Genomic DNA, 57,671 nt, shown 5'->3' with positions numbered 1-57,671 from the left:
GCGGGTCCGGAGCGGTGGGTCACCCAGTGGACGGCGCCGCGCACCTCCACGGCGCTGCCCCGCGCGGTGTGGTCGGGCGCGGCCCCGCCCAGCCAGCGGGAGGCGGCCACGGGATACGGGCGGCGGTCGGTGCGCTGCCCGCCGAGGCGGATGTCGAGCCGGCGCGGTTCGGCCCCGTCGAGGTCGTCGAGCAGCCACAGCTCGCCCGCGGCCATGTACACGACCCGGGTACCGTCACCGGCGGCGTGCCGGGCGTAGAAGCCTTCGAGCGGTGTGTGCAGCCGCAGGTCCGACCCGTCGGCGAGGGAGGAGTACAGGGCTCCCGTGCCTTCGTGATCCGACAGGAACGCGAGGCGTTCCCCCGCCCACACGGGGTACTCGATGTTGCCGTCCAGCTCCTCGTGCAGCCGGACGAACTCCCCGTCGCCCTCCCGGTCGATCCACAACTTGCCCGCCGTACCGCCCCGGTAGCGCTTCCAGTGGGCGGCCTCGCGTCCCATCGGGGCGGACAGCACCACGGTGTGCGGGCCGTGCGCGACGGTGCCGACCGGCCCGTACGGCAGGGTCGTCGCCGGTCCGCCGTCGACCGGGACGGCGCGGGCCCAGCTGCGGCGCAGGGTCGCCTGGTCGTAGGTGCTGACGGCGAGGACCCGGCCGTCCGGGGTCCAGCCCCGCACCCGGGTCTGCCAGCTCCCCCAGTAGGTCAGCCGGGTCGACGGGCCGCCGTCGACGGGGGCGATGTGCACCTCGGGGGCGCCGTCACGGGTGGAGGTCCAGGCCACGGTGGTGCCGTCGGGCGAGATACGCGGCAGGGTGACCGGCACGTTGTCGGCGCTGACCCGCCAGGCGCGGCCGCCGTCGAGAGGGGCCAGCCACACGTCGTCCTCGGCGGCGAAGGCCACCGACTCGCCGTGCAGATGGGGGTATCGGAGGTATGCGGCAGGCGTCGCGGGCTGTGTCACCGAATCACTGTATGCACCGGCGGGACCGCAGGTCAGGGGTTTCGATCACTTCATTCCACCGCCGCCCCCACCCCCTCCTCCGTCCCCGCTCACGGTCTCGGTGACCGTCACGGTCACGGTCACCGTCGGCCGCCCGCCGGGCCGGTCGGATCCGGACGGCGCGACCGGCGACGGCGTCGCGGACTCGCAGTCCCCGAGACCGCTCACCCGGAACAGCTGCTTCTTCCCGACGACGGCGGTGAGGTCGCCGCGCACACAGGCCCCGTCGACGGCCCGCGCGACCCGTCCCTCCACCGTGATGTCCCGCCCGTCGGCGGTCTTTCCCTGACAGTCCACGGCGGCGACGGTCCCCGCCTTCTCCCGGCCCTCGTACCGAGCCGTGCAGGTCAGCCAGCGCACGTCCACGTCCCGCCGCTGGATCTCGGCCGTCGCGGCCTCGTCGGTGGTGTACGCCACGGACATGCTGCTCAGCCCGCCCGGCTCGCACGCCACGGCGCCCACCGCGGCCACGGCCGCCAACGGGAGAAGCCAAATGCGCCTCAATGCCCCCATGGACGGCAGCGTGCCACTCGGGCGGACGCTGCGGTAGCCCGTATGCGGTCACGTTCCGCGCGGGTCCTACCGTGGGACGCATGAGCGATCAGCGCCGCCGGAGAACCCTCGTCGTGGACGGGACGACCACCTATGTGTGGACCGTCCGCCACCGGCACGGGGACGGACAGCCGTGCCGGGAGGTTCTCACCCTCCACCGAGGCGGCAAGCGCACCCACATCGTCTTCCGGGACGGCGAGGGGCGTTACTCGGGCGGTGGCGGATACGGGCACAGCGGCGGGGTGGGCGACCGTCACCATCACCTCAACCTCCATGAACCCGGTGTGGTGCGCGCCTTCGTCGACGAGGCCGCCAAGCGAGAACTGCTGCCAATGGACGGCGAGTTGGACGGCTGGGAGCTGTTCACCGCGGTCGCGCTCAGCCGCGCAGGAGCAGCCACTGCTGAAGTTCCACCAGATTGCCCTCAGGGTCCTTGAGGTAGGCCACGCGCATCCGGTCGGCCATCGGGGCGGGGCCGTGGATCAGGGCGGCGCCGCGGGCGGTGATCCGCGCGCACATGGCGTCCAGGTCGTCGACGCGCAGGGCCACCAGGGAACGGTGACCGTTCGCCGTGTCGCCCAGCTCGCCCAGCACCTGCGCCATCATCTTCCGGTCCTGGATGGCTATCCCCGTCGAACCGGTGGCGGGCGAGAACTTCTCGTACGGTCCCCGCTCGGCCCCCGACTGCGGCTTGAGGCCGAGGACGTCGGCGTAGAAGCGGTAGCAGGCGGCGAAGTCGGTGACCAGCAGCCTCACCTGGACGAATTCCACGATGTCCTCCCGGAGGACGGGCGGGGTCAGGACCAGCGACCGGTCCTGCCCAGGATCAGGGACGCGGCCGCCGTGCCGGCGGTCGAGGTGCGCAGGACGCTCCGCCCGAGCCGGTACGCCTTCGCGCCCGCCTCCGCGAAGAGCGCCAGCTCGTCCGGCGAGACGCCCCCTTCGGGACCCACGACGAGCACGATCTCACCCGTGGCGGGCAGCGCGGCGGTGGCCAGGGGCTCGCTGCCGTAGTCGCGGTCCTCGTGCAGGACGGCGGCGAAGTCGGCGCGCGCGAGCACCTCCGCCACCTGCCGGGACGTCGACGCTTCGGCGATCTCGGGGAAGCGGACCCGACGGGACTGCTTGCCGGCCTCGCGGGCGGTGGCCCGCCACTTGGCGAGGGCCTTCGCGCCGCGCTCGCCCTTCCACTGGGTGATGCAACGCGCGGCCGCCCACGGCACGATCGCGTCGACGCCGGTCTCGGTCATCGTCTCGACGGCCAGCTCGCCCCGGTCGCCCTTCGGCAGCGCCTGGACGACGGTGATCCGGGGCGCCTCGGCGGGCTCCTCGACCACCTCCCCCAGGTTCACCACCAGCCGGTCCTTGCCCTCGGCGGCGACGACCTCGCCCCGCGCCCAGCGCCCGGCGCCGTCGGTGAGGACGACCTCCTCGCCGGTCCGCAGCCGCTTCACGGAGACGGCGTGCCGGCCCTCGGGACCGTCCAGCACGAACGCGGAGCGGGAGGAGGCGAGTTCGTCGACGACGAAGACGGGCGCCGTCACGAGGCACCGCCCTCGCGGGCCTGGAACTCCGACAACGCTGTCCGCGCCTCGGCGATTTCGGACACCAGGACCTCCACCAGTTGCCCGGCGGGCAGCTCGCGGGCCAGCCGGTGTCCCTGTCCCGCCCACAGCGCCATGCCCTGCGCGTCGCCCGCCTTGGCGGCCGCCTTGCGCAGCGGCGAGGTGAGGTGGTGGACCTCCGGGTAGGCGGCGGGCGCGTACGGGCCGTGCTCGCGCAGGAAGCGGTTGACCAGGCCGCGGGCCGGGCGGCCGGAGAAGGCGCGGGTCAGCTCGGTGCGTACGAAGAGGGGGTTGGTCAGCGCCTGCTTGTGCACGGCGTGCGCGCCGGACTCGGGCGTGACGAGGAACGCGGTCCCCAGCTGGGCCGCGTCGGCACCGGCCGCGAGGGCCGCGGCGATCTGGCTGCCGCGCATGAGCCCGCCCGCGGCGACGATCGGCAGGTTCACGGACTCGCGGACCTGGGCGATCAGCGCGAGCAGCCCGATGCCGGAGCGGTCGTTCTCCGGGTTGTCCTTGTGGGTGCCCTGGTGGCCGCCGGCCTCCACACCCTGCACGATCACCGCGTCCGCGCCGGCCCGCTCCACCGCGCGGGCCTCCGCGGCGGTGGTCGCCGTGACCAGGGTGAACGTTCCCGCGCGCCGCAGCGACTCCAGCACCTCGGTACTCGGGACGCCGAAGTGGAACGAGACCACCGCCACCGGGTTGTCCAGCAGCACCGCGAGCTTGGCGTCGTAGCCGTCGTCGCGGCCGCTCTCCGGGTCGCCCAGCTCGGTCTCGTACCAGGCGGCCTCACCGGCCAGCTGGTGGGCGTAGACCTCGACCGCGCCCGTCTCCGCATACTCGGGCTGCGGCATGAAGAGGTTCACGCCGAAGGGGCGGGCGGTGAGGCTCCGCAACTGCTTGATCTCCTGGTACACGCCGTCGGCCGTCTTGTACCCGGCGGCCAGGAACCCGAGCCCGCCGGCCTCGGACACGGCGGCCGCGAGCCGCGGGAGGGAGACACCGCCCGCCATGGGGGCCTGCACGATCGGATACGGGAAGAGATCGGTCAGTGCGGAGGACATGACGGCATGTTGTCACGTCCTCCGAACAAGTCCGAATCGACCCTTCCCATTGACACGTGCTGTCACGTGCCGGCAGATCCAGCCCGTCCGCCGATCGACGACGAGGCCCGTTCCGGGCCGATACGGGGTCTGGGGCGCAACCCCGGGGGACGGGGAAGGGAAGAGGCGGCGGGGGCGGGAAAGCCCCCCGCACACCCACCGTCACCGCCCGTTGAACGCGTCCTTCAGCCGGGAGAACAGCCCCTGCTGCCCGGGCTGGAACTGCCCGGTGGGCCGCTCCTCGCCACGCAGCTTGGCCAGCTCCCGCAGCACCCGCTCCTGCTCGGGGTCGAGCTTGCTCGGCGTCTGCACCTCGACATGCACGATGAGGTCACCACGCCCCCCGCCCCGCAGATGCGTGACGCCCCGGCCGTGCAGGGGGATCGACTGGCCGGACTGGGTACCGGGCCGGATGTCGACCTCCTCCAGCCCGTCCAGCGTCTCCAGCGGCACCTTGGTGCCGAGCGCCGCCGCCGTCATCGGCAGGGTCACCGTGCAGTGCAGGTCGTCGCCGCGCCGCTGGAACTGGGCGTGCGGCAGCTCGTGGATCTCCACGTACAGGTCGCCGGCGGGGCCGCCGCCGGGGCCGACCTCGCCCTCGCCCGCGAGCTGGATCCGGGTGCCGTTGTCGACACCGGCCGGGATCTTCACCGTCAGCGTGCGGCGCGAGCGCACGCGTCCGTCGCCCGCGCACTCCGGGCACGGGGTCGGCACGACGGTGCCGAAGCCCTGGCACTGCGGACACGGCCGCGAGGTCATGACCTGCCCGAGGAAGGACCGTGTCACCTGCGACACCTCGCCGCGGCCGCGGCACATGTCACACGTCTGGGCGCTGGTGCCGGGGGCCGCGCCCTCGCCACTGCACGTCGTGCAGACGATCGCCGTGTCGACCTGGAGGTCCTTGGTGGTGCCGAAGGCCGCCTCCTCGAGGTCGATCTCCAGCCGGATCATCGCGTCCTGGCCGCGCCGGGTGCGCGAGCGCGGACCGCGCTGCGACGCCGTGCCGAAGAACGCGTCCATGATGTCCGAGAAGTTCCCGAAGCCGCCCGCGCCGAAGCCGCCCGCGCCTTGGCCGCCCGACTGCGACAGCGGGTCGCCGCCGAGGTCGTAGACCTGCTTCTTCTGCGGATCCGACAACACCTCGTAGGCGGCGTTGATCTCCTTGAACCGCTCCTGGGTCTTCGGGTCCGGGTTGACGTCCGGGTGCAGCTCGCGCGCGAGCCGCCGGAAGGCCTTCTTGATCTCTTCCTGCGACGCATCGCGGCGCACGCCGAGAACGGCGTAGTAGTCCGTGGCCACCTACGACTCCGCCAGGATCTGTCCGACGTACCGTGCCACCGCTCGTACCGCTCCCATCGTTCCCGGGTAATCCATGCGGGTCGGTCCGACCACGCCCAGCTTGGCGACTGCCTCGCCGCCCGAACCGTAGCCGACCGACACCACCGAAGTGGAGTTGAGTCCCTCATAGGCGTTCTCGTGACCGATGCGTACGGTCATGCCCGAATCCCCCGCCTCGCCAAGGAGCTTGAGGAGCACGACCTGCTCCTCCAGTGCCTCCAGGACGGGTCGGATGGTGAGGGGAAAGTCATGTCCGAAGCGGGTGAGATTGGCGGTTCCGCCGATCATCAGCCGCTCCTCGTTCTCCTCGACGAGCGTCTCCAGCAGGGTGGAGAGCACCGTCGTGACCGTGCCGCGGTCCTCGGTCTCGAACGCGTCCGGCAGATCCTCCACCAGATGCGGCACGTCCGCGAACCGCCGGCCCGCGACCCGGCTGTTGAGCCGCGCGCGCAGATCCGCCAGCGAGGCCTCCCCGAAAGGTGCCGCGCAGTCCACCATCCGCTGCTCGACCCGCCCGGTGTCCGTGATCAGCACGAGCATCAGGCGTGCGGGCGCGAGCGAGAGAAGCTCCACGTGCCGCACGGTCGAGCGGGTCAGCGACGGGTACTGCACCACGGCGACCTGCCGGGTGAGCTGCGCGAGCAGCCGTACGGTCCGGGCCACCACGTCGTCGAGGTCGACGGCGCCGTCGAGGAAGTTCTGGATGGCCCGCCGCTCGGGACCGGTCATCGGCTTGACGCCGGCCAGCTTGTCGACGAAGAGCCGGTAGCCCTTGTCCGTGGGGATCCGCCCCGCACTGGTGTGCGGCTGGGCGATGTACCCCTCGTCCTCCAGGGCGGCCATGTCGTTGCGGACCGTCGCCGGGGACACGCCGAGGCTGTGCCGCTCGGTGAGCGCCTTCGACCCCACGGGTTCCTCGGTGCCGACGTAGTCCTGGACGATGGCGCGCAGGACCTGGAGCCTGCGTTCACTCAGCATCGCGCGCACACCTCCAGCAGTCGTCCCCAGTCCCCTGGGAGCCCCGTCTGGCACTCTTCACATCCGAGTGCCAGCGTTCCCCGGCCCAGTGTACGGCTGTGGGGTACACCCGGGGCAAGGTCGGTCCCCGGCGCAGCGTCGTAGGGCTAGCGTCGCGGTATGACGGTGACTTGGGAAGAGCTGGGGTGGGAGCGGGTCGCGGCCGGGGTGGGACGGGTACGGCTGCCGGGCTGGGACTGCACGGCGGGGCTGGTCGTCGGGGCGGGCGCGGTACTGATGATCGACGCGGGGTCGAGCCTGGCCGAGGGTGCGCGGCTGCGGACGTGGGCCGAGGAACTCACCGGCTCCCGTGTGACTCATCTCGCCCTCACCCACCCCCACTTCGACCATGTGTTCGGGGCCGCGGCGTTCGCGGGCGCGGAGGTCTTCGGGGCGGTGGGGGTCGACACCGTGCCGGCCGAGGAGCTGCGGGCGGACGCGGTGCGCAACGGTCTCGACGAGACGGCGGCGACCGGGGCCGCGGACACGCTCGTCCGGCCCCGGCACCTCGTCTCCGGCGAGTGGACCCTCGATCTGGGCGGCGGCCGGCAGGTCCTGCTGGCGAACGTCGGCCCCGGTCACACCGCCCATGACCTGGCGGTCCTGGTCCCCGGCAGCCCCGAGACGGTGTTCTGCGGCGACCTGGTCGAGGAGTCCGGCGCGCCCCAGGCCGGCCCCGACGCCGTGCCGTCCCACTGGCCCGCCGCCCTCGACCGCCTCCTCGAACTCGGCGGCGAGGACGCGCTGTACGTGCCCGGTCACGGGGCGGTGGTGGACGCGGCGTTCGTACGGGCGCAGCGCGACGCGCTGGCGGCCCGTTTCGGCGTGTCGCGCTGATCGTGTGTCTCTCGGCCCGGCGCTTCTCCTATCGTCATCCGAATGCGCCAGTACTCCGCCGACCTCACCCCTCCCTGGAAGCGGCCGAAACCGGTCCCCGAGGTCCCGGCGGAGGCCGGGCTGGTGGTGGAGGAGCCCGGCACCGGGTTCTGCGGGGCGGTGATCCGCTGCGAGGCGGGCACCGTGACCCTGGAGGACCGCTTCGGCAAGCACCGGGTGTTCCCGCTGGAGCCGCGCGGCTTCCTGCTGGAGGGCAAGGTCGTGACCCTCGTACGGCCTGCGTCCGGCGGTCCCGTACGTCCCGTCCGTACGGCCTCCGGTTCGGTCGCCGTCCCCGGGGCACGCGCGCGGGTGGCCCGCGCCGGCCGTATCTACGTCGAGGGCCGGCACGACGCCGAGCTGGTCGAGAAGGTGTGGGGCGACGATCTTCGCGTCGAGGGCGTGGTCGTGGAGTACCTGGAGGGCGTGGACGACCTGCCGGCGATCGTCGCCGGGTTCGCGCCGGGACCCGACGCGAAGCTGGGCGTCCTGGTGGACCACCTCGTCCCCGGCACGAAGGAGTGGCGCATCGCGCAGTCGGTCACGAGCGAGCACGCCCTGGTCGTCGGCCACCCGTACATCGACATCTGGGAGGCCGTGAAGCCGTCGGCCGTCGGCATCGAGGCCTGGCCCCGGGTGCCGCACGGCCAGGACTGGAAGACGGGCGTGTGCCGGGCCCTGGGCTGGCCGGAGAACACCGGGGCGGTCTGGCAGGCGATCCTCAAGCGGGTGGACACCTACAAGGACCTCGAACCGGAACTGCTGGGCCGGGTCGAGGAACTGATCGACTTCGTGACCGTGCCCTGAGTCCTGGGCCCTCAGCCCTGGGCCCTGAGCCCTGAGCCCTGGGCCCTGAGCCCTGAGCCCTGAGCCGTGGGTCTCCGGGGCCTGAGCCGTGGGTCTCCGGGGCCTGGGCTCGGGCGTTCGGGGCCTGGGCTCGGGCGTTCGGGGCCTGGGCTCGGCTCTCCGGGCTCGGGCCTCTCAGCTCAGGGCTTCCGGTTCGGGCTTCGGCTCCGGGCTCCCGGCCCCGGGCTCCCGGCTCCCGGCTCCCGGCTCCCGGCTCCCGGCTCCCGGCTCCCGGCTCCCGGCTCCCGGCTCCCGGCTCCCGGCTCCCGGCTCCGGGGTCAGTCGACCAGGTCCCGTACCACCGCGTCGGCCAGCAGTCGCCCGCGCAGGGTGAGCACGGCGCGCCCCTCGTCGTAGGGGCCGCTGTCGAGCAGTCCGTCCGCCAGGGCCCGCCGTGACGCCGCGAGCCCCTCCGGCCGCAGCAGGTCCAGCGGTACGCCCTCGCGCAGCCGCAGCTCCAGCAGGATCCGCTCCACCCGGCGGTCCTCGGCCGGCAGCAGCTCCCGCCCGGCCCCCGGCGACCGTCCGGCCGCCAGCGCCGCCGCGTACGCCCCGGGGTGCTTCACGTTCCACCAGCGGACGCCGCCCACGTGCGAGTGCGCTCCCGGGCCCGCGCCCCACCAGTCGGCGCCGCGCCAGTACAGCTCGTTGTGCAGGCAGCGGGCCGCCTCCGAGGTCGCCCAGTTGGACACCTCGTACCACTCGTAGCCCGCCGCGGCGAGCGTCTCCTCGGCGATCAGGTACCGGTCGGCGTGGACGTCGTCGTCGGTCATCGGGACCTCTCCCCGACGGATCCGGCGGGCGAGCTGGGTGCCCTCCTCGACGATCAGGGCGTACGCCGAGACATGGTCGGGGCCGGCGCCCAGAGCGGCGTCCAGCGAGGCCCGCCAGTCGTCGTCCGACTCGCCCGGGGTGCCGTAGATCAGGTCCAGGTTGACGTGGTCGAAGCCCGCGGCCCGGGCCTCCGCCACGCAGCGCTCGGGCCGGCCGGGGGTGTGCGTGCGGTCGAGCACCTTCAGCACGTGCTGCCTGGCGCTCTGCATCCCGAAGGAGATCCGGTTGAAGCCGCCCTCGCGGAGCGTGTCCAGATAGGCGGGGTCGACGGACTCCGGGTTCGCCTCGGTCGTCACCTCCGCGTCCGCCGCCAGCCCGAACTCGTCACGGATCGCGCCCAGCATCCGCACCAGGTCGGAGGCGGCCAGCAGGGTCGGCGTACCGCCGCCGACGAAGACCGTGCGGACCTCGCGCGGGTCGTCGCCGAGCACCTTGCGGGCCAGCCGGACCTCGTCGGTCAGGGTGTCGGCGTAGTTGTCGCGGGAGGCGAGCACTCCGCCGGTGCCGCGCAGCTCGGTGGCGGTGTACGTGTTGAAGTCGCAGTAGCCGCAGCGGGTCGCGCAGTACGGGACGTGCAGATAGAACCCGAGGGGGCGGTCGGCGGCGCCGGCGAGCGCGTGCGCGGGGAGCGCGCCGTCGTCGGGAACCGGCTCACCGTCGGGAAGTGCGGAAGGCATGCAGCCCATTGTCCCGTACGTCCACCCCACCCCGAATGCCCGGCCTCAGCCCAGCCCCCGGCGGACAGGCGGGAGCGGCGGCGGCTACTCCGCCTGAAGCACCAGCAGCGCCAGGTCGTCCTCCGGTGGCTGGTCGCCGAACTCGTGCACCAGCCGCCGGATCCGCTCCGCGATCAGCTCCGCGTCGAGTCCGGCGCAACCAGCCAGCGCCGAAGCGAGACCGTCCTCGTCGTCGAACTGCCGCAGGCCCGACCTCCGTTCCGTGACGCCGTCGGTGACGCACAGCAGGCTGTCGCCGGGCCGCAGCTCCAGACTGTCGCTGGTGTACGTGACGTCCTCGATGACCCCCAGCAGGGTCTGCGGTCGCCCGCCCGTGGCGACCGAACCGTCCGGGCCGAGCAGCAGCGGCAGCGGGTGCCCGGCGGAGGCGAGGGTGCAGCGGACCCCGCCCTCGAAGGGGGCCAGCTCGCCGTAGAGGAGCGACAGGAAGCGGGTCTGCGGGCCGTCGCCCGGCCCGGCGGGGCCGACGAAGGCGCGGGCGGCGGCGTCGGCGGCCTCGGTCGCGTCGTCGAGGAGGAGCTGGTTGAGCCGGTCCAGGACGTCGGCCACGCCATAGCCCTCGCGGGCCAGCAGCCGCAGCCAGGGCCGGGCCAGGCCGATGACGACGGCCGCCTCGGGCCCCTTGCCCTGCACATCGCCCACCGCGAAGCACCAGCGGCCGTCGCCCGCCGGGAACAGGTCGTAGAAGTCGCCGCTCGGGCCGCCCTGCTCGCGCGGCTCGTAGACGAGGGCGCTGCGCACCCCGGGGATCTCGGCGACCGCGCCGGGCAGCAGCCCCCGTTGCAGGACGGCGCTGATGGTGGCCTGGCGGGCGTACTGACGGGCCGCCCCGATGGCGAGCGCCACCCGGCGGCCGAGATCCTCGACGAGCCCGGTGACCTCGTCGGCGAAGGCCGGCAGCCCGGCCTGCCCGATGACCAGGGTGCCGAGCGGCCGGCCGCCGGCGATCAGCCGGTAGGCGAGGGCCGTGCCGTGCGGGCCGAGCGCCGCGCCTGGCCACGCGAAGGGCTCGGGCCCGGAGCGGGGGCCGCCGTCGGGCGGACACGGCGGATCCTTCTCCAGGGCCCGGCGCAGCTCCTCGACCCGGTTCTCGCAGCCGTGCCAGACCCGGGCCAGCCGTGGCCCGGGGCCGCCGGCCCACTCACCGCGCCCGCTCACCTCGTCCTCGAGCCACACCGCGCACCAGTCGGCGAGCCGCGGCACGAGCAGCTGGCCGGTCAGCGCGGCCACCAGGTCCTCGTCGAGCTGCCCGGCGAGCAGATCGGACGCCTCGGCGAGAAAGGAGAGGGCACCGCGGTTGAGCCACTCCCGGTCCCGCGACCCGACCGGCTGCGGGACCGGGGCCAGGGATTCGAGGAGACCCGGGCCGGCGTCGAGCGGGTGGTCCGGGTGGGCGGTCAGGCCGGCGTGACCGAAGCAACCCAGGTGCCCCGCGTGGCCGGGAACGTCGTGGTCGGGGACGGGATACGGCTGGTCGGCGCGGCCGGGCCGGTCGGCTTCGTGGGCCCCGGCGGCCGTCGGCAGCAGCCGGGCCCAGACCGTCTTCGTCCCCCTGCGGTACGTCACCCCCCAGGCTTCGGCGAGCGCGGCGACCAGGCGCAGGCCGCGGCCGTACTCCGGCATTCCGTACGACGGTTCGGCGGTGCCGTCGCGCGGGGCGCGGGAGGGGTGGTGGTCGGAGACCTCGACGACGACCGCGCGGCAGTCACCGGGATGCCCGGGGCGTTCGGGATCCTCCTCCAGCCGGCACGCCAGCTCGACGTCGGTGCCGGCGTGCACGACGGCGTTCGTGACCAGCTCGCTGACGACGAGTGTGGTGTCCTCGGCCAGGCGCTCTCCGGATCCCCCGGCCTCCCCGGATCCCCCGGATCCCCCGGATCCCCCCGCCTCCCCGGATCCCTCGGCCTCCCCGGCCTGCCCGGTATAACCGTTCCGACTGGTCTGGCCTGGCTGGCCTGGCTGGCCTGGCTGGCCTGGCCGGCCCGCCTCCCTCGCCCCCTTCGTGCCGAGCAGGCCGAGACCGGCCCACTCCGCCAGCGCGGCGCGTACCAGCTCGCGGGCGGCGCCGGGCGCGAGGGGACTGCCGTTCAGGGTCGCGCGGATGTGCGGGAGCGCGACCGAGTGCGTACTCGGGTGCGCGGGCGCGCCCTGGGCGCGGGACACGGTCTCCCGTTGCGTCGGAATGGCCCCCATGCGCAGCTCCCCGGGCGGTCGGATGCCCACAGCGTGACAGACCGGTCCCGGCCATGAGCGCTGGGTTACCGAAGTGGGCCGTCCTGAGCGAGAACCGTGCTGCGCGGCTGTCCGCATGTGCTCGATGAAGCACGCTTGAGGGGCGGAATCCGAGCATTCGGACTCCGCCCCGGCCGCGCGCCGACGCGCCGCGACTCCGCGCCGTCGCGCCCCCGCGCTCGGGTGCTACGCCTCGCGCGATCCGGCGTACATCTCGTCGATGAGGTGCTTGTACTCCCGTTCCACGACGGGCCGCTTCAGCTTCAGGCTGGGCGTGATCTCGCCGTGCTCGACGTCCAGGTCCCGGGGCAGCAGCCGGAACTTCTTGATGGTCTGCCAGCGCTGGAGACCCTCGTTGAGCTGCTTGACGTAGCCGTCGATGAGCTCCACGGTGACGGGCGAGGCGACGACGTCCGCGTACGACTTTCCGGCCAGCCCGTTGTCCTTCGCCCAGTCGAGGAGCGACGGCTCGTCGAGGGCGATGAGCGCCGTGCAGAAGTTCCGGTCGGCGCCGTGCACGAGGATGTTGGAGACGTACGGGCAGACCGCCTTGAACTGTCCCTCGACCTCGGCGGGCGCGATGTACTTGCCGCCGGACGTCTTGATGAGGTCCTTCTTGCGGTCGGTGATGCGCAGGTACCCGTCGGGCGACAGCTCGCCGATGTCGCCGGTGTGGAACCAGCCGTCGGCCTCCAGGACCTCGGCGGTCTTCTCCGGAAGCCCGTGGTAGCCCTCCATGATGCCGGGGCCGCGCAGCAGGATCTCGCCGTCGTCGGCGATCCGCACCTCCGTGCCGGGCAGCGGCTTGCCGACCGTGCCGGTGCGGTAGGCCTCACCGGGGTTGACGAAGGAGGCCGCGGAGGACTCCGTCAGGCCGTAGCCCTCGAGGATGTGGATGCCGGCGCCGGCGAAGAAGTAGCCGATCTCCGGGGCGAGCGCCGCCGACCCGGAGACGCACGCGCGCAGGTTGCCGCCGAAGGCCTCGCGGATCTTGGCGTAGACGAGCGCGTCGGCGACCTTGTGCTTGGCGCCGAGACCGAAGGGGACGGCGACGGTGCCGGTGCGCCGGAAGTTGTCCTGGGCGGCCTTGGCGTACTCGCGGGAGACCCCGGCGGCCCACTGGAAGATCTTGAACTTGGCCCCGCCGCCCGCACGGGCCTTGGCGGCGACCCCGTTGTAGACCTTCTCGAAGATGCGCGGCACGGCGGCCATGTACGTCGGCTGGACGATCGGCAGGTTCTCGATGATCTTGTCCACGCGGCCGTCGACGGCGGTGACGTGCCCGACCTCGATCTGGCCGGAGGTGAGGACCTTGCCGAAGACGTGCGCGAGCGGCAGCCACAGGTACTGCACGTCGTCGGGGCCGACCAGACCGGTCGCGGCGATCGCCTTGGCCATGTACGACCAGTTGTCGTGCGGCAGGCGCACACCCTTGGGCCGGCCGGTGGTGCCGGAGGTGTAGATCAGGGTGGCGAGCTGGTCCTTCGTGATCGCGCCGACCCGCTCCTTGATCAGCTCGGGTTCCTTCTCCAGCCGGGCGGCGCCGCGCTTCTCCAGCTCGTCGAGGGTGAGGATCCAGTCGGCGGTCTCCACACCGGCCGGGTCGATCACGACCACATGGGTGAGGGCGGGGAGCTCGGCGCGCTTCTCGACCGCCTTGGCGAGCTGGGCCGCGTCCTCGGCGATCAGCACCTTGGAGTCGGAGTCCGCGAGGATGAACGCGGACTCGTCGGCGTTGGTCTGCGGGTAGACGGTGGTCGTGGCGGCCCCGGCGCACATGATGCCGAGGTCGGCGAGGATCCACTCGAGCCGGGTCGAGGCGGCCAGCGCGACGCGCTCCTCGGCCCGCACGCCCAGCTCGATCAGGCCGGCCGAGATCGCGTGGACGCGTTCGGCGGTCTGCGCCCAGGTCAGCGACTTCCAGTCGTCGGGGCCCTCGCCGGACGCGGCCGGCACCGGGTACCGGTACGCCTCGGCGTCGGGCGTGGCCGCCACGCGCTCCAGGAAGAGGCCCGCGACGGACGGCGGACGGTTCTCGATCAGTGTCTGTGTGTCGCTCACGACATCCTCCGGGCCCGCGACGATGCGGCTGGCTCATTGCGGCGTCGTTCGACGCGGCGGTTGCTGACAGCGGCGGTTGTTGACGGCGGCTGTTGTTTAACTCACGAGTAACTACCGAGCAGGGATCAGAGTAGAGGGCGACTGGCCAGCACGTAAGGGGCTCCGGGCAGTCACTTTCTCCTGAATACAGCCACAGGGCCCGCCGCGCTGTCGCGCGACGGGCCCTGAAAACCTGCGTGGATCGTGGCTATTTCTTGCCCTTGCCCGATCCCGGGTTGTCGTCACTGCTCAGGACGGCGATGAAGGCCTCCTGCGGAACCTCCACGGAACCCACCATCTTCATCCGCTTCTTGCCTTCCTTCTGCTTCTCCAGCAGCTTCCGCTTACGGGAGATGTCACCGCCGTAGCACTTGGCGAGGACGTCCTTGCGGATGGCGCGGATGGTCTCGCGGGCGATGACCCGGGAGCCGATGGCCGCCTGGATGGGCACCTCGAAGGCCTGCCGCGGGATGAGCTCGCGCAGCTTGGCGACGAGCCGCACGCCGTACGCGTACGCCGCGTCCTTGTGCGTGACGGCCGAGAAGGCGTCCACCTTGTCGCCGTGCAGCAGGATGTCGACCTTGACCAGGCTGGAGGCCTGCTCGCCGGTGGGCTCGTAGTCCAGCGAGGCGTAGCCGCGCGTCTTGGACTTCAGCTGGTCGAAGAAGTCGAAGACGATCTCCGCGAGCGGGAGCGTGTAGCGGATCTCGACCCGGTCCTCGGAGAGGTAGTCCATGCCGAGCAGGGTGCCGCGCCGGGTCTGGCACAACTCCATGATCGAGCCGATGAACTCGGAGGGCGCGAGGATCGTGGCGCGTACGACGGGCTCGTACACGTCGTCGATCTTCCCCTCGGGGAACTCGCTCGGGTTGGTGACGGTGTGCTCGGAACCGTCCTCCATGACGACGCGGTAGACCACGTTGGGCGCGGTGGCGATGAGGTCGAGCCCGAACTCGCGCTCCAGCCGCTCGCGGATCACGTCGAGGTGCAGCAGGCCGAGGAAGCCGACGCGGAAACCGAAGCCGAGGGCGGCGGAGGTCTCCGGCTCGTACACCAGCGCGGCGTCGTTGAGCTGGAGCTTGTCGAGGGCGTCGCGCAGCTCGGGGTAGTCGGAGCCGTCCAGCGGATACAGGCCCGAGAAGACCATCGGCTTCGGGTCCTTGTAACCGCCGAGCGCCTCGGTGGCCCCCTTGTGCAGGGTGGTGATCGTGTCACCGACCTTGGACTGGCGGACGTCCTTCACACCGGTGATCAGATAGCCGACCTCACCGACACCGAGGCCGTCGGCCGACTTCATCTCGGGGGCCGAGACGCCGATCTCCAGCAGCTCGTGCGTCGCGCCGGTGGACATCATGCGGATCCGCTCACGCTTGTTGAGCTGACCGTCGATGACACGCACGTACGTCACGACACCGCGGTAGGAGTCGTACACCGAGTCGAAGATCATGGCGCGCGCGGGGGCGTCCTGGACGCCGACCGGTGCGGGCACATCGGCCACGACGCGGTCCAGCAGCGCCTCGACGCCCAGACCGGTCTTGGCGGAGACCTTGAGCACGTCCGCGGGGTCGCAGCCGATGAGGTTGGCGAGCTCCTCGGAGAACTTCTCGGGCTGGGCGGCCGGAAGGTCGATCTTGTTCAGTACGGGGATGATCTTGAGGTCGTTCTCCATCGCCAGGTAGAGGTTGGCGAGAGTCTGGGCCTCGATGCCCTGGGCGGCGTCGACCAGGAGGACGGTCCCCTCACAGGCGGCCAGCGACCGGGACACCTCGTACGTGAAGTCCACGTGCCCGGGGGTGTCGATCATGTTGAGGATGTGGGTCTTGCCCGGTTCCTCGGTCGGGGCCCAGGGCAGTCGGACCGCCTGGGACTTGATCGTGATGCCGCGCTCGCGCTCGATGTCCATGCGGTCGAGGTACTGAGCACGCATCTGGCGCTGATCGACCACTCCGGTCAGCTGGAGCATGCGGTCGGCGAGCGTGGACTTGCCGTGGTCGATGTGCGCGATGATGCAGAAATTGCGGATCAGAGCCGGGTCGGTACGGCTCGGCTCGGGCACATTGTTAGGGGTCGCGGGCACGCAGGGTCCTGTCTCTTGAGGCGCCTTGTGCCTCGGGTCGGATCGATACGTAGGCTCCATGGTCCCACGGGTGGCGACCGGGGACCGGTTTGGGCCACTCGGGGAGCCACTGGTAGTCTGGGCAGCTGTGTCTCTTGCCCTCTCAGCACGAGGCACGTCTCCTCGGAGAACTTCGCGGACAACACTTCCCGGGGAACTTCGAGGCATCTCGGAAACTCATCGGTACGGGACCCGTACGGGCTCGTGCCTGAACCTGAAAAGGCTCATTCGTGGCGAACATCAAGTCCCAGATCAAGCGGATCAAGACCAACGAGAAGGCTCGGCTGCGCAACAAGGCCGTCAAGTCCTCCCTGAAGACCGCGATCCGCAAGGCCCGCGAGGCTGCTGCCGCGGGTGACGTCGAGAAGGCCACCGAGTACCAGCGCGCTGCCGCGCGCCAGCTCGACAAGGCCGTCTCGAAGGGCGTCATCCACAAGAACCAGGCCGCCAACAAGAAGTCGGCGCTTGCTTCCAAGGTCGAGACCCTCAAGGGCTGATCCCTCAGATCTGATCGCCGGAAGGACCAGGGCGGGCCCTCTCTCATCCGCCCCCGACCGGCACCCTACGGATCGCGCACGGCCTGCGTTCGCCACGCGGGCGCGATCCAACAGCTTGAAGCTTGAACCGAAGGCCCCCGCGGCTCGCCCTTCCCCAGGGCGGGTGCGGGGGCCTTCGGTCTGCCCGGGGCACCCGCCGCATGGCAGGGGCCAGGACCACCAGAGGTGCCAGGCGCGACAGCGGTGACGGGAGTGGCAGGGGCGGCAGGGCGGCAGGGCGGCAGGCAGGACAGGGGTGGCGGGGCGGGACGGGGCGGCAGGCGTGACAGGGGTGGCGGGGCGGCCTGACGCGGGTGGCGGGGTGGCCTGACGGGGGTGGCAGGCGTGACAGAGGTGACGGGGGCGGCAGGCCAGACGGTGGCCGTCAGGACCAGAAGTCGTCGCTCGTGTCGATGTCCTCGACGCATTCGTCGAGATCGCTGATCTTGTCACCGACGATCCGGAAGACGATGCCCCCGTTGTCGTCCATGTGCTTGCCGTTGCGGTCGGCGGTGATCCGGTGCAGCGAGACCGCGTGCCCACGGCCGTCGACGAGTACCGTGCGCAGGTCGACGCGCAACGATCCGCCCGTCTCCGAGAACAGCCTGCCGTACATGTCCATGACCGCGTCCAGGCCCTTGAAGTCCCCGGACAGCATGTGGGAACCGGGCACGTGGTGCGTACAGTCGCCCGTCATCATCGCGCGCAGGGTGTCCATGTCTCCGCGGCTGAAGGCCTCGTACCCCTTGCGGACAAGTGCAGCGTGCGGGTGTTCAGCCATGTCGATCGCCACCTTTCCCATGCGCCGGCGATGTGCGGCTGTACCCGGATTCTCCTCCCCGGCAGGGGAACGGCCACTGGATCACCCCGGTGGCACCCGGGATGGACGGCTACCCGCGCCCCCCGGACCGCGCTGCCCGCACGACCGCCACGACGGCCTTCTCGAGGGCGTACTCGGGGTCGTCGCCGCCGCCCTTCACTCCCGCGTCCGCCTCGGCGACGGCCCGCAGCGCGGTGGCCACTCCGTCGGGCGTCCAGCCCCGCATCTGCTGGCGCACCCGGTCGATCTTCCAGGGCGGCATACCCAGCTCCCGCGCGAGATCGGCCGGCCGGCCACCCCGCGCCGAGGACAACTTGCCGATGGCCCGCACTCCCTGGGCCAGCGCACTGGTGATCAGCACCGGCGCGACCCCGGTGGCCAGCGACCAGCGCAGCGCCTCCAGCGCCTCGGCGGCCCGCCCCTCCACCGCCCGGTCGGCGACGGTGAAGCTCGAGGCCTCGGCCCGCCCCGTGTAGTACCGCCCGACGACGGCCTCGTCGATGGTCCCCTCGACATCGGCGACCAGCTGGGACACGGCCGAGGCCAGCTCCCGAAGATCGCTGCCGATGGCGTCGACGAGCGACTGGCACGCCTCGGGCGTGGCCGACCGACCGGTGGCCCGGAACTCCTGCCGCACGAAGGCCAGCCGGTCCGCCGGCTTCGTCATCTTCGGACAGGCCACCTCCCGCGCCCCCGCCTTGCGCGCGGCGTCCAGCAGCCCCTTGCCCTTGACCCCGCCGGCGTGCAGCAGCACCAGCGTGATCTCCTCGGCGGGCGACCCCAGATACGCCTTGACGTCCTTGACCGTGTCGGCGGACAGGTCATGCGCGTTGCGTACGACCACGACCTTGCGTTCCGCGAAGAGCGAGGGGCTGGTCAGCTCGGCGAGCGTGCCGGGCTGCACCTGGTCCGGGGTCAGGTCGCGCACGTCCGTGTCGGCGTCGGCGGCCCTGGCGGCGGCCACCACCTCCTGCACGGCACGGTCGAGCAGGAGGTCCTCCTGGCCCACGGCAAGCGTCACCGGGGCGAGAGGGTCGTCATTCGCAGTCTTCCTGGCCATCACCGAAAGCATCCCACGAGCCACTGACAACCCGACTCCCACCGACGAGCCGCCGACGGATCACGGTCACGGCTCCTCCCGCCAGCCCTCCCACTCCCCCGCGAACTCGTCGAGCGCCGCCGCGTCGAGGCGTTCCTCCGCGTCCCGCAGCAGGACGAGCCACTGCGCGTCGTCGGCGTCGTCCTCCCCCGCCAACGCGTCCCGGACGACCCTCGGCTCCTCGCGCACCCCGAACCGGTCCCCGAGCGCCTGGGCCACCTCCTCCGCGGCATCGCGATCGGGCAGCACCAGCACATGTCTCACATCACTCACCGCACCATTTTCCGACACGCTCAGGAGACACTGCCCAGGCGGTACCCAGACAGTGTCCAGGCAGTGCCTCGACCAGGCAGTGCCTCGACCGGTCGTCCCGGAGAGTGCTCCAACCGGTCACCCCGGACGGTCACCGACGGACCCCGGCCTTCGGCCGGGAGACTCACCGCCCTCAGTCACGCGCCACCCGCAGTTCCCCGTCCGTACCGCTGGCGACCGCCAGCGACCCATCCTTGTCCGTCCGCAGCACCGCCGCCCCTCCCGCGCGCAGCGCCGCGACCGTGCTGGGCGCCGGATGCCCGTACGGGTTGTCCGCGCCGCACGAGATCAACGCCAGCCGTGGCGCCACGGCGCGTATGAGGGCGGGGTCCTGGTGGGCCGAGCCGTGATGGGCCACCTTGAGCACGTCCACCCCACGCACCATCGGTGCCGCCGACGATCGCAACAACGCCTGCTGGGAAGGGGGTTCGAGGTCGCCGAGCAGCAGCATCCGCAGCCCCGCCGCCCGCACGAGCAACGTCACGCTCGCGTCGTTCGGCCCCTCCGGGCCCGGCGCCGGGTGCGGTGGCGGCCAGAGCACCTCCCAGTCGAGAGCACCGACCCGCCGCCGCTCCCCGGCCGCGGCCCGCACCACCGGCACCTCCCTCGCCTCCGCCTCCCTCCGCACGAACTCCACCTGGTCCACGGGCTCCTCGAACCCCGTCGTCTCGATCGCCCCCACCTCCCGGCCCCGCAGCACCCCCGGCAGCCCGGCCACGTGATCCGCGTGGAAGTGGGTCAGCACGACGAGCGGCACCCGGGTGATCCCGAGCTTGCGCAGACACCGGTCGACCAGTGCCGGATCCGGCCCGGCGTCCACCACCACGCCGGCGCCCCCGCCCGCCGCCAGGACGGTGGCGTCACCCTGTCCCACGTCGCACATCGCGAGCCGCCAGCCCGGTGGTGGCCAGCCCGTGAGCACCCGGGTCAGCGGCGGCGGCTGCACCACCACGAGCAGCAGCAACGCCCCGCAGACCGCGCACAGCCACGGGTACCGCGACAGCCGCCGCCCGAGCAGCACCACCACGCCCGTGACCAGGGCGAGCAGAAACGCCCCGCCCCAGCTCCCCGGCCAGTCCACTCCCCCGCCGGGCAGCGCCGCCCCGGTCCGCGCCACACCCGCGATCCACCCGGCCGGCCAACTCGCGCACCACGCCAGCGCCTCGGCCACCGGCATCGTCACGGGAGCCGTCGCCAGCACCGCGAAGCCCAGTACCGTCGCCGGCGCGACCGCGAACTCCACCAGGAGATTGCAGGGCACCGCCACCAGACTCACCCGCGCCGACAGCACCACCACGACCGGCGCGCACAGCGCCTGCGCGGCTCCCGCGGCCGCCAACGCCTCGGCGAGCCGCGGGGGCACCCGGCGCCGTCGCAGCGCGGCACTCCAGCGTGGCGCCAGCGTCAACAGGGCCCCGGTGGCCAGGACGGACAGCAGGAACCCGTAACTCCGGGCCAGCCACGGGTCGTACAGCACCAGCAGCAACACCGCCGTCGCCAGCGCGGGGATCAGGGACCGGCGGCGGCCGGTCGCCAGCGCGAGCAGCACGATCGCTCCGCAGGCCGCGGCGCGCAGGACGCTCGGGTCGGGCCGGCACACCACCACGAAGCCGAGGGTGAGCACTCCGCCGAGCAGCGCGGTCGCCCGGAGCGGGACGCCGAGACGAGGTGCCAGACCGCGCCGCTCGGCGTGCTGGGCCAGCCCGGGCGGTCCGAGGAGCAGCGCGAGGATGATCGTGAGGTTGCTGCCGGAAACGGCGAGGGTGTGGGCCAGGTCCGTCGCCTTGAACGCCTCGTCCAGTTCGGGCGTGATCCGCGAGGTGTCCCCGACGACCAGCCCCGGCAGCAGTGCCCTCGCGTCCGGCGCAAGCCCGTCGGTGGCCGCCCGCAGCCCCGCCCGCAGCCGCCCCGCCAACCGCTGCGCGCCCGAGGGCTCCCGCACGACCGACGGCACCGCCCGGCCCCGCACCCGCAGCACGGCCGCGAACCGGTCCCCGCCCGCCAGCGGGGGCGCCAGCCGCCCGATGACCCGCACCCGTGTGGACGGCAACAGCCCCAGCCACGAAGCCCCGGGACCCGCCCCGGACCACATTCCGGACCGCGTCCCTGATCCCCGCGCACCGCCGGCCCCAGCCCGGCCGGCAGCCTCCTCGGGAACCCCGCCGTACGCCTGCCGACCAGGCTCATGAAGGCCTGACTCCGCACCGCCGGGAGCCAGACGATCACCCACCGGACCGACGGGCACCCGGCCACCGGGAGCCAGCCCACCGGAAGCCAGGCGGCCGGGCATCAGACCACCGGAAGCCAGGCGGCCGGGCGTCAGACCACCGGAAGCCAGGCGGCCGGGCATCAGACCGCCGGGCGTCAGACCGCCGGGCGTCAGACCGCCGGGCATCGAACGGCGGCCCGGCGTCTCGCGGCTCCCGAGGTTCGCCCGTGCCCCACCCGGGCCCCAGCGAGAGCCGACGTCCACCACCACCAGCACCGGGGCCCGCGTCGCCACGGCCCTCCGGGTCACCCCCTCGACGCTGCGCACCTCGGCGTTGATCAGGACGGAGTCCGGGGTCACGTGGTCACCTCTGACCCGGGGCCGGGTGAGTCGTGGGTCGGAGGTGATCTCGATCTCGGCAGTGACGGTCGCGTACTCCCGCGCCAACTCCGGCACCGGTCCCCGGCACAGATCGGCCCCGTGCAGCCCGGCCGACGCCGCAGCCGCGCCCACGCAGAGCAACGAGGCGGCGACGGTGGCCCGAGGCCACCTGCGCCCACCGGCGACAGACCCCGCAACGGGATCTGCAACGACCCCCGCGACGGGACTCTCACCACGCCCCGCCGAACGCCGGCTCACGATCAGAAGGGCACCGGCGGCCAGGAGGCAGACGGCCACGACGCCCCCCACCACCCCCGCAGACGCGTCCAACGTGAGCGCCGCCGTCGCCCAGGCCGCCAGCGCGGGTGGTACGAGCCGCAGATCCACCGGCCCTTCCTGACGCGGGTGGGCGTCGCCCAGCCGCTTCCCGGAGGCCGCGTGCACGGCTCGGCGGGCAGCCGAGGTTTCCGCACGGGCAGTTGGTCCTGGACCCGCGCGGCCGGGTCCGGCCCGAACACCGAAGGCCTCGGTGTCCTCGCGCCTCATGGCCGCACGAGATTCCGCAGGTCGGCGAAGCGTCGCTCGCCGATGCCGTTCACCTCGCGCAGTTCGTCCACCGATCGGAAACCGCCGTGCTGCGCCCGGTAGTCGATGATGTGCTGCGCCAGCACGGGGCCGACGCCCGGCAGCGTGTCGAACTGGTCCACGGTGGCCGTGTTGAGGGAAATGGGCGCCGGGGGCCCGGCTCCCGTGCCTGCACCGGTGGAACCCGCCGCCCCCGTTCCCGGCCCGGCGGCCCCGGTCTGCGGGGCGGGGACGCCGACGACGACCTGTTCCCCGTCCACGAGAAAGCGCGCGCGGTTGAGACTGTCGGTGTCGGTGCCCGGTCGCACACCACCGGCCGCGCCCAGTGCGTCGACCACCCGTGAACCGGCCGGGAGTCGGTGGATGCCGGGCTTCCTCACCTTGCCGCTGACGTCCACCACGATCTCGGCCCCTGCCGTGCCGCCGACGCCCGGCGGACCTGCGGAAGGGGCGGGCACAGCAGCCGAGTTCAGCTCTCCCGCCTCGTAGGGCGCGGCGGCTCGCACCACCTCCGGCGCCCGCACCGGCTGCGCCCGGCCGACCCAGAAGTGCTGCACGGCGAAGGCAGCGGCGACGACGAGCAGCACCGAGAGCGCGAGCACACTCCTGCGTTCCAGCCCGCAGCGCGCCAGCAGCCACACCGGCATCCGCTCCCGCAGAGCAAGCCCCGCCCGCCCCTGCCAGGGCCCGCCGACACGAGGAGCATGCCCCTTACCCGTCCCATCGCCATCTCCGCCGATGTCACCGCCGATGTCGATGCCGCCGTGGCTGTCGCTGCCGGCATCGGCATCGGCATCGGCGTGCCGCACGCCCTCGCCCTCGGCCCCACGCACCTGCGGCGCACCCGGCCTCTTCGGAACACCGGGGGCAACCGGCACCCCCGCCGCCACCGCCCCACCCGCCGACGCCAGCGCACCCGAGGCAACCGCGGCACCCGGCGCGCCCGACCCACCGACCAGGACAGCACCGCCATCATCCCCGTCATCCCCGCCGCCCTCACCCGGCGGCCCCATCCCCGTCTCTCCTTGTTCCCGCGGCCGTTCGGCGAAGAGCACCTTCGCCCGGCGGCGGATCTCCTCCGATGAGGCGTGCCCGGGTCCGGTCCGACCGGCGCCGGGTGGACGGAGACGGTGGAAGCGGCCGTCGGAGCCGGAGCTCCGGCCGGGGCCGCTGGTCGCGTTCGGGCTGCGTGGACGTGATCGAAGTGCCATGCGACGAGGATCGGACACTTCGCCGCACCGCGATGATCTTGCTCAATTTCGGTGGATGAACGCCCAGTTGTGGATAACTCCACCACTCACACGAGTGAGCCGAGCCGTCAGCGCGGTGAGACCACGACCCCCAGCAGCCCCGGCCCGGTATGCGCCCCGATCACCGCGCCGACCTCGCTCACATGCAGGTCGGCGAGTCCGGGCACGCGTGACCGCAGACGGTCGGCGAGCGCGGACGCCCGGTCGGGAGCGGCGAGATGGTGCACGGCGATGTCGACCGACCCGCTGCCCGCCCGCTCCGCCCCGAGTTCCTCCAGGCGGGCGATCGCCTTCGACGCCGTCCGCACCTTCTCCAGGAGGTCGATGCGCCCCCCGCTCAGCTGGAGCAGCGGCTTCACCGCCAGCGCGGAGCCCAACAGGGCCTGGGCGGCGCCGATCCGGCCGCCGCGGCGCAGGTACTCCAGGGTGTCGACGTAGAAATAGGCGGAGGTGCCGGCGGCCCGTTTCTCCGCCGCGGTGACCGCCTCGTCGACCGTGCCGCCCGCTTCGGCGACCTCGGCCGCCGCGAGCGCGCAGAAGCCGAGCGCCATCGCGACCATGCCGGTGTCCACCACCCGTACCGGTACCGGCGCCTCACGCGCCGCGACCACCGCGGCGTCGTAGGTGCCGGACAGTTCGGCGGAGAGGTGCAGTGAGACGATGCCGGTGGCCCCGGACTCGGCGATCCCGCGATACGTCTCGGCGAAGAGCTGGGGGCTGGGACGAGAGGTGGTGACGGATCGTCGCTTCTGCAAGGCCTGGGCGAGGGAACGGGTGGAGATCTCGTTGCCCTCTTCAAGAGCCTGGTCGCCGAGGACGACGGTCAGGGGCACCGAGGTGATGCCGTGACGCTCCATCGTCCGCTGCGGCAAGTAGGCCGTTGAATCCGTGACGATCGCGACATGGCGGGACATGACCTGGAGGTTACCTGGCGTAGCCCCCGTGCGGCAGCCCGGCCCCTCGCAGCTGGACCGCCCTTGACCGAATCCGGTACCACGCCTGACGGCACCTGATCCAGGCCCCCGTCACCTGACGAACCGGGGCCGCGGAGGGCAGGAGTCCGACCCCGGCCTCAGGTGGTGCTCTCGGGGCGCGGTTTCTTCTGCCACGGGTAGGCGGGGCGCGGTCCCGGTGGGGTGATGGCGGGCCTGGTCGGCTCCTGCGGCGTGCGCGCGCCGGGTGTCTGCGGCCAGGTCTGTCCTTCCGCCGCGCTGTCGGCGGCCGGCGCCTCGGGCCACGGGGGCGGCGTCTGCGCGGAGGAGGAGTCCGACGTGGTCCAGTGGCGAAGAGCACCGGCCTCGACGTCGATCTGGGCGCTGAGGGAGTCGAGGTCGTCGTCCGCGAAGCGGCGGGCCCGGTCGCGGGCCGCCCAGCGCAGTGAGTCCGCCGACGCCACGACGCGCTCGGTGCGCTCGCGCAGTGAGGGCAGCCGCGCGGCGAGCGTCGTCCGGTCCGGTTCCGATTCCAGGCGCTTGAGTTCGTTGTCCAGCTCGTATCCGTGCGCGCTGAGCCTGTGGAACAGGGCGAGGGACTCCTTGAGGGACTCGTCCTCGGTGACGCCCGCGTGCAGCGCGTCCTGGGTGGCCCGCATCGAGGTGCGCAGCTTGAGCCTCAGCTGGGCGATCTCGCCGGCCGGTCCGAACTGGGTGAAGGACTTGGCCCGCAGAGTGTGGTCCTCGACCGTGCGCCGGGCCTGGTCGATGGTGCGGTCGACGCCCCGCTTGGCGGCTCCGATCACCTTCACCGTGGCGTAGGCGCCGAGCACCACAAAGAGCACGAAGAGCAGGGCGACTACTGCGATCACTGCTTCCACGAGCTCCTCCTCCGGCCTGCAACGACACATCCGGCGCCGCACAGGGCACGCCGCACTTCAAACGGTAAACGAGACGGGCAGGCTCGGAGTTCCAGACGAACCCCGAACCTGCCCGTAGGGGACTACCCGGAGCCTGCACCCACCGGCCCGCGACACCCGGACCCGGCGTGTCCACAACCCGGTCGCCCACAACCCGGTCACCCACGGAGCCCGGTCATGGCCGTCCGTGCAGCCCGCTCATGCGTACCGCCCCGTCCCGTTCGAGCCCGCGCCCGCGCTCAGGCTCACGCCGGAACGATGTTCACCAGCTTCGGCGCCCGCACGATGACCTTGCGGACACCGGCCCCGCCCAGCGCCTTCACGACACCCTCGTCGGCCAGTGCCACCTTCTCCAGCTCCTCGTCGGAGATCGCCGGGGACACTTCCAGGCGCGCCTTGACCTTGCCCTTGATCTGCACGACGCAGGTCACGCTCTCGTCCACGACGTACGCGGGGTCGGCGACCGGCAGGTCCCGGTGGACGACCGAGTCGGTGTGGCCCAGCCGGCGCCACAGCTCCTCGGCGATGTGCGGGGCCAGCGGGGCGACCAGCAGCACCAGGGCCTCGGCGACGGATCGCGGCACCGCGCCGCCCGCCTTGGTCAGGTGGTTGTTCAGCTCGGTGATCTTGGCGATGGCGGTGTTGAAGCGCAGACCCTCCAGGTCCTGGCGCACTCCGTCGATCGCCTTGTGCAGGGCCCGCAGGGTGTCCACGTCGATGTCGGCGTCCTCGACCTCGACGACGCTCAGTTCGCCGGTGCTCTCGTCGACGACGTTGCGCCACAGCCGCTGCAGCAGACGGTACTGACCCACCACCGCGCGCGTGTCCCACGGCCGCGACACGTCCAGCGGGCCCATCGCCATCTCGTACAGGCGCAGGGTGTCGGCGCCGTACTCGACGCAGATCTCGTCCGGAGTGACCGCGTTCTTCAGGGACTTGCCCATCTTGCCCAGCAGGCGGCTGACCTTCTCGCCCTGGTAGAAGTACGCGCCGTCGCGCTCCTCCACCTCGGCGGCCGGCACCGGGAAGCCGCGGCTGTCGCGGTAGACGTAGGCCTGGATCATGCCCTGGTTGAACAGCTTGTGGAACGGCTCCGCGGAGGAGACGTGTCCCAGGTCGAACAGGACCTTGGACCAGAAGCGCGCGTACAGCAGGTGCAGCACGGCGTGCTCGGCGCCACCGACGTACAGGTCGACACCGCCGTGCGGCTGACCCTCGCGGGGACCCATCCAGTACTGCTCGATCTCCGGGTCGACCAGCTTCTCGCTGTTGTGCGGGTCCAGGTAGCGCAGCTCGTACCAGCAGGAACCGGCCCAGTTGGGCATGGTGTTGGTCTCGCGGCGGTACCTGCGCGGACCGTTGCCGTCGCCCAGGTCCAGGGTGACGTTCACCCAGTCCTCGTTGCGCGACAGCGGTGTCTCAGGGGAGGTGTCCGCGTCGTCCGGGTCGAAGGTGCGGGGCGAGTAGTCCTCGACCTCCGGCAGCTCCAGGGGCAGCATCGACTCGGGCAGCGAGTGGGCGACGCCGTCCTCGTCGTAGACGATCGGGAAGGGCTCGCCCCAGTAGCGCTGACGGCTGAACAGCCAGTCGCGCAGGCGGAAGTTGACGGTGCCCTCACCGATGCCCTTACGGGCCAGCCACTCGGTGATGCGGGCCTTGGCGTCGACGACACTCAGGCCGTCCAGCGAGATCTCCTCGTTGGACGAGGCGATGATCTTCGCGTCGTACGACCCGAAGGCGTTCTCCCACGTCGACGTGTCGGTGCCCCGGCCGTCGGTCGGCTCGACGATGCAGTGGATCGGCAGCTCGAAGGCGCGCGCGAACTCGAAGTCGCGCTGGTCGCCCGCGGGGACGGCCATGATCGCGCCGGTGCCGTAGCCCATCAGCACGTAGTCGGCGATGAAGACGGGGACCTGCTCGCCGTTGACCGGGTTGGTCGCGTACACGCCGGTGAAGACGCCGGTCTTGTCCTTGGCCTCGGCCTGGCGCTCGACGTCGGACTTCGACGCGGCCTGCGCCCGGTACGCGGCGACGGCCTCGGCCGGGGTCGCGTGGCCGCCGGTCCAGACGTCGTGCGTGCCCTCGGGCCAGGCGTCCGGGGTGAACTTGTCGACCAGCGGGTGCTCGGGCGCCAGGACCATGTAGGTCGCGCCGAACAGGGTGTCCGGGCGCGTGGTGAAGACCGTGATGCGCTCGCCGTCCACGGGGAAGTCGACTCGGGCGCCCTCGGAGCGGCCGATCCAGTTGCGCTGCTGGAGCTTGATCGCCTCGGGCCAGTCCAGGGCGTCCAGGTCGTCCAGCAGACGGTCCGCGTAGGCGGTGATGCGCATGTTCCACTGGCGCAGCTTGGCCTTGAAGACGGGGAAGTTGCCGCGCTCGGAACGGCCGTCTGCGGTGACCTCCTCGTTGGCCAGCACGGTGCCCAGACCGGGGCACCAGTTGACCGGGGCGTCGGAGGCGTAGGCCAGGCGGTACTCGCTCAGGACGTCGGCGCGCTCGGTGGCGGTCAGTTCGTTCCACGCGCGCGTGTGGCCGGGTACGCCGCGCTCACCGGACTCGAACTGGGCGACCAGTTCGGAGATCGGGCGGGCCTTGTCCGCCTCGCCGTCGTACCAGGAGTTGAAGATCTGCAGGAAGATCCACTGGGTCCACTTGTAGTAGTCCGGGTCGATCGTGGCGAACGACCGGCGCCTGTCGTGGCCCAGACCCAGCCGGCGCAGCTGGGACTTCATGTTGTTGATCGCCGCTTCGGTGGTGATCCGAGGGTGCTCGCCCGTCTGCACGGCGTGCTGCTCGGCGGGCAGGCCGAAGGCGTCGAAGCCCAGGGTGTGCAGGACGTTGTGGCCGGTCATGCGCTGGAAGCGTGCGAAGACGTCGGTCGCGATGTAGCCGAGGGGGTGGCCGACGTGCAGGCCCGCACCGGAGGGGTACGGGAACATGTCCATGATGAACTTCTTGGGCCGGGCCACCAGGTCGGGGTCACCGGCCAGGTCGCCCTTCGGGTTCGGCGCGGCGTACGTACCCTCGGCGTCCCAGAAGTCCTGCCAGCGTGCCTCGATCTCGGCGGCCATGGCAGCCGTGTAGCGGTGCGGCGCGGCCTCCGCCGGTGCAGCGGCGGCAGCGGGGTTCGTCTCGCTCATGGTCCTCAAAGCTCCATCGATCGTCTCTGCCAGCGGGTTGTCGTCCAGGAAACGAAAAATCCCCTCGCACAGGAGGGGACGCCGCGCCGATTCCGAACCGTCCGTTCACCGGCGGTCGGGACTGATCAGCGCGGCTCGCTAAGCAGAAGGCGTACAGCACGCATGGCGTTAGGGTACCGCAGGCCTTGAGCAAGCCGCGACGCTCGTACGTATGCATGGTCGCGACAACGTTGCTGCGACCAGAATGGCGAGGCCGGAACTGAATCAAGGTCAAGGGTTACTTCGCGTAACAGTAGCTAAGGGACATCACAACAGCCACATTGTCGTTTGATAACAGCGCAATAACTCAAACCTCGTACCCATCGGTATGGAGCCACTTAGAGTTCGGCAGCGGGACCGCTTTCCCGAAACTGCTCGGAGTTGCCCCCATGAACCCTCGTCCTAGTAGCAGCTCGCTTCCCAAGCCCGGCCGGTCGGCCTATGGGGTGGCGACGGCTGTCGTCCTGGTCCTCATACCCGTGGCCGTGCTGGTCGGCGGCGACCAGTTCCAGGCATTCCTCAACTTCGGTGCGGGCGTGCTGTCACTGGTATGCCTCACCTGCTCGGTCATCTGGGGCCTCGTCGCCCAGGACCGGCTCATCCTGAACACGCGTCAGCGGATCATCGCGCAGGGCATCCACCGCGTGACCGCCGTGGGCTCCATCGCCTTCCTCGTCGTACACATCTCCATCAAGCTGGCACTGCAGCACACCGTCCTGATCGCCGCGCTGATCCCGTTCAGCCTCGGCATCAAGGGCAGCGCCGGACTCATCGGCCTCGGCTCCCTGGCCGCCCTGCTCATGATCTTCGTCGGCATCACCGGCGCACTGCGCAACCGGTTCTCGGCGCCCGCCGAGGTGGCCGCCCGCTGGCGCGCGATGCACATGCTGGCCTACCCGGCACTGTGCGCGGCCCTGATCCACGGCCTGTTCGCGGGGCGCGCGGCCAAGCCGTTCTTCATGGTCTCGTACGAGCTGTGCCTGGCCGGCGTCATGGCCGCCCTCGCCCTGCGTTCCGCCCCGCGCCCGTTCAAGCGCAAGGTCGCCGACCGGATCGCCGCGATCCTCGGCACCCAGGAACGCTCGGCGATGGACGGCCTGGACGCGTCACGCGCGCGCCGGTCGGAGACCGGATCGTCCGCACTGCCGGGCTACGAGGGCCGCTCCGGCCGCTCGCCGCTGACCGACACCATGAGCTCCACCCGGATGTCCCCGCCGTCGTCGCCGCTGTACGACACGCCCGCACCCGCCGCCCCGGAGCCCGCGAACGGCTTCGCGGCCGCCTATCGCGCCGTCAACACACCGCAACGGGGCCAGCAGCAGCCCTACGCGGCCGACCAGACGGCGCGGATGAACCTGCCCTTCGACATCCAGGCCACCGAGGCCATCCCCCGGGTCGACAACGGTGGCAGCACCTCGGGCAGCTGGCCGGTCCCGTCCCCGCCGCCGGTCGGCGAGGCGCCCCCGTCGGCCTACGACCCGCTCCAGGACACGGGATTCAACATCCCGGTCTACAACAATTCGGGCACCGCCGGGTACGGCGGACGTGACGTGTACGACACCGGTGAGACGAATCCCCCTTTCGGGACGTACAACCAGAACGACACGTACAACAGCGGTCCCGCCAATGAACCATCACCTGGCTCGTCGTTCGACGCACCGGGTTCGGGCGAACCTTGGAACACGCCTTCCGGAGGCTATAGGTGAACGAGGCCCTGCCCGACGTCCCAGAAGTCCGCGTGGTCGGGCTTCCACAACTCACGTCGGGCTTCGACCTTGTCGAAAGACTTGATCTGCCCATGCACCTGAAGGTGCACGGGCCGCTCGAACCCCTGGGCGGAGAGGCACTCGCGAAGCTCTCCGAGAACATCAACCTGAAGGGCCGCGGCGGCGCCGGCTTCCCCTTCCACAAGAAGCTGCGCTCGGTCGCCGAGGCGGCGATCAAGCGCGGCGTACGGCCGGTCGTCGTCGTCAACGGCAGCGAGGACGAACCGGCCTGCCGCAAGGACACGGTGCTCATCAACCGTGCCCCGCACCTCATCCTGGACGGCGCGCTGCTGGTCGCGGAGGCGCTGGGTGCCCGCACGCTCGTGGTGGGGGTCACCCGCGAATCCACCCAGCGCTCCATGGAGGCCGCGCTCGCCGAGCGCGGCCTCAGCAACGGCCGTAGATCGGCGCTGAAGGCATTCGTCCAGCGCAACCCGATCCGCATGGTCACCGGCGCCGCCGCGTCACTGATCCGCTCCATCGACGGCGGCCCGCCGATCCCGCCCGGCCGCAAGGTCAGCGCCTCGCAGAACGGCGTCGGGGGCGCGCCGACCCTGCTCTCCAACGCCGAGACGTTCGCCCAGCTGGCCATCGCCGCCCGCATCGGCCCGGAGCGCTACGGCAACACCGGCCTGTACGACGAGCCGGGCACCGTCATGCTGACGGTCTCCGGCGCGGTCGCCCGCCCGATGGTGATCGAGGTGCCCACGGGCGTGCCGCTGCGCTACGTCCTTCAGCTCGCCGGCGCCCCGCCGGTGCCCCAGGGCGTGCTGACCGGCGGCTACCACGGCAAGTGGATCGACGCCGCGACGGTCAACGAGGCGATCGTCTCCCGCAACTCGCTCGACGCGGTGGGCGGGGCGCTCGGCGCCGGCGCGATCCTGCCGATCAGCCAGGACACCTGCCCGCTGGGCGAGTCGCTGCGCGTGGCCCAGTGGCTGGCCGACGAGAGCGCGGGACAGTGCGGTCCCTGCTACCTCGGCCTGCCGGCCGCCGCGCGCGGCATGGAGGACATCATCAACGGCGGCGGCCCGGCCGCCCTGGAGGCGCTCAAGCAGGTCGCCAAGAACGTCAAGCGGCGCGGTGCGTGCTCGCACCCGGACGGCTCCGCGATGTTCCTGGAGTCGACCATCAAGGCGTTCACCGACGACCTGGCCGCGCATGTCCTCGGCAACGGGTGCGGACGCCCCGTGGAGGGCGTTCTGCCGCTCTTCGAGGCCGGCATGGCCCCGGCGGCCATCACGAGCGGCAACCCGCCCGAGGACAGCGGCTCGAGCCGTCAGAAGATCTTCGTCGACTGGACGCTGTGCCGCGGACACGGCCTGTGCGCCGACATCCTCCCGGAGGTCTTCCAGCTCGGCGCCGACGGCTTCCCGACGGTGGCGCAGGCGAAGGTGCCACAGAACGCGGAGGCGAAGGCGCTGCGCGCGGTACGCCGCTGCCCGGCCCTCGCCCTGCGCGTCGAGGAGGACACGCGCGCGCAGGCGCCCGCCCGCAACCTCCCGGTCCTCTCCCAGGGCCGCGGCCGCCGCGCCCTCGGCCGCTGAGGGCCGGCCGACGACGGACGACAAACGACAAGGGGCCGCCTCGAAAGAGGCGGCCCCGAAGCGTCGGTCCTGACGGAATGTCCCAAGAGGGAATGTCCGAAGAGGGAATGCCGGAACGCCCGAACGCCGTCCGCACGCAAAAAGATCCCGCCGGATCGCTTCCGATCCGGCGGGATCTGCTGTGGAGCTAAGGAGAATTGAACTCCTGACCTCCTGCATGCCATGCAGGCGCTCTACCAACTGAGCTATAGCCCCTCGTGGCCGAGCGGCGAACCGCTCACTGACCGTGTCGCCCGGTTTCCCCGGCGGCGACGCCAACATTACCGGCCCGGGGCGTGGACCACCAAATCGTTTCCGCCCTGTCCGGTTTCAACCGGTATGCGGGTCAAGCGGTGACGAACGAGTAGAACCGCTTGAGCGTGCAGTGCTCCTCGAGGAGCCGCCCGTAGATCGGCTCGCCCTCCAGCTCACGGTACGTCTCGATCGGGTCGCCTTTTATGATCAGCGCCCGCGCGCATTCCTCGCACCAGTACTGGTAGTCGGGATTGACCGGCTCCATGTCACGGACGATCGGGGTGCCGCTGCCGCACCAGTCGCACTTCCGCCTGTGTGCACCCATCGATCAGCTCCAGCTGTGGCCGCAGGCCGTGCACACGTAGGAAATCCCGCCGTTGTCACCAAGAACCTGGGCCACATGACCGGAACCGCAGGAGGGGCAGCTGAGCCGGGTGGCCTTCTCCGGTGTCACCGCCGCTTCGGAGAGGTCACCGACCTCTCCGAGGATGCTCGCAGGCATCGCTACTCCCTCCCGTCGGGCCGCGCTCCCTTCCGGCCGTTTGATTCTGCCACGGCCGGGCCAATACGGTCAGCGACGCCTCAGTACCAGTCCGGACACGGCACCCAGGGCAGCTGTCGTAGCGAGCGCGAACATGCATGTGAGAAGCGCTTCCGAAGAGGTATACGCCTCTGGGGCCCCAAGTGACTCAAGCCGCTCGAAGAACAGTGTGCCGAAGGCCGCGACACCGATCAGCTGCCCGAGCTGGGTGACCGTGGCGAGCAGTCCACTGGCGTCCGCCGCGTCCTCGGCCCGCACCGCCGCCAGCGCCCCGGTGAGCGTCGGACTGAAGGCGAGGGCGAGCCCGACACCCACGCCGGCGTACGCCGCGTACAGCCAGGCACCGCCGTGGTCTCCGCCCCGGAAGGCCAGCCCCACTCCCAGCACGGACAGCGCGGTGAGCGTGAACCCGGCCGGGGCCAGGGACCGTTGCCAGGACGCGGGCCACCTGCGCCAGGTCAGTCCGACCAGCCCGAAGACCACGGCGGTCGGTGCGAAGGTGAGGCCGGCGCGCAGCGCGCTGTAGCCGAGGCCGCCCTGGACGTGCAGGGTCAGCACGAACAGGAAGCCCCCGTTGACCGCCATGACGGCCAGCACACGCAGGACGGCGAGACCCGTCCCGGGGTGACGCAGCACACGGGGTGCGATCAGTGGGGCGCCACCCCGACGCGCGAGCCGGGCCTCGTAGCCACGGAACAGCACCAGCGTGAGCGCGCCGACGGCCAGCGACACCCAGGACCACAGCGGCCAGTCCTCCTCCTGTCCGAGCACGAGCGGCACCGTGATCAGTGACACGGCGGCGCCCAGAAGCACGAGGCCGGGCCAGTCCATTGCCCGCGCCCCTTCCCGCGCTCCCGCGCCCGTCCCCGCGCGTCCCGCTCCCCCACCACGGGGCAGGACGCGCCTGCCGGCGACCAGGAGGACCAGGCCCACCGGCACGTTCACGAGGAACACCGGCCGCCAGCCGGTGCCCAGCAGATCGGCGGTGACCAGGACGCCGCCCACCACCTGCCCGGCCGCCGCACCGACGGCGAGGACCGCCGCGTAGACGCCCAGCGCCCGCACCCGGGCCTCGCCGGTGAACGTGCGCTGGATCAGGCTGAGCACCTGCGGGATCATCACCGCCGACCCGGCCCCCTGCACCAGCCGGAACACGATCAGTTCGGTACTGCCCTGAGCCAGCCCGCACGCCAGCGAGGCGGTCGTGAAGAGAGCGAGCCCGACGAGATGGACGCGGCCGTGCCCGAACCGGTCGCCGAGGCGCGCGCCGGTGATCAGCAGCACCGAGTACGTGATGGCGTATCCGGCGACGACCAGTTGGAGGTCCGCGCCTGAGGCGTTCAGGTCGGAACCGATCGTGGGCGCCGCGACGTTCACGATGAAGACGTCGAGCAGTGCCATGAACTGGGCTGCGAGCACGACCGCCAGCAGCAGCCGAGGCCGATTGTCAGTGCCAGGGTCTTTACTGGCAGCAGGACTTGAAGCGGGGGGAACGGGCGCGGGAACCGGGCTCGTCCGGGGTGTCGTCGTCATGCCGCCGAGCGTGCCGAGGATCCGGTACGGGTGCCGAGAGCCCGCTGATGCTGGTACTGACGGCACCTGGCAGGGGACGGACGGGGGAGGGACCATGGAGGACGTGACGACGGGGGACGTGACGACGGTGACGCGAACAGGCACGGAGACAGCGCCGGGACCGGCGCCGAGGCCCGCGCCGGGGTCGTCGCATCGACGCCGGCCCGAGCTGGCCGCGTTCCTGCGCAGCAGGCGGGCCCGGGTGACACCGGGTGACGTCGGGATGCCACCGGGGCTGCGGCGCCGCACTCCGGGACTGCGCCGCGAGGAGGTCGCGCAGCTCTCGGGCGTGGGCGTGACCTGGTACACCTGGCTGGAGCAGGGCCGGCCGATCAACGCCTCGGCGCAGGTCCTGGACGCCGTGGCGCGCACCCTGCGGCTCGATCCGCCGGAGCGGGAGCATCTGTACCACCTGGCTGAGGTGCCCTACGCGTACGTGCCGGAAGCCCTGGTGCAGAGCGTGGGTCCGGAGATCCAGGGCATCATCGACGCCCTGGCGCCCCGACCGGCGGTGGTCTACAACTCGCGCTACGACATCCTGGCCACCAACCCCGTCTACCACGACCTCTTCATCACGCCGGTGGACGGCTGTGCGCCGGGGCCGAACAATGCGCTGTGGCGGCTGTTCACGGTCCGGGAGCAGGACTGCCCGCTGCTGTTCCGGGACAAGGAGCTGCCGGTGATGGTGGCGACCCTGCGGGCGTCGTACGGGCTGCACGCCGGTGAGCCCGGCTGGGAGGACTTCATACGCCGGCTGTCGCAGGCGAGCCCGCTGTTCACGCGGCTGTGGGAGTCCGGTGACGTGGCGGAGCCGGGCCGCCGCGTGAAGGTCTTCCGGCACGAGGCGGTGGGCGAGCTGCGGATGACGTCGATGTCCCTGTCGATCAACGGGATGCCGGAGTGCCGGATCGTCGTGTACACGCCCAACGACGAGGAGACGGAGCGCCGCGCGGCCATGCTGCGGAGCGGAGCAACGAAAAATCCCGCCCCCTGAGGGGACGGGATCTTCGCGAACAGACCTCAACCGGCCGCTACCGATCTTTGACAACTCCACAGAGTTTCGACCGACAGACCAGGTGATCCGTGGAGCTAAGGAGAATTGAACTCCTGACCTCCTGCATGCCATGCAGGCGCTCTACCAACTGAGCTATAGCCCCTTGCGTTCTTCCCGCTCGGCGGGCGAACAAGAAGAACTTTAGCCTGCGACCTGCCGGAAAGTGAAATCCGGGTCCCGGCGGCCGCACGGCGCTCAGTCGTCGTCGCCGAGCACCGGCTCGGGCAGGGTGCCGGCGTTGTGCTCGAGCAGGCGCCAGCCCCGAGCACCCTCGCCGAGTACGGACCAACAGCAGTTGGAGAGACCGCCGAGGGCCTCCCAGTGGTGGGCGTCCAGGCCGAGGAGACGGCCGATGGTGGTACGGATGGTGCCGCCGTGGCTGACCACGACGAGCGTGCCGTCCTCGGGCAGCTTCTCGGCGTGCCGCAGCACCACGGGAGCGGCACGGTCGGCGACCTCCGACTCCAGTTCGCCGCCGCCTCGACGGACCGGCTCACCGCGCTTCCACGCGGCGTACTCGTCGCCGTGGCCGGCGATGATCTCGTCGTGCGTCAGCCCCTGCCAGAGGCCCGCGTACGTCTCGCGCAGGGCCTCGTCGTGGGTCACCTGAAGGCCGGTGAGGGCGACGAGCTCGGCGGCCGTGTTCGCGGCCCGCGACAGGTCCGAGGAGACGATCGCGTCGGGCCGGAGGGAGGCGAGCAGCCGGGCGGCGCGGCGGGCCTGGGCCACGCCGGTCTCCGTCAGCTCCACGTCCGTCGTGCCCTGGAAGCGGCGCTCCACGTTCCAGGCGGTCTGGCCGTGCCGCCACAGGATGACCCGGCGGCCGCGGCCCGGCTTGCGGTCGGCGGCGGCCTCCGCGGCGGCACTCACCGCAGCTCCCCGAACCCGGCCGCGTCGTCCTCCCCGGTCTCGGCCTGCAGCTTGGCGTGCTCCTGGGCCTTGCCCCGGGTCGCCTTGGCGTCGGCGGGCAGATCCAGCTCGGGGCAGTCCTTCCAGAGCCGCTCGAGAGCGTAGAAGACGCGCTCCTCGCTCTGCTGGACGTGGACGACGATGTCGACGTAGTCGAGCAGGATCCAGCGGGCGTCGCGGTCGCCCTCACGGCGGACCGGCTTGGCGCCGAGCTCCTTGTTGAGGCGCTCTTCGATCTCGTCGACGATCGACTTGACCTGGCGGTCGTTGGGCGCGGAGGCCAGCAGGAAGGCGTCCGTGATCGACAGCACGTCGCTGACGTCGTACGCGATGATGTCGTGCGCGAGCTTGTCGGCAGCCGCCTGGGCGGCGGTCTGGATGAGCTCGATGGAGCGGTCGGTGGCGGTCACTACGTGGCTTTCCGTCGGCGGACACTTGTCCCCAAGGGTCTCACGGTCCGCCGACGGCACCCCACGTGATGGAGGGATCACCCGTGCGGGGGCCGCTTCGGTCCGGCCCCCGCGCGTGCTCTCAGTCGGCCGACCCGGCCGACGAGGGCCGGTAGTCCTCGCCCAGGACGACCGCGACGTCGGCGTTCGCGGAGACCGTGCCCTTCTTCACCGCGTCGGCGTCGAGTCCCAGGGTCTTGGCGACCTCGGTGGCGTTCTCCTTGCCGGCGGCGTCCGCGTAGAGCACCTGCGAGGTGGCCTTCGTGCTCGACGGGGTGCCGGCCTCCGAGAAGGTGAAACCGCCGTTCAGGAGCACCACGCGCGCGTCCTCGGTGTTGGACTTGGTGCCGCTGGCGTTCTGGACGGAGACACTGACGGCCGCGTCCTTGTCGGGGCTCTTCGCGGCGCCGCCGAGGACGTCCTTGACGACGCTCGCGCTGGCCTCCGCGTTGAGGGTGCCGTCGGTCTGCACGGGCAGCAGCGCCGTCTTGTAGTCGCCGCCCTTGGCGAGGTCCGCGAGCTTGGCCAGGAAGGTGCCGAGGTCCTTGTCGGTCAGCGAGGGGTCGAGGATCTGCGCCAGGGTCTGGACGGTGACGGTGGCGCCCTGAGCGTCGGACGACACCTTGCGCAGGACCCCCTGCATCACCTGGCCGAACCGCTCCAGCTGGGCGTTCTGGGCCTCGCCCGGGGCGCGGTAGGTGGCATAGGCGACGGCCGCCTTGCCGCTGAGGGTCTGCTTCTCGCCCTTGTTGACGAGGGGCGCCCCGCCCTTCTTGGCGGCCGGGTCGGGCACGGTGACGTCGGTGTCGACGTCGATGTTGCCGACGAGGTCGACGAGGTTCTGGAGGTAGGGCGTGTCCAGCCGCCAGGTGCCCTCGATGTCGGTGCCGAGGACGGTGTCCAGCGCGTCGCGCGTACCGGCCGAGCCGTCGTCGTCGACGGACTTGGCGAGGGTCGTCGTGGTGCCGTCCTCGTCCGTGACGACGAGGGAGTTGGGCAGCAGGACCGTGGCGGCCTGTTTGGTGGTGGTGTTGTCGACCAGCAGCACCGTGGAGGTGCCGCCGCCGGTGGTGTTGTGCAGGTGGACGACGACCACGTCACGCTTCTGCGCCGCGGTGGCGGTCGTGGTGCCGGTGCCGGAGTCCGAGGACGACGACAGGCCGGGCAGCTTCCCGGCGTACCAGAGGTAGCCCACTCCGCCGACCGCGACCAGCGCCAGGACCACGGCGAGGGCGACGAGTCGGCCGCGGGCGCGGCGTTTGGCCTCCTCGCGGCGCTCGGTGCGGTTCTCGGTGAAGTTCAGCCAGTCGATGACGTCCTCGGAGTCGCCGTCGGGCTCCTCCACGAACGCGAACTGCTCGGTCTCGTAGTCCCGTTGGGGCTGCCCGGGGGCTGCGGACGCGCCGCGTCCGTCGGCGTCGATGCCGGTTTCGGCCTCGGCCTTTGCCCCGGTCTCGACCGGACCGCCCTGCTGCGGGATGTAGGCGGTCTGCTCGGCGGCGCGGGGCTGTTCGGCCCGGGGCTGCTGTCCGCTGGTGGCGGTCTGCCCGTAGGGGTCGTACGGGGCCTGCGTCGCGGTGCCGTAGGGGTCGTAGCCGCCGGGAGCCTGCCGGCCGGTGTCGTACGGGTCGTACGCGGGCGTGGGCGGCTGCTGCCCGGTGTCGTACGGGTCGTAGGCAGGCGTCTGCTGCTGCCCGCCCGTGGCGTAGGGGTCGTAGCCGTACCCCTGCTGCCCCTGGGGCTGCTGCGTCTGCTGCCCCTGCTGCGGAACCTGCTGCCCGTACGGGTCGTAGGACTGCTGCGGCACCTGCCGCGCCGGGACCTGCCGGTAGACGGGCTGCCCGAACTCGTCGTAGCCGACGAGCTCGTACTGGTCGCCCCCGTACCCCGCGTCGTATCGGTCGTTCACCGGTACCCCTCTCGGCTCACTCGCCGCGGTACAGCTCGCGCTTGTCGATGTAGCGCACGACTCCGTCCGGCACCAGATACCAGACGGGGTCGCCCTTGGCGACTCTCGCACGGCAGTCTGTGGAGGAGATGGCGAGCGCGGGCACCTCGACGAGCGAGACACCGCCTTCGGGCAGACCGGGATCCGTCAGGTTGTGTCCCGGCCGGGTGACGCCGATGAAGTGCGAGAGGGAGAACAGTTCCTCGCTGTCCCGCCAGGTCAGGATCTGACCCAGGGCGTCGGCGCCGGTGATGAAGAACAGGTCGCTCTCGGGGTTGAGGGACCGGAGGTCGCGCAGGGTGTCCACGGTGTACGTGGGGCCACCGCGGTCGATGTCGATACGGCTCACCGAGAACTGCGGGTTCTCGGCGGTCGCGATGACCGTCATCAGGTAGCGGTCCTCGGCCGGGGAGACACTGCGATGGCTCTTCTGCCACGGCTGGCCGGTCGGGACGAACACGACCTCGTCCAGGCGGAACTGCGCGGCGACCTCACTGGCCGCCACGAGGTGTCCGTGGTGGATCGGATCGAACGTTCCGCCCATGACGCCGAGACGGCGCTTTCCCGGGCTCGACGGGCCGGTAGGCATGTCCTGCTCTCCCATGCGTGCAGACCCTACCGGCCCGGTCCCGGGGCCCCGGCCGGCGGATGCCCGGAGCGCCCCGGTATGCCGGACTGCCCGTCGGTGAACACGTCGTGTCTCAGCGGTCGCGGTTGAAGCGGGTGGTGATCCACAGCAGGAGCAGCAGGATGAGGAAAGCGGCGCCGCCGGTGATGTACGGGCTGAGGCTCTCGTGGTTGCCACCGTGCTCCTCGCCCTCGGCGGCGAGGGTGACCAGCTGGGCAGCGGTGCTGTGAAGGCTCATCTTCGGCAGGACCTATCCGGTGAGGGCGGGATAAAGATGTCGGCCCATGGTAAGCGGGCCCTCGCGCGGCGATCACGCCGACTCCGCCATTGGGAACCTTCCCGGCGGCTCAGTCGTCCTTCCGCTTGTAGCCCCGCAGCAGGAACCACGCGGTGAGCACACAGCCCAGGATCATCACGACCAGTACGACGCGGAGCAGATTCCCCGCCCCCTGCTGCTGAGCGGCGGCTTCGGTGAGCCAGGCGGCTGCGGGGTGGTGCTCCATGGGGCGGGACTCCTTCGGCTAGTGCCCGTCCACGGTAACTCCGCCTAGGCTGGGATCCGCTTCGGGGGTGCAAAGGGCCGCACAAGGGTCCGTAAAGGGTCAGGCAGAGGCCACACAGCAGGTAGCGGCCACACAGACGCACATGGGGGAAGACATGTCCGACGACGGCCACGAGCAGAACGACACCGGCCACGAGAGCGTGCCCAGCAGGCAGCGCAGGCGCTTCCCGGGAATCTCCTCCCGTGCGTACGAGCACCCGGCCGACCGCTCCGCCCTGGTGGCGCTGCGCAAGCTGAGCGGCTTCGACACCGTGTTCAAGGCGCTGAGCGGGCTGTTGCCCGAGCGAAGTCTGCGGCTGATGTTCCTGTCCGACTCGGTGCGGGTCTCCGACCAGCAGTTCGCGCACCTCAACGACATGCTGCGCGACGCCTGTTACATCCTGGACCTGGAGAAGGTCCCGCCGATGTACGTCACCCAGGACCCGCAGCCCAACGCGATGTGCATCGGTCTGGACGAGCCGGTCATCGTGGTCACCACCGGGCTCGTCGAGTTGCTCGACGAGGAGGAGATGCGCGCGGTCGTCGGCCACGAGGTGGGCCACGCCCTGTCCGGGCACGCCGTGTACCGCACGATCCTGCTGTTCCTGACGAGCCTGGCGATCCGGATCGCGTGGATCCCGCTGGGCAACCTCGCGATCATGGCGATCGTCACGGCGCTGCGCGAGTGGTTCCGCAAGTCGGAGCTGTCCGCCGACCGGGCGGGTCTTCTCGTCGGCCAGGACCTGCGGGCCTCGATGCGCGGCCTGATGAAGATCGCCGGCGGCAACCACCTGCACGAGATGAACGTGGACGCGTTCCTGAAGCAGGCCGAGGAGTACGAGGCGGGCGGCGACCTGCGCGACTCCGTTCTGAAGATCCTCAACGTGCTGCCCCGCACGCACCCCTTCACCACCGTGCGCGCGGCCGAGCTGAAGAAGTGGGCCGAGTCCCGCGACCACCAGCGGATCATGGACGGCCACTACCCGCGGCGCACCGAGGACAAGGACACCTCGGTCACGGACTCCTTCCGCGAGTCCGCGAGCCACTACGCGACGAGCGTCAAGAGCTCCAAGGACCCGCTGATGAAGCTGGTCAGCGACATCGCGGGCGGGGCGGGCGACCTGGGCGGCCGGGTGCGGCGCGGCTTCGGCGGGTTCGCGGGCTCGGCTCCGGCGGAGGACCAGCCGCCGAGGAACGGCTCGGGCGGAGCGAACGGCTCGGACGGCTGGGACGGGACTACGGACACGCCTCCGCGCGCCGACAACTGATCCGAAGCACGGCCCTGAGCGGATGCCCGGAGCGAGTTCACACCCTCGGCTGTGCGCTCGTCGCGAGCGACCCGCACAGGGCCGTCGCGCCGCCCGTCGCGTAGGGGTCCGTGCCGGCCGGGCCGCCCGTCTTCGCGGTCTGGCCGGCCAGCAGCGGACGCAGGTGGTTCGTGGAGTCCTCGGCGCAGGACAGCGGGCCCGCCTGGACGTAGGACACGATCAGCTGGACCTGGTGGGTGCGCAGGTCGGTGCGGTCGAAGCGGAAGTGCAGCTCGCGGCGGACGGTGAAGAGGGAGGCCGCGGTGTCGGCGCCCGCGCCGGCCGGCCGCAGCGCGTACACGAAGGTGTGGTCCGCGGTGACCTCGAGGGTCGCGGAGTCGGTCTCGGCGGCCTGGAGCGTGCCCTGGACGCGGACGTTGCTGTCGGCCAGCTGGGCCTGGGCGGGGTCGAAGCGGACCAGCCAGCCGGTCGGCGCGTGCCGGCCGTCGGCGGCCGGGTGGCTGAAGCTCTCGTCGAACTGGTCGAGCTGCTCGGCGGCGACCAGGGCCCGCACGGGCCGCACCTGCTGCCGGGTGAGCACCTCCGGGTAGAGGGAGGAGTGCACGATGTACTCCTTGGCCGCGGTCAGGGCCGTGACGACCTGGCTGTCGGAGAAGTGCGCGGTGCGCCGCGAGGCGGGCAGCGGGATGCCCTCGGCGCCGATCCGGAACTGCGCGGCGGGACTGTGCGCGAACAGCGACTCGGGGTCGGCCGCGCCGGGCACGACGCCCTGTGGGGAGAGCGGGATCACGGTCATCCGCAGGGGCTCGACGGACCGACGGGCCACGGAGCTCTGGTAGGGGTTGCGTACGCCCATGTAGATGGCCGTCCCGAAAGCGACGGCGATCAGCATGACCAGGATCAGGACCTGCCGCGACAGGCCCCGGCGCCGGGGCGGCCGGCGACGGACGGCGGGCGCGTGGTCGGCCATGCGCTCCTGCGCGGAGTACTCCTGGATGCGGGCAGCACGGACGAACGATTCGTCGAAGACGACGGATCGGTACTCGTCCTCTCCACCTCCGGGAGTGCCCTCGGGTGTCCCCTCCGGTGGGTCTCCAGGGCCGGCCATACTTTCAGAGTAGGTCGCACGGACCTCAGGTAAACGCCCTGCCGCACGGCAACTTCTGACAGACGCTCAGGGCGTGCGCGGAACCGCCGAGACAGGTGGCCGGGAGTAGTGGGTGGACGCCGAGGGAGGCGGCACGCTCCCCTGTTCGAGACCGGTCGTGGCGGGCGAGGGCAGCTGGTCCCGGCTGCTCGACGAGGCGCCCCGGTAGACCGCGGCGAAGGCCAGCGCGACCATGCCGACGCCCATGACGAGGGCAAGCATCCAGGCGACGGGGCGATGCCAGCGGACCTGCCTGCCGTACGCCCCGGAGGCGCCGTAGCGGCGCTCCCACGCTTCGGGGAGGTCGGCGTCGTCCAGCTCGTCGAGATCGGGATCATGGCCGAAATCGCCGGGTCCGTCGGAACCGTAGGCATCGTCGTAGTGGTCGCCTCTGGCGCGGGCCCGGCGGGCCTCGGCCTCGGAGGCCTCGGCTCTCGCCTCCGCGGCGGCCAGGAGGCGCTCCACGGCGGTCGGCTCGTGCACCACGGCCGCCTTGACGAACGCCTCGTCGAAGACCACGGAGGCGAACTCTTCGTCCGACACCCCGCGGTCGTGGTCGTCGTCGGGCTCCCAGCCGTCAGGGAACGGCGTACCCCCCACGTCCTCCGGCACAAATCCAGAGTAGACCTGGGGGGTCAATTTGGGCAGTCGGTAGGGAAATTCATCCGCCGGATGAGACACCTCTCACGACCGCCCCGAAGGGCGTTTCAGCGCCGTACGTGCCCGTCGCCCGTGACGATGTACTTGGTGCTGGTCAGCTCCGGGAGGCCCATCGGGCCCCGGGCGTGCAGCTTCTGGGTGGAGATGCCGATCTCCGCACCGAAGCCGAACTGGCCGCCGTCGGTGAAGCGGGTGGAGGCGTTCACGGCCACCGTGGTGGAGTCCACCAACTGGGTGAAGCGGCGGGCGGCCTGCTGCGAGGTGGTGACGATGGCCTCGGTGTGGCCGGAGGTCCACAGCCGGATGTGCTCGACGGCCCGGTCCAGCGAGTCGACGACGGCGGCGGCGATGTCGTAGGAGAGGTACTCCGTCTCCCAGTCCTCGGGCGTGGCCTCGACCACGGTCGCCTTGGAGTCCTCGGCATAGGCCAGCACGCGCTCGTCGGCGTGCACGGTCACGCCCGCCTCCGCGAGGGCGTCGAGGGCGCGCGGCAGGAACCGGGGGGCGATGTCCTGGTGGACCAGGAGGGTCTCGGCGGCGTTGCAGACGCTGACCCGGTGCGCCTTGGAGTTGATCAGGATGTCGATCGCCATGTCGAGGTCGGCGTGGGCGTCGACGTAGACGTGGCAGTTGCCGGTGCCGGTCTCGATGACCGGGACGGTGGACTCCGTGACCACGGTCCGGATGAGCGAGGCGCCGCCGCGCGGGATGAGGACGTCGACCAGGCCGCGGGCCCGCATCAGCTCGCGCACGCTGTCGCGGCCCTCGCCGGGCACCAGCTGCACGGCGTCGGCGGGCAGACCGGCCCCGCCGACAGCGTCGCGGATCACCCGGACGAGGGCGGTGTTCGACTCGTAGGCGGAGGACGAGCCGCGCAGCAGGACCGCGTTGCCGGCCTTCAGGCACAGGGCGGCGGCGTCCACGGTGACGTTCGGGCGGGCCTCGTAGATGATGCCGACGACGCCGAGCGGGACACGGACCTGGCGCAGGTCGATGCCGTTGGGGAGGGTGGAACCGCGGACGACCTCGCCGACCGGGTCGGGCAGCGCGACGACGTCCCGGACGTCGGCGGCGATGGCCCGCACCCGCTCCGGGGTGAGGGTCAGCCGGTCCACGATCGCCTCGCTGGTGCCCGCCTCGCGGGCCTTGGCGATGTCCTTCGCGTTGGCCTCGACGATTTCGCTCGTACGGACCTCCAGCGCGTCCGCGATGGCGAGCAGCGCGTCGTCCTTGGCGGCCCGGGGCAGCGGCGCGAGGTCGGCGGCGGCCGCCTTGGCCCGGTAGGCGGCGCGGGTGACCGGGGACATGGAGTCGTACGGCGAGAGCGTGGTCATAAGGGAAGGGTAGTGCGCCGCGCGGGCCGGTCCACCGTTCGTTCCACACCCCGAGATGTGCCGCCGGAACACTCCGGGGCCCGCCGACGAGGGACTCAGTACGGGTGGACGCCGACCGGGGTCGCCGGGGCCGGTCCGTAGCCCTCCGCGATGCGCTGGTGATAGGTCTGGCGGTCGATGACCTCCAGGCCGACGATCTCCCAGGGCGGCAGCCCGGCGGTCTGGCGGTGCTCGCCCCACAGCCGCAGGGCGACGGCGGCCGCGTCGTGCAGGTCGCGGGCCTCCTCCCAGTACCGGATCTCGGCGTGGTCGCCCGCGTACCTGCTGGTCAGGAGGAAGGGATGGTCGTGGGCGAGCTGTTCGAGGGCGCGCCGGACCTCCTTCAGCGGGGCCTCCTCGCCGGAGACGCTGAGGGTGACATGCCACAGCCGCGGGAGGTCCACGGGCTGCCCGCCCTTCGACTCGGCGCCCTCCTGGGCCAGGTACCGGTCGCCCGCCGCCACGCTCGTCAGGGCGCGCTCCTCGCCCGGCGCGCGCGAGGGCGCGGGACTCGCGGCGCGTGACGAGGCCGGACCGGCCGCACGCGGCGCCGCCGAACCGGTTTCGCCGGTACTCCCACGGGTCGCTGCCACCCCAGGGCGCACTCGTCTCACGACGGCCTCCTTTACGCAGCGCTCGTGCGGAATCTGTCCCTGGAACAAAGTTGAGCAGTCCGCACGGCTCCGCGGGGCGGTTTCACGGAACGTCCCCCACCGGTACGGACCGTTCGAGCGGGTTTACGGGTGCAGGAGCACCAGGTCGTCCCGGTGGACGACCTCGCGCTCGTACTCCGCGCCCAGCTCACGGGCCAGTTCCCTGGTCGACCGGCCGATCAGCCGGGGGATCTCCTTGGCGTCGAAGTTGACGAGACCGCGGGCCACCGCGCGGCCCCGGGTGTCGCGCAGTTCGACGGGGTCACCCGCGCTGAACTCGCCCTCGACGGCGGCGATCCCGGCCGGCAGCAGCGAGGTGCGCCGCTCGACGACCGCGCGCACCGCCCCGTCGTCCAGCGTCAGCGAGCCCTGCGGGGTGGAGGCGTGCTGGAGCCACAGCAGCCGGTCGGCGGAGCGCTTGCCGGTGGAGTGGAAGTAGGTGCCGGTGTCCCCGCCGGTGAAGGCGTCGGCCGCGTGGACGGCGCTGGTGAGGACCACCGGGATGCCGGCGGCGGCCGCGATCCGGGCGGCCTCGACCTTGGTGACCATGCCACCGGTGCCGACGCCCGCCTTGCCGGCGCTGCCGATCTCGACGTGCGCCAGGTCCTCGGGGCGCCGCACCTCGGCGATCCGTGAGGTGCCGGGCCTGCCGGGGTCGCCGTCGTACACGCCGTCGACGTCGGACAGCAGGATCAGCAGGTCGGCGTGGACGAGGTGGGCGACGAGGGCGGCGAGCCGGTCGTTGTCGCCGAAGCGGATCTCGTCGGTGGCGACGGTGTCGTTCTCGTTGACGATCGGGAACGCGCCCATCGCGAGCAGCTCGTCGAGGGTGCGGGAGGCGTTGCGGTGGTGGGCCCGCCGGCTCATGTCGTCGCTGGTCAGCAGCACCTGGCCGACGCGGACGCCGTAGCGGGCGAAGGAGGCGGTGTAGCGGGCGACGAGCAGACCCTGGCCGACGCTCGCGGCGGCCTGCTGTCGGGCCAGGTCCCGGGGGCGGCGGCGCAGGCCCAGCGGGGCGAGGCCGGCGGCGATGGCGCCCGAGGAGACGAGCACGATCTCCTTCTCGCCCCCGCTGCGGCTCTTGGCGAGGACGTCGACGAGCGCGTCGACCCGGTCGGCGTCGAGCCCGCCGGAGGCGGTGGTCAGCGACGAGGAGCCGACCTTGACGACGATCCTGCGGGCCTCGCTCACGGCCTGCCTTGCCCCTGCCACCTTGTTCTTCGCCCCTCGCGTAGGTCGACGGCTGCCCGCCTGGCAATCTACGCGAACAGGGGCGGAGGCCGCGCAGGAGTTTCAGCTCGCGGACAGCGCGCCGCCGTAACCGTTCGCTCACGCTTTGCGTACGGCAAAAAGGTTGTACCGGTTCCCCATCTGATTTGAAGAGAACACAAATTTATTTTGAAGTTTGTGTCACCTACAGTTCGCCCTGTGAAGCGCATACTCCTGAGATCGGGGAAGAGCCCCTTCGACGTCGTCCCCGTCGAGGAAGCCCTCCACCGCGACGTGATCGCCACCAACTCCGGCAACCTGATCTTCAGTGATGCCGCACACAAGATCCTCACCACGCCGGACTCCGAGGTCTTCTCGAACGGCATGCGCACGGACGTGAGCGCGGCGGCCCGGATCAACGAGGAGTACGACGCCTTCGTCGTGCCCCTGGCCAACGCCTTCCGGCCGACCTTCGAGCAGCCGCTCCAGCGGCTGACCAGGCTCATCGGGAAGCTGAAGATCCCGGTAGTGGTGATGGGTGTCGGCGCGCAGACCGGCGTGACCTACGACCCGGCTCGGCTGAAGCCCATGGAGGCCAGCGTGCGCGCCTTCTGCGCGGCGGTGCTGGAGCACAGCGCCTCCATAGGCGTGCGGGGCGAGTTCACCGAGCAGTACCTGAACGACATGGGTTTCCGGGACGTCGAGGTCATCGGCTGCCCGTCGATGTTCATGCACGGCGACCGGCTGCCCGTCGAGAAGAAGACGCCGACGCTGACCGCGGAGTCGCGGATCGGCGTCAACGGTTCGCACACCGCGGTGCGCGGCGGCGGCCTGCACAAGGTCATCACGCGTACGCACGAGCGCTACCCGAACCTGCGCTACATAGGCCAGAACCTCACCGACGCCAGGCAGCTGCACTGGCGGGACGTGGACTCCGCGGCCGGCCGGATCACCGAGATGCCGACCCACCCCGACCACCCGATGTACCGGGAGGACAAGGCCCGGGTCTACATCGACCCGATCACCTGGATCGACGACCTGCGGGACTTCGACTACTCGTTCGGCTCGCGCATCCACGGCAACATCGCGGCACTGCTGGCGGGCACTCCCGCGACGGTGCTGGCCTTCGACTCGCGCACGCTGGAGCTGTGCCGCTACTTCGAGATACCGCACCGGCTGCTCAGCGAGGTGCCCGCGGACCTCGACCCGGCCGACCTCTACGAGGAGGCCGACTTCAGCGGGCTCACCGGCAACCACAAGGAGCGCTTCGACCGGTTCACGGCGTTCCTGGACAAGAACGGGCTGCCGAACACCTTCACCCACGGCGACGGGGGCGTGGCCTTCGAGAAGAAGCTGCGCTCGCTGTCCTTCCCGCCGGGCGTGCGCCCCTGGAACGACGCCGACCTCGCCTCGCTGGCCGGCCGGTTCGGCTGGCTCCAGCAGCGCATCACCGAACTGGACACCCACAACGCCCAGTTGCAGCGGGACCTGGCGAAGAACCGGCCCGGCGCGAAGGCCGCGGCCAAGGCCGCCGCGGTCATCCCCGCCCCGTCGATCTACCGTCGCGCGAAGCGCGCCGTGGGCCGCCCGCTGCGCCGCGCGCTGAAGCCGAGCAAGTAGGCCCCGCCGAGCAGGACCGGGCGACACCACTGCCGGGCGGCAACACGGACGGACGGCACCTGACCGGACGGCGCCACGGCACGGCGGAACCGCACGTGGGCTCACGCCGCCGCCGTGCCGCCCGGCCGCATCGTGCGCCGGAGCCGGCGAAGCCTGCGGCGGACCTTGCGGACGAAGCCGCGCAGGAAGGTCTCGGTCGGGTCCTTGCGCCAGCCGGGGAAGTCCTTGGCCTCGCGCGGCTCGGCCAGGTAGACCCGGTCGGGCAGGCCGGCCGTGCGGGAGCCGTAGTGCGGGTAGGCCAGGTAGAGCTGGGTGTTGCGCTTCTTCAGGACCGGGACCGGCTCGCTCTTGGCCTTGATGAACTCGAGGACGTCCACGAGGAGTTCGGAGCGCTGCCGGGCCACCAGCTCCAGGCGCAGCCGCTCGTGGACCCGGAGCCGCTGGGCGACGCCCTCGTTCCAGTAGGCGTCCATCAGCGGCTTGGCCAGTTCCATCTTGGTGCGCCGGATCTCCTCGTCGTTCCTGAGGAAGACGGGTCCGAACTGCGGCAGCACGGTGACGAGGAAGGGGCGGACCATGAGCACGTCCCGCTTGGCGCCGGGCGGGACGAGCCGCTCCAGCAGGCCCATCAGGGCGCGCGCGGAGTCGAAGCGCAGGGTGTAGCTCCCGCTCTTCGTCACATGCTTGCCGTCGGTGCGGCCCACCAGGTAGTAGCAGGTGTAGTCGGCGACCACGGAGACGCCGTCGGCCCGCAGATAGGCCTCCATCGTGAACAGGGCGTCCTCGCCCGTCCACAGCGACTCGTCGAAGCGCATGCCGTGGCGCTCCAGGAACTCCCGGCGGAACAGCTTCTGCGCGCTGAGGGTGAACTTGATGTTGGAGGAGTAGACGTCCGTACGGTCGAGGGTCTCGCCCCACATCGACCTCGGCGGCTTGCGGTTTATGCCCTCGACGCGGCCGAGGACCACGTCCGTGCCGTTGCGGTCGGCCATGGCCACCATGCGCTCCAGGGCCTCCGCGCCGAGCCGGTCGTCGGCGTCGAGGAAGAAGACGTAGCGCCCGGTGGCCTTGGAGAGGCCGACGTTGCGCGGGCCGCTGGGGCCGCCGGAGTTCTCCTGGCGGATCACGGTGACGGCCATGGGCACGCGGGCGGCGAACTCCTCCAGGTACTCCCCGGTGCCGTCCCGGGAGCCGTCGTCCACCGCGATGACCTCCAGGCGCGCCGCGTCCAGGCTCTGTGCCTCGACCGATGCCAGGCACTCGACCAGGTACGGCATCGCTTCGTACGCCCCGATGACCACCGTGACGTCAGGCTGCGCAGTGGTCACTTTTCCCTCTCATCACGCACCGGTTCCCCCGCATGAAGACTTTGGATACCCGGTAGACGATGGATGAACGGGGTGGGTTGCCTGGGTTTCGGTACGTGTCCCACGTCACAGAACGCAACTGAGGCCGGGCCCCCGAAGAGTACTCTCCGGGGGCCCGGCCTCAGGAAATACGGGCGTCAGCCAGCCGTAACACCCTTGGCATCCTTGGGCAGTTCCGTCGCGTCGTCCGGCGCGGCGCCGACCGCGTTGTCCGCCGCGGCGGCGTGCGACTCCTGGCCGACATTGCGCGCCTCGGCCTTCAGCGCGAGGTTGGTGATCGCGGTGTCGAACTGTTCGAGCGAGGTGGGCTCGTCGGGTCCGAGCAGGTACTCCTTGAGTTCCTTGCGGTCCTTGGCCAGCGGATCGGCGGCCGGGTCGGCGACCGCGTCGAGCAGCTGGTCCAGCTCGGCGGCGCTGTTGGTGAGGATCACCGCCGCGCGCACGGCGGTGTTCTGCCGCCTGAACTCCTCGGCGCCCAGCTCCGCGGAGTCCGCGACCGCATACGGCTTGCCGCTCGCGATGAAGTCCGAGACGACGCTGGAGATGTCCGAGACCATCGCCTCGGAGGCGTTGAAGCAGTCGTACAGGCGGGGTCCGGCGCCGGTGATCACCCGGTGCTCGAAGGAGGGGAAGGAGCGCCAGTAGGCCTCGTTCCACTCGGCGCGCAGCCGGGCGGCCTCCTGGTGCTTACGGACGTCGACGATGCCGTCACGGCTCGTCACGGCTTCGTCGGCGCGCTCGTCGAACGCGAGGGAGAGACCGTCCAGCCGGGCCTTGAGGCGGGTCAGTTCGGCCTTCGCCTCGGCCTCGGACGCCGGGTCCGCGGTGAAGCGGGGGTCGCCCGCGCGCTGGGCGGCGGCCTTCTTGATCAGGGCGGTGATCCGCCGGTGCGCGGCGCCCGCCTTGGCGCTGCGGGTGCCGGTGAAGGGGTGCGGCTTGTACAGGACGCGGACCGGGGGATCGGCCGCGACCAGCTTCTTCACGATGTTCTCGCCGGCCAGCAGGAGCGAGGTGTTGCCCGGGTTGTCGTCCCAGCCCTCCCAGGTGGGCGCGTACAGGACCGTCGCGATACGACCCGCGGGCGTGCCCTGCGAGGTCCTGATCGGCGCCAGCTGCGGACGGCCGACCTCCACGATGTCCTCGTCGCGGATGCCGACGTCGGCGATGGCGTAGCGGTCGCGGCCCGCGCGGCCGGCGGTCCACACCTCGTCGTAGACCTTGCTGAACGGGTTGACGCTGGCGAGCTTGTCGCTGTCGCCGTGGCCGATGAAGACGTGCTTCATGGTCGGCACCCGCAGCAGGTGGATGTTCTTGCCGACGTTCGCGCAGTACAACGCGACCCGCACCATGGACAGGTCCATGTTCATCAGGTGCACCCCCCCGGGCACGCAGACGACAGGGACCGAGGTGGGCGCCATCTTCTCCAGGACGGTGCGCTCACGCAGGATGACCAGGGGCCGGGACTCCATCTGCTCCATGGTCTCCAGCCACATGTTGACCTGGTAGGCGGAGTCGTCGGAGCCGGAGAAGTACAGCACCGTCTGCGGCCGGTACTCGCGCAGCCAGGCGCTGACCGTGCCGAGCACCTTGTCGGCCTTCGGCGGCAGCCGCTTCGCCCGCAGGTGCGGCACCAGCACCAGCACGTACAGCGCGCCCAGGCCCAGGGTGACGCCGATGCCGGCGAAGCCCGCGGCCTCGGAGTCGGTGACCGCGCTGACGAGCAGACCGACGACGGCCGCGAGGTCGAGGTGGAGCATCTTCACGGTGGCGCGGCTCAGCAGCCGGCGCGGCGGCGCGTCCGGGATGTGCAGCCTGGAGGCCAGGTCGACGTTCCTGGTCACGACCGGCATCTGACGGCGCTTGCCGATCAGGGTGATCAGCGCGCCGTGCGGGGCCTGGAGCCCGAAGAACACCGTGAAGCACGCGATCGCCGCGTAGAAGACCGGCTCCTGGGAGAGGTCGAGTCTCGCCAGCAGCAGGATCAGCAGCAGCTCGCGGACCAGGAACCGGGTCGACAGACCGGCCCGCACCTTGCCCAGGAGGCCGATGAGGCGACTGCCTTTGCGGTGGAGGTAGAGGTCCGCCAGGTACGTCACGGCGGCCGCGGCGGCGAAGGCGGGGGCGCTCGGAACGAGCGCGGCCACCATGAGGCCGGGGTAGCCCAGCATCATGAGGACCGCCGCGGCCAGTTCGGCCGCGCTGCCCACCCGGGCTACGCGAATAGCGGTGGATATCACGGAGAAACCTGCTCTGGGAGGGGGCCGGTCAGAGGTACTAAAAGTCCGGAAAATCCTTTGTGAAGGTTTCGGGAGTTTTACGGATCAGGCCTCTGTGAATTCTCCGTAAACAGGGATCCACAGAGGCCTGAAAAATCGATGGCTATTTACGCTGGATTATGCCATGCCATCCTGTCGGTCGAGCACTCCGGCCAGGGCCTGCTCGAAGCCGGACGCCCGACCGGCGGCCGCCGTGGGGTCCTGCTGGCGGACGTCGATCACGTGCCCGGTGAGCTCGGAGAGCAGCACGTCGAGCGAGGTGCGGGCGACGGCCTCGGAGGAGAGCAGACTGCCCGACGGCTCCTGACCGAAGGCCTTGGTGCGCATGGGTGTGGCCGTGCGTTCCGGGTTGACGCAATTCACCCGGATGCCGTCACCGGCCCACTCGTCGGAGAGGGCCTGGGTGAGGTTCACCATGGCCGCCTTGGTCGAGGAGTACAGGCTGTACTCGGCTCGTCCCCGGGTGTAACTGCTGGAGGTGTACAGCAGCAGCTGACCCTTCGTTTCCGCCAGGTACTTGTACGCCGAACGTGCGATCTGCACCGGTGCCAGGTAGTTGACTTTCAGCGCTTCCTCGATGGTCGCGTTGTCGGTCTCGGCCAGCTTGCCGATGCGCAGGACGCCCGCCGTGTTGACGACGTAGTCGATGCGCCCGGTCTCGCTGTACGCCTTGGACAGGGCGTCGTCGACCTCCTCCGGGTTCTCCACGTGCGTGCCGGTGGTGGAGCGGCCCAGCGCGTAGACCGTGGCTCCGTAGGACCCGGCGAGCTCGGCGATGTCCTTCCCGATGCCGTACGAACCGCCGAAGACGACCACGGTCTTGCCGGTGAGGAGCTCGCGGTAGACCTCCTCGCCCATCTGCTCGGGGGCGGCCGAGGAGGCCAGCTGGAAGAGCTTGTCGGCGATGAAGACGTCGACGGGCTGGGTCACCTTCATGTTGTACTCGTCACCCGCCACGACGTGGATCGGCACGTCGGGCAGGTAGCGCAGCACGACGGTGCAGTCGTCGGTGGCCTGGAAGTTGGGGTCGCCCGCCGCCACCTCGTAGGCCCGGCGGATGGTGGACAGCTTGAACGCCTGCGGGGTCTGGCCGCGGCGCAGCCGGGAGCGGTCCGGGATCTCGGTGATGAACTCGCCGTCCTCGCCGTGCGTGCGCGTGACGATGATGGTGTCCGCGGACGGGATGGCGACGTCGACCGCCTGGTAGCGCTCCAGCGCCGTGACGCAGTCGTCGATGACCCGCTGCGAGAGCAGGGGGCGCACGGCGTCGTGGAAGAGGACGTTGAGGTCCTCGCCGTCGGCCAGCCCCTCGCCCAGGGCCGCGATGGCGCGCTCGGTGGTCTCGTTCCGCGTGGAGCCGCCCTCGATGATCTTCCGGACCTTCGTGAAACCGGCCTTGGACACGATCTTCTCGATGTCCGGCACGTAGCCCGGTGCCATCAGCACGATGATCTCGTCGACCGAGTCGGCCTTCTCGAAGGTGGTCAGGGTGTGCTCGATGACTGCCTTGCCGGCGATCTTCAGCAGCTGCTTGGGGATCGACAGACCCACCCGCTGACCGGTGCCACCGGCCAGGATCACTGCGGTGGTACGGGGCTTGGCTATGTGCTGGGACACAGAGGACCTACCTTGGGGCGACAGGGAACGGGGAAATGGTCCCACTTGCGGTAACCGCGATGCAAGGTGAGCGCCGTTCGCTGCAAATGTGCACGCAACCCGGCATTCACCTTGCGTCGCCGGTGATTGATTGGGCACCGGCGCGGCTTCCCATGGATGGTCCCTGGAAATCCTGTGAGTTACTCCACAAGGAGTATGTCATTGCCGAGAGTGACGGAGCGCCACGGGCACGAGCGGCGCCGGACGGCGTCAGTGCCGCCGCAACCGCCTGAGGCAACGGTGTCCGAGAACCCGCACGAGCTCCTTCGACGAGGTCTGGTGCACCGCGCGCGCCGAGCCCCCGCCCGGCGCCGCGGCCACCGCGGCGAGTGCGCCGTACAGGGCCTGAGCGGCCACCTCGGGAGCGATCCGGGCCTCCCCCGGCCCTTGCCCGGCGGGCTCGGGCACGGCGGACGGAGCGGACAGCAGGGCCGGGTCGCCGATCACCCGCACCCCCGTCGACCCGATCCGGCCGGCCATCTCGGCGCCGATCCCGGTGGCCGCCCGGACCGCCCAGTCGGGTGTGGAGATCCTCACGTCCTGTGAGGTGGGACTGCACGTGTTCTTCATATGCATGACCGCACCGTTACGAACCAGCAGGGAATAGAGCTCGTCGGGGAGGCCATTACCGCGGAATTCCTTGTTGAGGTTCCGCAGCATTTCGGTCTCGGCGAGGGTGAGAGATCGATTCGCCGTGTCCGGAACGGGCTGAAGGAGATTGACGGGCAGTCCGAGCAGTCCCTCGAAGGCGCGCAGGAGCCCGCCCCGGTCCCGGTCGTCCACCACGACGACGGTGACCCGGTCGGCCCCGACCACCCGCACCCACCGCTCGACCAGCCGGTCGTGCCGGTGCCGGCGCCAGAAACTGGGGTTGGGCTTCTCGTAGGGGGCCTTGCGGAGCATGTGCTCCAGCCACTCCTCGTAGCCCATGCGCAGGCCGTTCTGCACGTACTGCTGCCACTGCGAGGGCATGATCCGCACCAGCGGGCGCAGGGTTACCAGCACCTGCACCGACTCCCCGCCGAGCTGCTCGACGATCCGCCCGGCGGTCGCGTCGTCCGGGGCGTCGGCGAAGAACTCGCTGCTGATCACGCAGGTGTGGCGGCCGGCGGCGTGGACCTGGTCCACGAGCCGCGTCCAGTGCCGTTCGGTGGGCGTGGCGTCGCCGATCATCCCGGTCCGCGAGCAGGCCGCCAGCACGGCCTGCATGGGATGTCTGCTCTGCGCCGGGTACGCGACGCCGTACGCCGGCAGCCTCTCCTTCGCCGCGAAGAGGGCGCCCTGGACCGAGGTGGTCCCGGTCTTGTGCGGCCCTATGTGCAGCAGGCGGGTGCCGGCGGGCAGCGGGGCGGGTTTCCCGGGGGCCGGGGCGCCGTCGCTCGTCCGGTCCGAGGCGTTCCTCCGGTCCGAGGGGTGCGTAGAGTCCGAGGGGTTCGTACAGTCCGTCTCCATGGTCAGAAGACGGTAAGAGGGGTTCCTTAGGGGACGCTGAGAGGAGCCTGGGGCCCAGATGAGTCCCGGGCGTGGTCCCGGACGTGGTCCCGGGCGCCGGTCGGCGTTCTCCTCCTCGGGGTTCTCACACCCGCCGCACTCCGCTCTTACCGTCCGCCACTCGCAGCCTCGCGAGCGTACGGGCCGTCGCCTTCGGCTCGAGGACCGTGTCGACGACGCGCACGGTCGCCTCGACGGCGTCGGCCCGGATGTCGAAGAGGTGATAGCCGCGGTGGGCGTCGATCAGCTTCCAGTGCGGGTTGTCGGCCTTCAGCGGGTCCCACTGGGCGTGGAAGGCGGCCTGGTCCTGGTCGCCGTTGCTGGAGACGGAGGTGCCGACGAACTCGGCGCCGACGACGGCGGATCCCGGGTCGGCGAAGTCCTTCCTCAGGTCGCTGATCATGGTCAGGTGCCGGTCGCCGCTGAGCACGACCGGGTTGCGGACCGAGGCGAACTCCCGCAGGAGGGCGTTGCGTTCGGCCTGGTAGCCGTCCCAGGCGTCGTAGTACCACTGCTTGCCGGGGCCGCCCAGCAGATCGGTCTCCGCCAGCATGATCTGCGAGGCGACGAGGTTCCAGCGGGCGTCCGAGCCGTGCAGCGAGTCGAGCAGCCACTGCTTCTGCTCGGCGCCGAGCATGGTGCGCGCCGGGTCCTGGGCGCCCGCCTGGCCGGTGGCCTGGTCGGTGCGGTACTGCCGGGTGTCCAGCACGTTGAGCCGGGCCAGCCGGCCGAACTGGAAGCGGCGGTGCATACGGATGTGCGGCCCGTCCGGGATCGCGGCGGCCCGGACCGGCATGTGCTCGTAGTACGCCTGGTAGGCCGCGGTCAGCCGGGCCACGAAGGCGTCGTGGGTCTGCCGGCCGGGATCCTGCGGGATCTGCCCTGCGTAGTCGTTGTCGACCTCGTGGTCGTCGAAGGTGACCACCCAGGGCGCGTGGGCGTGCATGCGCTTCAGGTCGGGGTCGGAGCGGTACTGGGCGTAGCGGTTGCGGTACTGCGTCAGCGAGTACGGCTCGCCGCTCCCCTCGTGCCGCCGTACGGCCGTGGCCGAGGGGCCCGACTCGTAGATGTAGTCGCCGACGAAGAGGACGACGTCCGGGTCCTGCGCGAGCATGTCGGCGTACGGCGTGAAGTAGCCGTGCTGCCAGTTCTGGCAGGAGGCGAGCGCGATGCGCAGCGGGCCGCCGGAGCTGAGGAGGCCGGGCGCGGTGCGGGTGCGGCCCACGGGCGAGAGCTGGCCGCCGGCCCGGAAGCGGTACCAGTACACGCTGCCCGGACGGAGCCCTCGCACATCGACGTGAACGCTGTGCCCGTACGCGGACAGGGCCTGGGCAGTGCCCTTGCGGACGGAGCCGGAGAAGCGCGGGTCGGGCGATATCTCCCACTGCACGGGGACGGTCCGGTCGGGCATGCCGCCGCCGTTCAGCGGGTCCGGGGCGAGCCGGGTCCACAGGACGATGCCGTCGGGCAGGGGGTCTCCGGAGGCGACGCCCAGGCTGAACAGCCCGGCGGGCAGCGGCGCTTCGGCCGCGCGGGCGGTGGCGGGCAGCCACAGCTGGGCGGAGGCGGCGGCACCGACCACGGCGGCGCCCGCGGTCAGGAAACGGCGACGGTCGGCAGCCATCCGTTGAACTCCCTCGCCTCGTGGGCCTCTTGGGCGCCAGGTCTTCGGCGGACCAGGCCCCGGGGACCCTCGGCCCCTTGGACACAGCGAGACTGTCATGCGACGCGGGTCAGCCTGCTGAACTCAGGAATTCACGTGCACGAGGACGCTGCACCGCTCGACGTGGCGCAGGAACTCAAGACCCAGGCCCTTGCCCTGGCTGGCGCCCGGGATGAGGCCCGGCACGTCGGCGATCGTGTACACGGTGGAGCCGGCCGTCACCACGCCCAGGTTCGGGACCAGGGTCGTGAACGGGTAGTCCGCGATCTTCGGCTTGGCGGCGGACAGGACGGAGATCAGCGACGACTTGCCCGCGCTCGGGTAGCCGACGAGGGCCACGTCCGCGACCGTCTTCAGCTCCAGGACGATGTCCTGGAAGTCGCCGGGCTCGCCGAGCAGCGCGAAGCCGGGCGCCTTGCGGCGGGCCGAGGCCAGCGCCGCGTTGCCGAGGCCGCCGCGGCCGCCCTGGGCGGCGACGAACGAGGTGCCGTGGCCGACCAGGTCCGCCAGCACGTTGCCGGCCTTGTCCTGGATCACGGTGCCGTCCGGGACCGGCAGGATCAGGTCCTGGCCGTCCTTGCCGGAGCGGTTGCCGCCCTCGCCGGGCTTGCCGTTGGTGGCGCTGCGGTGGGGCTTGTGGTGGTAGTCGAGGAGCGTGGTGACCGACTGGTCGACGACCAGGATCACATCGCCGCCACGGCCGCCGTTGCCCCCGTCGGGGCCACCGAGCGGCTTGAACTTCTCACGGTGGACGGAGGCACAGCCGTGGCCTCCGTTACCCGCGGCGACATGGAGTTCGACGCGGTCCACGAAGGTGGTCATGGTAGGTGCCTCCAGCACTGCGAAAACGTTCGGGTTTCTTACTGCCTAACACGCGAAAGGCGGACCCGCCTTCCCACACGGGAAGTGAGGTCCGCCTCGCGAAAGCTTCCGATCAGGCGACCGGAACGATGTTCACGACCTTGCGGCCACGGTGGGTACCGAACTCCACCGCACCGGCGTTCAGCGCGAACAGCGTGTCGTCGCCGCCACGGCCGACGCCCGCACCGGGGTGGAAGTGCGTGCCGCGCTGGCGGACCAGGATCTCACCCGCGTTGACGACCTGACCGCCGAAGCGCTTCACGCCGAGCCGCTGGGCATTGGAGTCGCGACCGTTCCGGGTGGACGATGCGCCCTTCTTGTGTGCCATGTCTCCTCAGTCCCTTACTTCGCAGCCGCGGGGATCTCAGTGACCTTGATCGCCGTGTACTGCTGGCGGTGGCCCTGACGACGGCGGTAGCCGGTCTTGTTCTTGTAGCGAAGGATGTCGATCTTGACGCCCTTGTGGTGGTCCACGACCTCGGCCTGGACCTTGATGCCGGCCAGCACCCACGGGTCGCTGGTCACAGCGTCGCCGTCGACAACGAGCAGGGTCGAGAGCTCGACCGTGTCGCCAACCTTGGCAGTGGAAATCTTGTCAACCTCAACGATGTCGCCGACAGCAACCTTGTGCTGGCGAC

General features: G+C 71.3%; 49 protein-coding genes, 2 tRNA genes and 1 pseudogene (2 of these 52 cut by a window edge). 9 read left to right on the top strand and 43 right to left on the bottom strand.

Annotated features, from left to right (window positions below; translation table 11 throughout):
• Both QQM72_RS15665 and QQM72_RS15660 read right to left on the bottom strand, forming a co-directional pair.
• Positions 1 to 962 carry the beginning of a S41 family peptidase gene (locus QQM72_RS15665; RefSeq protein ID WP_314221482.1) on the bottom strand. 2,245 nt of this gene lie to the left of the window's left edge, so only the first 962 of its 3,207 coding nucleotides appear in the window; the start codon lies at positions 960 to 962; its stop codon lies off the left edge, out of view.
• 45 nt (positions 963 to 1,007) lie between these two features.
• Positions 1,008 to 1,514 carry a hypothetical protein gene (locus QQM72_RS15660; RefSeq protein WP_314221481.1) on the bottom strand — a complete coding sequence of 169 codons (507 nt, stop codon included), beginning with the start codon at positions 1,512 to 1,514 and terminating at the stop codon, positions 1,008 to 1,010.
• Between the two features lie 80 nt (positions 1,515 to 1,594).
• On the opposite strand from QQM72_RS15660, the gene QQM72_RS15655 reads away from it, so the two are divergent.
• Complete coding sequence (locus QQM72_RS15655; RefSeq protein WP_314221480.1) at positions 1,595 to 1,990, top strand: hypothetical protein; 396 nt, start codon at positions 1,595 to 1,597, stop codon at positions 1,988 to 1,990.
• On the opposite strand, the gene QQM72_RS15650 is transcribed toward QQM72_RS15655, so the two are convergent.
• The 5 genes from QQM72_RS15650 to hrcA all read right to left on the bottom strand — a co-directional run bounded on the left by QQM72_RS15650 (position 1,932) and on the right by hrcA (position 6,537).
• A complete protein-coding gene (locus QQM72_RS15650; protein WP_314221479.1) occupies positions 1,932 to 2,324 on the bottom strand; it encodes a VOC family protein in 393 nt (130 codons plus the stop codon). The two genes, QQM72_RS15655 and QQM72_RS15650, sit on opposite strands and share 59 nt — an antisense overlap.
• Before the next feature lie 26 nt (positions 2,325 to 2,350).
• Positions 2,351 to 3,097, bottom strand: a complete 747-nt coding sequence (locus tag QQM72_RS15645) for a 16S rRNA (uracil(1498)-N(3))-methyltransferase (RefSeq protein WP_314221478.1) — start codon at positions 3,095 to 3,097, stop codon at positions 2,351 to 2,353.
• Complete coding sequence (locus QQM72_RS15640) at positions 3,094 to 4,182, bottom strand: nitronate monooxygenase (protein WP_314221477.1); 1,089 nt, start codon at positions 4,180 to 4,182, stop codon at positions 3,094 to 3,096. The genes QQM72_RS15645 and QQM72_RS15640 overlap by 4 nt, the downstream gene beginning before the upstream one ends.
• 201 nt (positions 4,183 to 4,383) lie before the next feature.
• Positions 4,384 to 5,520 (bottom strand): molecular chaperone DnaJ, encoded by a 1,137-nt coding sequence (gene dnaJ / locus QQM72_RS15635; protein ID WP_314221476.1) that lies wholly within the window; start codon positions 5,518 to 5,520, stop codon positions 4,384 to 4,386.
• The gene (gene hrcA / locus QQM72_RS15630) at positions 5,521 to 6,537 is read right to left on the bottom strand and encodes a heat-inducible transcriptional repressor HrcA (RefSeq protein WP_314221475.1); all 1,017 of its coding nucleotides are present in this window, start codon (positions 6,535 to 6,537) and stop codon (positions 5,521 to 5,523) included.
• 159 nt (positions 6,538 to 6,696) lie between these two features.
• On the opposite strand from hrcA, the gene QQM72_RS15625 reads away from it, so the two are divergent.
• Positions 6,697 to 7,413 (top strand): MBL fold metallo-hydrolase, encoded by a 717-nt coding sequence (locus tag QQM72_RS15625; protein ID WP_314221474.1) that lies wholly within the window; start codon positions 6,697 to 6,699, stop codon positions 7,411 to 7,413.
• A 42-nt stretch (positions 7,414 to 7,455) separates the two neighbouring features.
• The gene (locus QQM72_RS15620; RefSeq protein ID WP_314221473.1) at positions 7,456 to 8,259 is read left to right on the top strand and encodes a DUF3097 domain-containing protein; all 804 of its coding nucleotides are present in this window, start codon (positions 7,456 to 7,458) and stop codon (positions 8,257 to 8,259) included.
• Positions 8,260 to 8,576: 317 nt separating this feature from the next.
• On the opposite strand, the gene hemW is transcribed toward QQM72_RS15620, so the two are convergent.
• The 4 genes from hemW to lepA all read right to left on the bottom strand — a co-directional run bounded on the left by hemW (position 8,577) and on the right by lepA (position 16,278).
• Positions 8,577 to 9,809: a radical SAM family heme chaperone HemW gene (hemW, locus tag QQM72_RS15615; protein WP_314221472.1), complete on the bottom strand. Its 1,233-nt coding sequence runs from the start codon at positions 9,807 to 9,809 to the stop codon at positions 8,577 to 8,579.
• Positions 9,810 to 9,893: 84 nt separating this feature from the next.
• Positions 9,894 to 12,062, bottom strand: coding sequence for a SpoIIE family protein phosphatase (locus tag QQM72_RS15610; protein ID WP_314221471.1), 2,169 nt, complete (start codon positions 12,060 to 12,062; stop codon positions 9,894 to 9,896).
• Between the two features lie 225 nt (positions 12,063 to 12,287).
• Positions 12,288 to 14,162: an AMP-dependent synthetase/ligase gene (locus tag QQM72_RS15605; protein ID WP_314221470.1), complete on the bottom strand. Its 1,875-nt coding sequence runs from the start codon at positions 14,160 to 14,162 to the stop codon at positions 12,288 to 12,290.
• Positions 14,163 to 14,409: 247 nt separating this feature from the next.
• Complete coding sequence (gene lepA / locus QQM72_RS15600; protein ID WP_314221469.1) at positions 14,410 to 16,278, bottom strand: translation elongation factor 4; 1,869 nt, start codon at positions 16,276 to 16,278, stop codon at positions 14,410 to 14,412.
• A gap of 269 nt (positions 16,279 to 16,547) precedes the next feature.
• Between lepA and rpsT the strand changes: the two genes are divergently transcribed.
• Positions 16,548 to 16,814, top strand: coding sequence for a 30S ribosomal protein S20 (gene rpsT / locus QQM72_RS15595; RefSeq protein WP_020127768.1), 267 nt, complete (start codon positions 16,548 to 16,550; stop codon positions 16,812 to 16,814).
• A 424-nt stretch (positions 16,815 to 17,238) separates the two neighbouring features.
• On the opposite strand, the gene QQM72_RS15590 is transcribed toward rpsT, so the two are convergent.
• The 8 genes from QQM72_RS15590 to leuS all read right to left on the bottom strand — a co-directional run bounded on the left by QQM72_RS15590 (position 17,239) and on the right by leuS (position 28,501).
• A complete protein-coding gene (locus QQM72_RS15590) occupies positions 17,239 to 17,634 on the bottom strand; it encodes a nuclear transport factor 2 family protein (RefSeq protein WP_314221468.1) in 396 nt (131 codons plus the stop codon).
• A 109-nt stretch (positions 17,635 to 17,743) separates the two neighbouring features.
• Complete coding sequence (gene holA, locus QQM72_RS15585; protein ID WP_314221467.1) at positions 17,744 to 18,733, bottom strand: DNA polymerase III subunit delta; 990 nt, start codon at positions 18,731 to 18,733, stop codon at positions 17,744 to 17,746.
• Positions 18,734 to 18,799: 66 nt separating this feature from the next.
• Positions 18,800 to 19,045 (bottom strand): hypothetical protein, encoded by a 246-nt coding sequence (locus QQM72_RS15580; protein ID WP_314221466.1) that lies wholly within the window; start codon positions 19,043 to 19,045, stop codon positions 18,800 to 18,802.
• 172 nt (positions 19,046 to 19,217) lie between these two features.
• A complete protein-coding gene (locus QQM72_RS15575; RefSeq protein ID WP_314221644.1) occupies positions 19,218 to 22,118 on the bottom strand; it encodes a ComEC/Rec2 family competence protein in 2,901 nt (966 codons plus the stop codon).
• 98 nt (positions 22,119 to 22,216) lie between these two features.
• Entirely contained in the window at positions 22,217 to 23,470 is a 1,254-nt protein-coding gene (locus QQM72_RS15570; RefSeq protein ID WP_314221465.1) for a ComEA family DNA-binding protein, read from the bottom strand.
• Between the two features lie 107 nt (positions 23,471 to 23,577).
• Positions 23,578 to 24,423, bottom strand: a complete 846-nt coding sequence (locus QQM72_RS15565; protein WP_314221464.1) for a DegV family protein — start codon at positions 24,421 to 24,423, stop codon at positions 23,578 to 23,580.
• 158 nt (positions 24,424 to 24,581) lie between these two features.
• Positions 24,582 to 25,322: a hypothetical protein gene (locus QQM72_RS15560; RefSeq protein WP_314221463.1), complete on the bottom strand. Its 741-nt coding sequence runs from the start codon at positions 25,320 to 25,322 to the stop codon at positions 24,582 to 24,584.
• 284 nt (positions 25,323 to 25,606) lie between these two features.
• Positions 25,607 to 28,501, bottom strand: coding sequence for a leucine--tRNA ligase (gene leuS, locus QQM72_RS15555; protein ID WP_314221462.1), 2,895 nt, complete (start codon positions 28,499 to 28,501; stop codon positions 25,607 to 25,609).
• 428 nt (positions 28,502 to 28,929) lie between these two features.
• On the opposite strand from leuS, the gene QQM72_RS15550 reads away from it, so the two are divergent.
• Positions 28,930 to 30,246 carry a ferric reductase-like transmembrane domain-containing protein gene (locus QQM72_RS15550; RefSeq protein ID WP_314221461.1) on the top strand — a complete coding sequence of 439 codons (1,317 nt, stop codon included), beginning with the start codon at positions 28,930 to 28,932 and terminating at the stop codon, positions 30,244 to 30,246.
• Complete coding sequence (locus QQM72_RS15545) at positions 30,243 to 31,853, top strand: NADH-quinone oxidoreductase subunit NuoF family protein (RefSeq protein ID WP_028806510.1); 1,611 nt, start codon at positions 30,243 to 30,245, stop codon at positions 31,851 to 31,853. The genes QQM72_RS15550 and QQM72_RS15545 overlap by 4 nt, the downstream gene beginning before the upstream one ends.
• Positions 31,854 to 32,035: 182 nt before the next feature.
• Here QQM72_RS15545 and QQM72_RS15540 read toward each other — a convergent pair.
• The 4 genes from QQM72_RS15540 to QQM72_RS15525 all read right to left on the bottom strand — a co-directional run bounded on the left by QQM72_RS15540 (position 32,036) and on the right by QQM72_RS15525 (position 34,107).
• Positions 32,036 to 32,108, bottom strand: a tRNA-Ala gene (locus tag QQM72_RS15540).
• 130 nt (positions 32,109 to 32,238) lie between these two features.
• Positions 32,239 to 32,472: a hypothetical protein gene (locus tag QQM72_RS15535; RefSeq protein ID WP_003976229.1), complete on the bottom strand. Its 234-nt coding sequence runs from the start codon at positions 32,470 to 32,472 to the stop codon at positions 32,239 to 32,241.
• Positions 32,473 to 32,475: 3 nt separating this feature from the next.
• The gene (locus QQM72_RS15530) at positions 32,476 to 32,649 is read right to left on the bottom strand and encodes a hypothetical protein (protein WP_314221460.1); all 174 of its coding nucleotides are present in this window, start codon (positions 32,647 to 32,649) and stop codon (positions 32,476 to 32,478) included.
• Between the two features lie 69 nt (positions 32,650 to 32,718).
• Positions 32,719 to 34,107, bottom strand: coding sequence for an MFS transporter (locus QQM72_RS15525; protein ID WP_314221459.1), 1,389 nt, complete (start codon positions 34,105 to 34,107; stop codon positions 32,719 to 32,721).
• A 208-nt stretch (positions 34,108 to 34,315) separates the two neighbouring features.
• Between QQM72_RS15525 and QQM72_RS15520 the strand changes: the two genes are divergently transcribed.
• Entirely contained in the window at positions 34,316 to 35,254 is a 939-nt protein-coding gene (locus QQM72_RS15520) for an MmyB family transcriptional regulator (protein ID WP_399077329.1), read from the top strand.
• A 90-nt stretch (positions 35,255 to 35,344) separates the two neighbouring features.
• Here the strand turns inward: QQM72_RS15520 and QQM72_RS15515 are convergent.
• The 7 genes from QQM72_RS15515 to QQM72_RS15485 form a co-directional block, all read right to left on the bottom strand.
• Positions 35,345 to 35,417 (bottom strand) — tRNA-Ala (locus QQM72_RS15515).
• A gap of 92 nt (positions 35,418 to 35,509) precedes the next feature.
• A complete protein-coding gene (locus QQM72_RS15510; RefSeq protein WP_314221458.1) occupies positions 35,510 to 36,184 on the bottom strand; it encodes a histidine phosphatase family protein in 675 nt (224 codons plus the stop codon).
• Positions 36,181 to 36,633: a ribosome silencing factor gene (rsfS, locus tag QQM72_RS15505; protein WP_314221457.1), complete on the bottom strand. Its 453-nt coding sequence runs from the start codon at positions 36,631 to 36,633 to the stop codon at positions 36,181 to 36,183. The genes QQM72_RS15510 and rsfS overlap by 4 nt, the downstream gene beginning before the upstream one ends.
• Positions 36,634 to 36,754: 121 nt before the next feature.
• Positions 36,755 to 38,581: an LCP family protein gene (locus QQM72_RS15500; protein WP_314221456.1), complete on the bottom strand. Its 1,827-nt coding sequence runs from the start codon at positions 38,579 to 38,581 to the stop codon at positions 36,755 to 36,757.
• A 16-nt stretch (positions 38,582 to 38,597) separates the two neighbouring features.
• The gene (gene nadD / locus QQM72_RS15495) at positions 38,598 to 39,224 is read right to left on the bottom strand and encodes a nicotinate-nucleotide adenylyltransferase (RefSeq protein WP_314221455.1); all 627 of its coding nucleotides are present in this window, start codon (positions 39,222 to 39,224) and stop codon (positions 38,598 to 38,600) included.
• Positions 39,225 to 39,321: 97 nt separating this feature from the next.
• Complete coding sequence (locus tag QQM72_RS15490) at positions 39,322 to 39,486, bottom strand: hypothetical protein (protein ID WP_020127785.1); 165 nt, start codon at positions 39,484 to 39,486, stop codon at positions 39,322 to 39,324.
• A 109-nt stretch (positions 39,487 to 39,595) separates the two neighbouring features.
• On the bottom strand, positions 39,596 to 39,751 hold the full coding sequence (locus QQM72_RS15485; RefSeq protein WP_199825130.1) for a hypothetical protein: 156 nt from the start codon (positions 39,749 to 39,751) through the stop codon (positions 39,596 to 39,598).
• Positions 39,752 to 39,905: 154 nt separating this feature from the next.
• Here QQM72_RS15485 and QQM72_RS15480 point away from each other — a divergent pair, with 154 nt between their 5' ends.
• Complete coding sequence (locus QQM72_RS15480) at positions 39,906 to 41,057, top strand: M48 family metalloprotease (RefSeq protein ID WP_399077458.1); 1,152 nt, start codon at positions 39,906 to 39,908, stop codon at positions 41,055 to 41,057.
• A gap of 37 nt (positions 41,058 to 41,094) precedes the next feature.
• Here the strand turns inward: QQM72_RS15480 and QQM72_RS15475 are convergent, their stop codons facing one another.
• From QQM72_RS15475 to proB, 5 genes are all read right to left on the bottom strand, one after another.
• Positions 41,095 to 42,165, bottom strand: a complete 1,071-nt coding sequence (locus QQM72_RS15475) for an SCO2583 family membrane protein (protein WP_314221453.1) — start codon at positions 42,163 to 42,165, stop codon at positions 41,095 to 41,097.
• 66 nt (positions 42,166 to 42,231) lie between these two features.
• Entirely contained in the window at positions 42,232 to 42,816 is a 585-nt protein-coding gene (locus tag QQM72_RS15470; protein WP_449657429.1) for an SCO2584 family spore wall biosynthesis protein, read from the bottom strand.
• A gap of 95 nt (positions 42,817 to 42,911) precedes the next feature.
• Positions 42,912 to 44,198, bottom strand: a complete 1,287-nt coding sequence (locus QQM72_RS15465; RefSeq protein WP_314221451.1) for a glutamate-5-semialdehyde dehydrogenase — start codon at positions 44,196 to 44,198, stop codon at positions 42,912 to 42,914.
• A 95-nt stretch (positions 44,199 to 44,293) separates the two neighbouring features.
• On the bottom strand, positions 44,294 to 44,851 hold the full coding sequence (locus tag QQM72_RS15460; RefSeq protein WP_314221450.1) for a hypothetical protein: 558 nt from the start codon (positions 44,849 to 44,851) through the stop codon (positions 44,294 to 44,296).
• 123 nt (positions 44,852 to 44,974) lie between these two features.
• Entirely contained in the window at positions 44,975 to 46,081 is a 1,107-nt protein-coding gene (gene proB, locus QQM72_RS15455) for a glutamate 5-kinase (protein WP_314221449.1), read from the bottom strand.
• Between the two features lie 237 nt (positions 46,082 to 46,318).
• On the opposite strand from proB, the gene QQM72_RS15450 reads away from it, so the two are divergent.
• Positions 46,319 to 47,719 carry a polysaccharide pyruvyl transferase family protein gene (locus tag QQM72_RS15450; protein ID WP_314221448.1) on the top strand — a complete coding sequence of 467 codons (1,401 nt, stop codon included), beginning with the start codon at positions 46,319 to 46,321 and terminating at the stop codon, positions 47,717 to 47,719.
• Between the two features lie 101 nt (positions 47,720 to 47,820).
• Here the strand turns inward: QQM72_RS15450 and QQM72_RS15445 are convergent, their stop codons facing one another.
• The 8 genes and pseudogenes from QQM72_RS15445 to rplU all read right to left on the bottom strand — a co-directional run.
• Positions 47,821 to 49,047: a glycosyltransferase family 2 protein gene (locus QQM72_RS15445; protein ID WP_314221447.1), complete on the bottom strand. Its 1,227-nt coding sequence runs from the start codon at positions 49,045 to 49,047 to the stop codon at positions 47,821 to 47,823.
• Between the two features lie 176 nt (positions 49,048 to 49,223).
• Complete coding sequence (locus QQM72_RS15440; protein WP_314221446.1) at positions 49,224 to 51,323, bottom strand: hypothetical protein; 2,100 nt, start codon at positions 51,321 to 51,323, stop codon at positions 49,224 to 49,226.
• Positions 51,324 to 51,479: 156 nt separating this feature from the next.
• Positions 51,480 to 52,979, bottom strand: coding sequence for a bifunctional cytidylyltransferase/SDR family oxidoreductase (locus tag QQM72_RS15435; RefSeq protein WP_314221445.1), 1,500 nt, complete (start codon positions 52,977 to 52,979; stop codon positions 51,480 to 51,482).
• A gap of 249 nt (positions 52,980 to 53,228) precedes the next feature.
• On the bottom strand, positions 53,229 to 54,470 hold the full coding sequence (locus QQM72_RS15430; protein ID WP_314221444.1) for a hypothetical protein: 1,242 nt from the start codon (positions 54,468 to 54,470) through the stop codon (positions 53,229 to 53,231).
• Between the two features lie 124 nt (positions 54,471 to 54,594).
• Positions 54,595 to 56,133, bottom strand: coding sequence for an alkaline phosphatase D family protein (locus QQM72_RS15425; protein WP_314221443.1), 1,539 nt, complete (start codon positions 56,131 to 56,133; stop codon positions 54,595 to 54,597).
• A 132-nt stretch (positions 56,134 to 56,265) separates the two neighbouring features.
• Positions 56,266 to 56,994, bottom strand: a pseudogene (gene obgE / locus QQM72_RS15420) (GTPase ObgE); the annotation flags it as partial.
• Positions 56,995 to 57,106: 112 nt separating this feature from the next.
• Positions 57,107 to 57,361 carry a 50S ribosomal protein L27 gene (gene rpmA / locus QQM72_RS15415; RefSeq protein ID WP_007381992.1) on the bottom strand — a complete coding sequence of 85 codons (255 nt, stop codon included), beginning with the start codon at positions 57,359 to 57,361 and terminating at the stop codon, positions 57,107 to 57,109.
• 14 nt (positions 57,362 to 57,375) lie between these two features.
• Positions 57,376 to 57,671, bottom strand: the 3' portion of a protein-coding gene (gene rplU, locus QQM72_RS15410; RefSeq protein WP_007381993.1) for a 50S ribosomal protein L21. The gene runs 25 nt beyond the window's last position; 296 of the gene's 321 nt are visible here — the last part of the coding sequence; its start codon lies beyond the right edge, outside the window; the stop codon is at positions 57,376 to 57,378.

It is taken from the genome of Streptomyces zaehneri (assembly GCF_032248645.1).
Taxonomy (GTDB): Bacteria; Actinomycetota; Actinomycetes; order Streptomycetales; family Streptomycetaceae; genus Streptomyces; species Streptomyces coriariae.
The sequence above is the reverse complement of the archived record's forward strand: the minus strand, read 5'-3'. Positions and strand labels throughout refer to the sequence as shown.

What these genes read in the sequence shown, in the direction of transcription:
- QQM72_RS15430 (WP_314221444.1), bottom strand. Translation starts at nt 54,470, where the DNA reads ATGGAGACGGACTGTACGAACCCCTCGGACTCTACGCACCCCTCGGAC.
- QQM72_RS15625 (WP_314221474.1), top strand. Translation starts at nt 6,697, where the DNA reads ATGACGGTGACTTGGGAAGAGCTGGGGTGGGAGCGGGTCGCGGCCGGG.
- QQM72_RS15620 (WP_314221473.1), top strand. Translation starts at nt 7,456, where the DNA reads ATGCGCCAGTACTCCGCCGACCTCACCCCTCCCTGGAAGCGGCCGAAA.
- QQM72_RS15465 (WP_314221451.1), bottom strand. Translation starts at nt 44,198, where the DNA reads ATGACCACGCTCTCGCCGTACGACTCCATGTCCCCGGTCACCCGCGCC.
- QQM72_RS15655 (WP_314221480.1), top strand. Translation starts at nt 1,595, where the DNA reads ATGAGCGATCAGCGCCGCCGGAGAACCCTCGTCGTGGACGGGACGACC.
- holA (WP_314221467.1), bottom strand. Translation starts at nt 18,733, where the DNA reads ATGGCCAGGAAGACTGCGAATGACGACCCTCTCGCCCCGGTGACGCTT.
- QQM72_RS15565 (WP_314221464.1), bottom strand. Translation starts at nt 24,423, where the DNA reads ATGTCCCGCCATGTCGCGATCGTCACGGATTCAACGGCCTACTTGCCG.
- QQM72_RS15610 (WP_314221471.1), bottom strand. Translation starts at nt 12,062, where the DNA reads ATGGGGGCCATTCCGACGCAACGGGAGACCGTGTCCCGCGCCCAGGGC.
- QQM72_RS15490 (WP_020127785.1), bottom strand. Translation starts at nt 39,486, where the DNA reads ATGAGCCTTCACAGCACCGCTGCCCAGCTGGTCACCCTCGCCGCCGAG.
- QQM72_RS15570 (WP_314221465.1), bottom strand. Translation starts at nt 23,470, where the DNA reads ATGGCACTTCGATCACGTCCACGCAGCCCGAACGCGACCAGCGGCCCC.
- QQM72_RS15485 (WP_199825130.1), bottom strand. Translation starts at nt 39,751, where the DNA reads ATGGAGCACCACCCCGCAGCCGCCTGGCTCACCGAAGCCGCCGCTCAG.
- QQM72_RS15550 (WP_314221461.1), top strand. Translation starts at nt 28,930, where the DNA reads ATGAACCCTCGTCCTAGTAGCAGCTCGCTTCCCAAGCCCGGCCGGTCG.
- rpmA (WP_007381992.1), bottom strand. Translation starts at nt 57,361, where the DNA reads ATGGCACACAAGAAGGGCGCATCGTCCACCCGGAACGGTCGCGACTCC.
- QQM72_RS15530 (WP_314221460.1), bottom strand. Translation starts at nt 32,649, where the DNA reads ATGCCTGCGAGCATCCTCGGAGAGGTCGGTGACCTCTCCGAAGCGGCG.
- QQM72_RS15425 (WP_314221443.1), bottom strand. Translation starts at nt 56,133, where the DNA reads ATGGCTGCCGACCGTCGCCGTTTCCTGACCGCGGGCGCCGCCGTGGTC.
- QQM72_RS15535 (WP_003976229.1), bottom strand. Translation starts at nt 32,472, where the DNA reads ATGGGTGCACACAGGCGGAAGTGCGACTGGTGCGGCAGCGGCACCCCG.
- QQM72_RS15520 (WP_399077329.1), top strand. Translation starts at nt 34,316, where the DNA reads ATGGAGGACGTGACGACGGGGGACGTGACGACGGTGACGCGAACAGGC.
- QQM72_RS15475 (WP_314221453.1), bottom strand. Translation starts at nt 42,165, where the DNA reads ATGGCCGGCCCTGGAGACCCACCGGAGGGGACACCCGAGGGCACTCCC.
- leuS (WP_314221462.1), bottom strand. Translation starts at nt 28,501, where the DNA reads ATGAGCGAGACGAACCCCGCTGCCGCCGCTGCACCGGCGGAGGCCGCG.
- QQM72_RS15660 (WP_314221481.1), bottom strand. Translation starts at nt 1,514, where the DNA reads ATGGGGGCATTGAGGCGCATTTGGCTTCTCCCGTTGGCGGCCGTGGCC.
- QQM72_RS15640 (WP_314221477.1), bottom strand. Translation starts at nt 4,182, where the DNA reads ATGTCCTCCGCACTGACCGATCTCTTCCCGTATCCGATCGTGCAGGCC.
- nadD (WP_314221455.1), bottom strand. Translation starts at nt 39,224, where the DNA reads ATGGGAGAGCAGGACATGCCTACCGGCCCGTCGAGCCCGGGAAAGCGC.
- hemW (WP_314221472.1), bottom strand. Translation starts at nt 9,809, where the DNA reads ATGCCTTCCGCACTTCCCGACGGTGAGCCGGTTCCCGACGACGGCGCG.
- QQM72_RS15480 (WP_399077458.1), top strand. Translation starts at nt 39,906, where the DNA reads ATGTCCGACGACGGCCACGAGCAGAACGACACCGGCCACGAGAGCGTG.
- QQM72_RS15590 (WP_314221468.1), bottom strand. Translation starts at nt 17,634, where the DNA reads ATGGCTGAACACCCGCACGCTGCACTTGTCCGCAAGGGGTACGAGGCC.
- hrcA (WP_314221475.1), bottom strand. Translation starts at nt 6,537, where the DNA reads ATGCTGAGTGAACGCAGGCTCCAGGTCCTGCGCGCCATCGTCCAGGAC.